55 protein-coding genes, 1 rRNA gene and 1 riboswitch are annotated in these 57488 nt (G+C 51.1%); of the genes, 12 read left to right on the top strand and 44 right to left on the bottom strand.

Annotated features, from left to right (window positions below):
* Both BLQ82_RS29915 and BLQ82_RS29910 read right to left on the bottom strand, forming a co-directional pair.
* A 16S ribosomal RNA gene (locus BLQ82_RS29915) occupies positions 1 to 498 on the bottom strand; the annotation flags it as partial.
* 496 nt (positions 499 to 994) lie between these two features.
* A complete protein-coding gene (locus BLQ82_RS29910; protein WP_062519020.1) occupies positions 995 to 1870 on the bottom strand; it encodes a nucleotidyltransferase-like protein in 876 nt (291 codons plus the stop codon).
* Positions 1871 to 1998: 128 nt separating this feature from the next.
* Here BLQ82_RS29910 and BLQ82_RS29905 point away from each other — a divergent pair, with 128 nt between their 5' ends.
* Positions 1999 to 2364 carry a DUF2614 family zinc ribbon-containing protein gene (locus tag BLQ82_RS29905; protein WP_062519018.1) on the top strand — a complete coding sequence of 122 codons (366 nt, stop codon included), beginning with the start codon at positions 1999 to 2001 and terminating at the stop codon, positions 2362 to 2364.
* Between the two features lie 167 nt (positions 2365 to 2531).
* Here BLQ82_RS29905 and BLQ82_RS29900 read toward each other — a convergent pair whose 3' ends face one another.
* The 18 genes from BLQ82_RS29900 to uptA all read right to left on the bottom strand — a co-directional run bounded on the left by BLQ82_RS29900 (position 2532) and on the right by uptA (position 17518).
* Positions 2532 to 4253: a glycosyl hydrolase family 18 protein gene (locus BLQ82_RS29900; protein WP_062519015.1), complete on the bottom strand. Its 1722-nt coding sequence runs from the start codon at positions 4251 to 4253 to the stop codon at positions 2532 to 2534.
* A gap of 207 nt (positions 4254 to 4460) precedes the next feature.
* Positions 4461 to 4892 carry a Fur family transcriptional regulator gene (locus BLQ82_RS29895; RefSeq protein WP_020426262.1) on the bottom strand — a complete coding sequence of 144 codons (432 nt, stop codon included), beginning with the start codon at positions 4890 to 4892 and terminating at the stop codon, positions 4461 to 4463.
* 125 nt (positions 4893 to 5017) lie between these two features.
* Complete coding sequence (locus BLQ82_RS32900) at positions 5018 to 6943, bottom strand: DUF4097 family beta strand repeat-containing protein (RefSeq protein ID WP_244281057.1); 1926 nt, start codon at positions 6941 to 6943, stop codon at positions 5018 to 5020.
* Between the two features lie 41 nt (positions 6944 to 6984).
* A complete protein-coding gene (locus BLQ82_RS29885) occupies positions 6985 to 7455 on the bottom strand; it encodes a GNAT family N-acetyltransferase (RefSeq protein ID WP_062519013.1) in 471 nt (156 codons plus the stop codon).
* A gap of 97 nt (positions 7456 to 7552) precedes the next feature.
* Positions 7553 to 8986: an Asp-tRNA(Asn)/Glu-tRNA(Gln) amidotransferase subunit GatB gene (gene gatB / locus BLQ82_RS29880; RefSeq protein ID WP_208810718.1), complete on the bottom strand. Its 1434-nt coding sequence runs from the start codon at positions 8984 to 8986 to the stop codon at positions 7553 to 7555.
* Positions 8987 to 9086: 100 nt separating this feature from the next.
* Positions 9087 to 10544, bottom strand: a complete 1458-nt coding sequence (gene gatA, locus BLQ82_RS29875) for an Asp-tRNA(Asn)/Glu-tRNA(Gln) amidotransferase subunit GatA (protein WP_062519010.1) — start codon at positions 10542 to 10544, stop codon at positions 9087 to 9089.
* 21 nt (positions 10545 to 10565) lie between these two features.
* Complete coding sequence (gene gatC, locus BLQ82_RS29870) at positions 10566 to 10853, bottom strand: Asp-tRNA(Asn)/Glu-tRNA(Gln) amidotransferase subunit GatC (protein WP_020426267.1); 288 nt, start codon at positions 10851 to 10853, stop codon at positions 10566 to 10568.
* 900 nt (positions 10854 to 11753) lie between these two features.
* Entirely contained in the window at positions 11754 to 12137 is a 384-nt protein-coding gene (locus BLQ82_RS29865) for a hypothetical protein (RefSeq protein ID WP_062519007.1), read from the bottom strand.
* A gap of 157 nt (positions 12138 to 12294) precedes the next feature.
* Complete coding sequence (locus BLQ82_RS29860; protein ID WP_062519006.1) at positions 12295 to 13065, bottom strand: ABC transporter permease subunit; 771 nt, start codon at positions 13063 to 13065, stop codon at positions 12295 to 12297.
* Positions 13062 to 13973, bottom strand: coding sequence for an ABC transporter ATP-binding protein (locus tag BLQ82_RS29855; protein WP_062519004.1), 912 nt, complete (start codon positions 13971 to 13973; stop codon positions 13062 to 13064). Before BLQ82_RS29855 ends, BLQ82_RS29860 begins: the two co-directional genes overlap by 4 nt.
* Entirely contained in the window at positions 13973 to 14164 is a 192-nt protein-coding gene (locus BLQ82_RS29850) for a PLD nuclease N-terminal domain-containing protein (RefSeq protein ID WP_062519002.1), read from the bottom strand. Before BLQ82_RS29850 ends, BLQ82_RS29855 begins: the two co-directional genes overlap by 1 nt.
* 49 nt (positions 14165 to 14213) lie before the next feature.
* Positions 14214 to 14435, bottom strand: coding sequence for a hypothetical protein (locus BLQ82_RS29845; protein WP_062519000.1), 222 nt, complete (start codon positions 14433 to 14435; stop codon positions 14214 to 14216).
* Positions 14432 to 14758: a YxlC family protein gene (locus BLQ82_RS29840; RefSeq protein ID WP_062518998.1), complete on the bottom strand. Its 327-nt coding sequence runs from the start codon at positions 14756 to 14758 to the stop codon at positions 14432 to 14434. Before BLQ82_RS29840 ends, BLQ82_RS29845 begins: the two co-directional genes overlap by 4 nt.
* The gene (sigY, locus tag BLQ82_RS29835) at positions 14739 to 15281 is read right to left on the bottom strand and encodes an RNA polymerase sigma factor SigY (protein ID WP_082722500.1); all 543 of its coding nucleotides are present in this window, start codon (positions 15279 to 15281) and stop codon (positions 14739 to 14741) included. The genes BLQ82_RS29840 and sigY overlap by 20 nt, the downstream gene beginning before the upstream one ends.
* A 58-nt stretch (positions 15282 to 15339) precedes the next feature.
* Positions 15340 to 15516 (bottom strand): hypothetical protein, encoded by a 177-nt coding sequence (locus BLQ82_RS32250; RefSeq protein WP_157243729.1) that lies wholly within the window; start codon positions 15514 to 15516, stop codon positions 15340 to 15342.
* 188 nt (positions 15517 to 15704) lie between these two features.
* On the bottom strand, positions 15705 to 16334 hold the full coding sequence (locus BLQ82_RS29830; RefSeq protein ID WP_062518995.1) for an MBL fold metallo-hydrolase: 630 nt from the start codon (positions 16332 to 16334) through the stop codon (positions 15705 to 15707).
* A 6-nt stretch (positions 16335 to 16340) separates the two neighbouring features.
* A complete protein-coding gene (locus BLQ82_RS29825) occupies positions 16341 to 16907 on the bottom strand; it encodes a thioredoxin family protein (protein ID WP_062518993.1) in 567 nt (188 codons plus the stop codon).
* On the bottom strand, positions 16904 to 17518 hold the full coding sequence (gene uptA / locus BLQ82_RS29820; RefSeq protein WP_062518991.1) for an undecaprenyl phosphate transporter UptA: 615 nt from the start codon (positions 17516 to 17518) through the stop codon (positions 16904 to 16906). The genes BLQ82_RS29825 and uptA overlap by 4 nt, the downstream gene beginning before the upstream one ends.
* 331 nt (positions 17519 to 17849) lie before the next feature.
* Here uptA and BLQ82_RS29815 point away from each other — a divergent pair, with 331 nt between their 5' ends.
* Positions 17850 to 18182 (top strand): autorepressor SdpR family transcription factor, encoded by a 333-nt coding sequence (locus BLQ82_RS29815; protein WP_062518988.1) that lies wholly within the window; start codon positions 17850 to 17852, stop codon positions 18180 to 18182.
* A 1-nt stretch (position 18183) separates the two neighbouring features.
* Positions 18184 to 18837, top strand: a complete 654-nt coding sequence (locus BLQ82_RS29810; protein ID WP_062518986.1) for an SdpI family protein — start codon at positions 18184 to 18186, stop codon at positions 18835 to 18837.
* Positions 18838 to 19145: 308 nt separating this feature from the next.
* Here BLQ82_RS29810 and BLQ82_RS29805 read toward each other — a convergent pair whose 3' ends face one another.
* From BLQ82_RS29805 to yyaC, 5 genes are all read right to left on the bottom strand, one after another.
* Entirely contained in the window at positions 19146 to 21818 is a 2673-nt protein-coding gene (locus BLQ82_RS29805) for an O-antigen ligase family protein (protein WP_074648819.1), read from the bottom strand.
* A 139-nt stretch (positions 21819 to 21957) separates the two neighbouring features.
* A complete protein-coding gene (locus tag BLQ82_RS29800) occupies positions 21958 to 23151 on the bottom strand; it encodes a class I SAM-dependent methyltransferase (protein WP_062519117.1) in 1194 nt (397 codons plus the stop codon).
* A gap of 112 nt (positions 23152 to 23263) precedes the next feature.
* Entirely contained in the window at positions 23264 to 23926 is a 663-nt protein-coding gene (locus BLQ82_RS29795; RefSeq protein ID WP_062519119.1) for a DUF6483 family protein, read from the bottom strand.
* A gap of 719 nt (positions 23927 to 24645) precedes the next feature.
* Positions 24646 to 25431: an alpha/beta fold hydrolase gene (locus tag BLQ82_RS29790; protein WP_062519122.1), complete on the bottom strand. Its 786-nt coding sequence runs from the start codon at positions 25429 to 25431 to the stop codon at positions 24646 to 24648.
* A gap of 84 nt (positions 25432 to 25515) precedes the next feature.
* Complete coding sequence (gene yyaC / locus BLQ82_RS29785; protein WP_082722507.1) at positions 25516 to 26043, bottom strand: spore protease YyaC; 528 nt, start codon at positions 26041 to 26043, stop codon at positions 25516 to 25518.
* A 183-nt stretch (positions 26044 to 26226) separates the two neighbouring features.
* On the opposite strand from yyaC, the gene BLQ82_RS29780 reads away from it, so the two are divergent.
* Positions 26227 to 26451 carry a DUF1128 family protein gene (locus BLQ82_RS29780; RefSeq protein WP_020426842.1) on the top strand — a complete coding sequence of 75 codons (225 nt, stop codon included), beginning with the start codon at positions 26227 to 26229 and terminating at the stop codon, positions 26449 to 26451.
* Between the two features lie 92 nt (positions 26452 to 26543).
* On the opposite strand, the gene BLQ82_RS29775 is transcribed toward BLQ82_RS29780, so the two are convergent.
* The 4 genes from BLQ82_RS29775 to BLQ82_RS29760 form a co-directional block, all read right to left on the bottom strand.
* Complete coding sequence (locus tag BLQ82_RS29775) at positions 26544 to 27269, bottom strand: pirin family protein (RefSeq protein ID WP_244281055.1); 726 nt, start codon at positions 27267 to 27269, stop codon at positions 26544 to 26546.
* A 238-nt stretch (positions 27270 to 27507) separates the two neighbouring features.
* The gene (locus tag BLQ82_RS29770; RefSeq protein WP_062519126.1) at positions 27508 to 28344 is read right to left on the bottom strand and encodes a sugar ABC transporter permease; all 837 of its coding nucleotides are present in this window, start codon (positions 28342 to 28344) and stop codon (positions 27508 to 27510) included.
* Positions 28341 to 29648, bottom strand: coding sequence for a sugar ABC transporter permease (locus BLQ82_RS29765; protein ID WP_062519127.1), 1308 nt, complete (start codon positions 29646 to 29648; stop codon positions 28341 to 28343). Before BLQ82_RS29765 ends, BLQ82_RS29770 begins: the two co-directional genes overlap by 4 nt.
* A 19-nt stretch (positions 29649 to 29667) precedes the next feature.
* A complete protein-coding gene (locus BLQ82_RS29760) occupies positions 29668 to 30990 on the bottom strand; it encodes a sugar ABC transporter substrate-binding protein (protein WP_082722506.1) in 1323 nt (440 codons plus the stop codon).
* 452 nt (positions 30991 to 31442) lie between these two features.
* Between BLQ82_RS29760 and BLQ82_RS29755 the strand changes: the two genes are divergently transcribed.
* The 3 genes from BLQ82_RS29755 to BLQ82_RS29745 all read left to right on the top strand — a co-directional run bounded on the left by BLQ82_RS29755 (position 31443) and on the right by BLQ82_RS29745 (position 34438).
* Positions 31443 to 33194, top strand: coding sequence for an alpha-glycosidase (locus tag BLQ82_RS29755; protein WP_062519183.1), 1752 nt, complete (start codon positions 31443 to 31445; stop codon positions 33192 to 33194).
* A 255-nt stretch (positions 33195 to 33449) separates the two neighbouring features.
* The gene (locus BLQ82_RS29750) at positions 33450 to 33953 is read left to right on the top strand and encodes a YtxH domain-containing protein (RefSeq protein WP_062519129.1); all 504 of its coding nucleotides are present in this window, start codon (positions 33450 to 33452) and stop codon (positions 33951 to 33953) included.
* A 152-nt stretch (positions 33954 to 34105) separates the two neighbouring features.
* Positions 34106 to 34438, top strand: a complete 333-nt coding sequence (locus BLQ82_RS29745) for a DUF5665 domain-containing protein (protein WP_060860467.1) — start codon at positions 34106 to 34108, stop codon at positions 34436 to 34438.
* A 131-nt stretch (positions 34439 to 34569) separates the two neighbouring features.
* Here the strand turns inward: BLQ82_RS29745 and BLQ82_RS29740 are convergent, their stop codons facing one another.
* The 10 genes from BLQ82_RS29740 to BLQ82_RS29695 form a co-directional block, all read right to left on the bottom strand.
* On the bottom strand, positions 34570 to 35340 hold the full coding sequence (locus BLQ82_RS29740) for a sigma-70 family RNA polymerase sigma factor (protein ID WP_062519132.1): 771 nt from the start codon (positions 35338 to 35340) through the stop codon (positions 34570 to 34572).
* Positions 35337 to 35789: an anti-sigma B factor RsbW gene (rsbW, locus tag BLQ82_RS29735; protein WP_062519134.1), complete on the bottom strand. Its 453-nt coding sequence runs from the start codon at positions 35787 to 35789 to the stop codon at positions 35337 to 35339. The genes BLQ82_RS29740 and rsbW overlap by 4 nt, the downstream gene beginning before the upstream one ends.
* Before the next feature lie 18 nt (positions 35790 to 35807).
* Complete coding sequence (locus BLQ82_RS29730; protein WP_062519136.1) at positions 35808 to 36146, bottom strand: STAS domain-containing protein; 339 nt, start codon at positions 36144 to 36146, stop codon at positions 35808 to 35810.
* A 97-nt stretch (positions 36147 to 36243) separates the two neighbouring features.
* The gene (locus BLQ82_RS29725) at positions 36244 to 37914 is read right to left on the bottom strand and encodes a response regulator (protein WP_062519138.1); all 1671 of its coding nucleotides are present in this window, start codon (positions 37912 to 37914) and stop codon (positions 36244 to 36246) included.
* Positions 37915 to 37931: 17 nt separating this feature from the next.
* Positions 37932 to 38801 carry a CheR family methyltransferase gene (locus BLQ82_RS29720; RefSeq protein WP_062519140.1) on the bottom strand — a complete coding sequence of 290 codons (870 nt, stop codon included), beginning with the start codon at positions 38799 to 38801 and terminating at the stop codon, positions 37932 to 37934.
* A gap of 82 nt (positions 38802 to 38883) precedes the next feature.
* Positions 38884 to 42552: a response regulator gene (locus tag BLQ82_RS29715; protein ID WP_062519142.1), complete on the bottom strand. Its 3669-nt coding sequence runs from the start codon at positions 42550 to 42552 to the stop codon at positions 38884 to 38886.
* A complete protein-coding gene (locus BLQ82_RS29710; protein WP_062519143.1) occupies positions 42549 to 43721 on the bottom strand; it encodes a SpoIIE family protein phosphatase in 1173 nt (390 codons plus the stop codon). The genes BLQ82_RS29715 and BLQ82_RS29710 overlap by 4 nt, the downstream gene beginning before the upstream one ends.
* 214 nt (positions 43722 to 43935) lie before the next feature.
* Positions 43936 to 44283, bottom strand: coding sequence for a YflT domain-containing protein (locus tag BLQ82_RS29705; protein WP_062519147.1), 348 nt, complete (start codon positions 44281 to 44283; stop codon positions 43936 to 43938).
* An 87-nt stretch (positions 44284 to 44370) separates the two neighbouring features.
* Positions 44371 to 44721 carry a hypothetical protein gene (locus tag BLQ82_RS29700; protein WP_143013592.1) on the bottom strand — a complete coding sequence of 117 codons (351 nt, stop codon included), beginning with the start codon at positions 44719 to 44721 and terminating at the stop codon, positions 44371 to 44373.
* A 252-nt stretch (positions 44722 to 44973) separates the two neighbouring features.
* The gene (locus BLQ82_RS29695) at positions 44974 to 45480 is read right to left on the bottom strand and encodes a DUF948 domain-containing protein (RefSeq protein ID WP_062519151.1); all 507 of its coding nucleotides are present in this window, start codon (positions 45478 to 45480) and stop codon (positions 44974 to 44976) included.
* Between the two features lie 182 nt (positions 45481 to 45662).
* On the opposite strand from BLQ82_RS29695, the gene BLQ82_RS29690 reads away from it, so the two are divergent.
* Together BLQ82_RS29690 and BLQ82_RS29685 are read left to right on the top strand one after the other, a co-directional pair.
* Complete coding sequence (locus tag BLQ82_RS29690) at positions 45663 to 45830, top strand: DUF1328 domain-containing protein (RefSeq protein ID WP_046505773.1); 168 nt, start codon at positions 45663 to 45665, stop codon at positions 45828 to 45830.
* Positions 45831 to 46128: 298 nt separating this feature from the next.
* Positions 46129 to 46512, top strand: coding sequence for a hypothetical protein (locus tag BLQ82_RS29685; RefSeq protein WP_062519153.1), 384 nt, complete (start codon positions 46129 to 46131; stop codon positions 46510 to 46512).
* A 304-nt stretch (positions 46513 to 46816) separates the two neighbouring features.
* On the opposite strand, the gene BLQ82_RS29680 is transcribed toward BLQ82_RS29685, so the two are convergent.
* Positions 46817 to 47887: a C40 family peptidase gene (locus BLQ82_RS29680; RefSeq protein WP_062519155.1), complete on the bottom strand. Its 1071-nt coding sequence runs from the start codon at positions 47885 to 47887 to the stop codon at positions 46817 to 46819.
* 210 nt (positions 47888 to 48097) lie between these two features.
* Positions 48098 to 48973 (bottom strand): cation diffusion facilitator family transporter, encoded by an 876-nt coding sequence (locus BLQ82_RS29675; protein WP_208810720.1) that lies wholly within the window; start codon positions 48971 to 48973, stop codon positions 48098 to 48100.
* A gap of 129 nt (positions 48974 to 49102) precedes the next feature.
* On the opposite strand from BLQ82_RS29675, the gene BLQ82_RS29670 reads away from it, so the two are divergent.
* A complete protein-coding gene (locus BLQ82_RS29670) occupies positions 49103 to 49288 on the top strand; it encodes a hypothetical protein (RefSeq protein WP_062519159.1) in 186 nt (61 codons plus the stop codon).
* Positions 49289 to 49389: 101 nt separating this feature from the next.
* Here BLQ82_RS29670 and BLQ82_RS29665 read toward each other — a convergent pair whose 3' ends face one another.
* Positions 49390 to 51015 (bottom strand): ABC-F family ATP-binding cassette domain-containing protein, encoded by a 1626-nt coding sequence (locus tag BLQ82_RS29665; protein WP_062519161.1) that lies wholly within the window; start codon positions 51013 to 51015, stop codon positions 49390 to 49392.
* A gap of 119 nt (positions 51016 to 51134) precedes the next feature.
* On the bottom strand, positions 51135 to 52124 hold the full coding sequence (locus BLQ82_RS29660) for an MBL fold metallo-hydrolase (RefSeq protein WP_062519163.1): 990 nt from the start codon (positions 52122 to 52124) through the stop codon (positions 51135 to 51137).
* Positions 52125 to 52367: 243 nt separating this feature from the next.
* Between BLQ82_RS29660 and BLQ82_RS29655 the strand changes: the two genes are divergently transcribed.
* Both BLQ82_RS29655 and BLQ82_RS29650 read left to right on the top strand, forming a co-directional pair.
* Positions 52368 to 53501: a virulence factor gene (locus tag BLQ82_RS29655; RefSeq protein WP_074648817.1), complete on the top strand. Its 1134-nt coding sequence runs from the start codon at positions 52368 to 52370 to the stop codon at positions 53499 to 53501.
* Positions 53502 to 53601: 100 nt separating this feature from the next.
* Positions 53602 to 53816: riboswitch (Lysine riboswitch) on the top strand.
* A 135-nt stretch (positions 53817 to 53951) separates the two neighbouring features.
* Complete coding sequence (locus BLQ82_RS29650) at positions 53952 to 55445, top strand: amino acid permease (protein ID WP_062519174.1); 1494 nt, start codon at positions 53952 to 53954, stop codon at positions 55443 to 55445.
* Between the two features lie 827 nt (positions 55446 to 56272).
* Here BLQ82_RS29650 and ltrA read toward each other — a convergent pair.
* Positions 56273 to 57488 (bottom strand): group II intron reverse transcriptase/maturase (ltrA, locus tag BLQ82_RS29645; RefSeq protein WP_074648192.1); only part of this gene is annotated, 1216 nt, incomplete at its 5' end.

The raw sequence follows: 57488 nt of genomic DNA, 5'->3' as shown, positions 1-57488 counted from the left end.
ACCGTCACTCCGGCAGCAGTTACTCTACCGGACGTTCTTCCCTGGCAACAGAGCTTTACGATCCGAAAACCTTCATCACTCACGCGGCGTTGCTCCGTCAGGCTTTCGCCCATTGCGGAAGATTCCCTACTGCTGCCTCCCGTAGGAGTCTGGGCCGTGTCTCAGTCCCAGTGTGGCCGTTCACCCTCTCAGGTCGGCTACGCATCGTCGCCTTGGTGGGCCGTTACCCCACCAACTAGCTAATGCGCCGCAGGCCCATCCTCTAGCAGCAGATTGCTCCGCCTTTCATCCCAAACCCATGAGGGTCAAGGAATTATCCGGTATTAGCTACCGTTTCCGGTAGTTATCCCAGTCTAGAGGGTAGGTTGCCTACGTGTTACTCACCCGTCCGCCGCTAAGCCAGGTTGGAAGCAAGCTTCCAACAAGACTCCGCTCGACTTGCATGTATTAGGCACGCCGCCAGCGTTCGTCCTGAGCCAGGATCAAACTCTCCAAATTGGTTTTTCCGGGTGGCTACTTCACCCGAATCACTCCGAGGAAATAACCATCCGAAAAAGATATTAGAAAGAGCGATTGCTCATTTTGAAACATCTGACGAGAATTTGCATTCTCTGATGAATTTTCAAAAGCGTGAAACACGCCGCGAAACTCATCTCTTTTGGACCTCACTTGCGTGAAATCCCACTCACTCGTTGTTCAGTTTTCAAAGATCAAGTTCTCATTTTCTTGCATCGTTGCTTGTCAGCAGCGACCTTTATAATATATCACAGCGCCCTCATTTTAGTCAACCTTTTTTTAATTTCTTTTTTCGGTTGTCTTCCGCGTGCTTTGCAGCAACTTAACCGCGTCAGAGGGACGAGTTATAATTTAACACAACATTAACACAAGAGTCAACTATAAATATTCCCTCAAATGACTTTCTCATGTGAAAAAAAAACAACAAAAAAAGAGAGCATATGCGCCTCTCCTTATCCATTCGTATTATTCTTTATATTCACAAGGTATAGCGTACAGCATGACCATCCCCGGCATCCTCTGCCCACGAAGCAATCTCCCTTATTTGTGAACGGGATACCAGCTTGCGCAGTACCAGCGGCAGTTCGGCGCCAAGCTGGCTAAGTCCGGAGTGCTGAAGCAGTTCTTTTATACTCCAGGGTTCCTTGCGGCTGCCCAGTATATTCAACAGTATGGTACAGCAATCTGACATCTTGGACATAATGGAAAACTCACAAGCCAGCAGAATAAGCTCCACTCTCTGGTCCAATGTCTCCGTACTGACGGTCAACTCCTCATACAGTTTATGAACGGATGAATTCAGGCCTTTGATTTGCTCCCACACCGCCGGATCAGGAAAACAGCCTGCCTCGCTTACTTCTATACGCGCCCAGTGATATAAAGCGATCAATACACAGTTGTAAGCATCCATAGTGCAGCCAGCTTCCATATACCGCTTAGATTTCACATACATATGCAGGAATCTGGAGAACTCCATAAACAGTATCCGTTCCTTAATCGGCCCCTGAAACTGGATGATCTCCCGGCGCATTTCACCCAGGATTCCCTGGGGGTCCCAAATGACTTCACCTGCAATCAGGCTGGTGAGGAGTTCATTGTTATCCCCTGCCATTACCGCTCTCTCCAGAGCGGAAAGACTTACATGGACGGACTGTGTGCGCCGTTCACCGGCCATGGTATGAGTAATAATGCGTTCCTTCTCCTGTTCCTCATGCAGCATCAGTACCACCATATCAAAATCATGGAGAAGCGCGCTCTGAAACGGAGTATTGCCGGTCTGATGCAGGGCTACAGCTCCAAGTACACTCTCGTCAAACGTCTCCCCACTAAAAAGGGTCAAATTGGACAGTTCCATACTTCCCTCCATCAAATTTGGCGATTTTGCGTCTGTCAGTTATAATTCACTTAAATATTAATATTCTACGTATTCATGGCAGTTCCTCCTGGACAACGGAACTATATTTCAGTTAGGAGCAAATACTCATGAAGTTTAAATCGGCTAAAATCAATGCTTTTCGCACTTGGGGCCTGCTGCTTACCATGCTGGGAATGGGCCTGATGATCTTGGGAACGGCGGGCATTGTATTCTGGGGTTCGGCCGGAAAGGTTGTTGCTGCAATCGGGCTTGTCATCGGCTTGGTGTCTATGATTGCCAGTCTGGCGATCTATTTTTGGGCAGGTATGCTCTCAACAAGCGCCGTGCAGGTAGAATGTCCGGAATGCCACAAGCTGACCAAAATGCTGGGAAAAACTGACCGATGCATGTTCTGCCATACCATTCTCACGATGGATCCCGCACAGGCAACGATCACTGCGGAGCAGCTTGAAGGACAGCAGCTCAAGCATTAGCTTATCGCATTTGTATGTTATACAAGTGGAAACGGCTCTGCCGTCCTTATACCGGACGGTAACGTTTCAGCGGGAAATATAAGGATAATTTATTGCGTGAATCATATAAATTCTAATATTTCAAAAAAACAGGGGTTCCCTTAAGGGAACCCCTGTGCTGTATCTGTCTATTCGCTTATCTGCTGCAAGGTCTCCCAAGCCTCTGGAACGGCAAAGCTGCGGTTCCAGGAGCCAATGCCTCCTAACCCGAAGGATTTGGCCAGCTCTACCCTGGCTTTTAACGAAACCTTATCTTCTATCCAGATCTTGCGAAGGACACCGTCCTCCGTATACTCTACGTAATTCTGACCTGAATCCTTATCCAGCACAGGCTTCAATTTCTTTTCAGCCAGTATTTCCTGAACGGCATTCATGCTGACGGCTTTGGAACTGACTTTGGTTTTTCCGTCTTTTATGGTTTCCGACCAAATGCGTGTATACAGCGGGATACCAAGTATCAGCTTTTCTGCAGGAACGTCATCCTCTTCGAGGATACGCCTTACGGACTTTTCCACCCATGGCAGCGAAGCCACAGAACCTGCGGTAGGGCTGGACGCCCAATGCTCATCGTAAGCCATAACAATTAGAAAATCAGTAACTGCGCCAAGTGCGCGGCGGTCCAGAAAGACCGACCACATCTCACTGTTCGATTTTGGAGTCACGTCCATTGAGACAATGAGGTTTTTGGCTTGGGCCATAGGCTTCAGCTCCCGCATGAACTGCGTAACGTTCTCTCCGTCCTTGGTGTAGACATTTTCAAAATCGATATTAATTCCATCGAGACCGTATAGATCAGCATATTCCAGCATCTGCACGATGGCATTCATCCGCTTCTCATAGCTTGACAACGCCTGGGTGGTAAGGTCGGCATTGAAGCTGTTGGTCAACAGCCCCCAAACCTCCATCCCTTGCTGATGGGCCCACTGTACGTAGGCACTGTCAGCCTTGCTGCGGACGTTTCCTTTTATATCGACGATCTCAAACCAGGTAGGACTGACCACGTTAACTCCTGGAAGAGCACCAAATTTAGCGGGGTTAGGCTTACGTTCATAGACCGCTTCCCAGTAAAGATTCACAGGCTTGCCTTTCCAGCTTCGCTCTGCGCGTGAGGGAGTGGCCGGTTTCACATCGACTGCCTTCTCTCCGCCTTTAATGATATCGTTTGCTTTGACATAGCCTGTAAAGCCGCTGTCCATCTGTACGTACAGCCAGTCCTCATTGTCCGCGTTCCAAATCCTCACCACCGTTCCGGGAGACATATCGGCCACTATAGGTGCATGGATGGTCGCTTCACTGCGCAGAGGTTGGGTTTTGCCGCCTTCTTCGCCCTTGACTTTGCCGAGCGGGACCTTTTCTCCAGCGGTCATCAGCAGAACAGCCCCGGTGTCCTTGTTCTCTTCTACCTCAAAGCCGTACAAATTTTCAAGCGTGTCCGCGGGCAGGTAGGTCATCCCGTTTTTTTCTTCTGGCGCCAGACGGAGCTGGAGCGGTTTATTATTCAGACTGGCGGTTTTAGTATCTTCTTGCATATATAAAAGCTCATTATTTGTCGATAAGATTACAGACTTGGTATCTTCTTCATAACGGATAGATGAGTCTACATATTTCTGGAGCAGCGGAAGCGGTAAAAGCAACGCGTCCCCGTTACCTGAAGCGGAATAGCCCGTCAGCTCTCCTTTGACAAAAACAGGCTGTTCTAACCCTTTCCAATCAGGATCGGTATGCAGACGGTTCGGCAATACATAAAAAACAACCCAGTAGGCTGCAGCAGCTATAATGACAAGTCCTAGTAAACGGCGAAAAAGACCTCCGCGTTTCTTGACGCGTCTCTGTCTCTGTCTTCTATTCAAATTGTACCTCCAGATCACTAATAGAATTATACTGCGGGAAAACCATTCTAACAGTATACGCTATCTCCAGCGCTCCGGTTGCGCAAATCTGCTGGAAGAGTTGGGCTTAATTGATAGGATGACATAAAAAATCATAAAAAATTCAAAAAACGTGAGGTCTCCGTTTCCGGATTCCGCACGTTTAAAATGACTCTCACTATTCAGAACTTACTGTGTCTTCTCTGTGCAGCATTTGCAGATTCCGTACAGCTCCATCCGCAAACCATGGATTTTGAACCCTGTCGCCTGCTCAGCGCGCTGTTCCACCTCATGGAGCGATGAATAGCTGAAATCCTCAATCCGGCCGCATTCCTGGCAGATAACATGATAATGATCAGATACATTGGCATCAAAACGGCTGGAATTGTCGCCGTAGGTCAGCTCGCGGACCATCCCCGCTTCCATGAACATCTTGAGGTTGTTGTATACTGTTGCCACACTCATGCTTGGAAACTGCGGCTCAAGCGCACGGTAAATATCATCTGCCGTAGGATGATTCATCGCTTCCATCAAATACGATAGAATCGCATGACGCTGGGGCGTAATACGGACACCGGTTGTCTTCAGTTGTTCCAATGCATGCTGTACGCCACTACCCATCAATGCCACCGCCTTTTAATAAAAAACATAATAATAACTATAATGTAATTGTAAGACCGGGCTTTCAATGTTGTCAACGAAGTCATTACATTATATTGATTATTATATAATAAAAATTACTTAATTCAATATTTCCTCACATTTAGGTTGCTGTTACCTTCCACATGCAGCTTAAATTCGCCTGTGCCTACTTCGCCGGAGATATTTTTTTTGTCGATGGTCAGCTCCGGAATATCAGAAACGATATCGCCATAACCGCTGGAGCCGTCCACGGTATAATTTCCCGATGCGGGCAGGTACAGGTCAATATCACCTACCGCGCTGTAGATATCCCAGTTGCCTCCGAAGTCGGCAGAGCGAATATGGATTTTGCCGTTGAGGGATTCGGCCTTTAGCTTCGATCTGGCCCCGTTAATCTCCAAGTTGCCGTTCTTGCTGGACAGCTCCATCTGATCTCCGCTCCCCGCAGCCGAAATATTGCCAACAGCGGTTGAAAGCTTAAGCGCCCCTGTTACATCCCAGGCCGCCATATCCCCGCCGCTTGTCGCCAGATCCACACTGCCCTGAACCGTTCTGGCACGTACGGCCCCGTTCAGTGTTTTCCCTTTGACGTTGCCGAAAATACGGTGGAGGATCAATTCCCCATTCCCGGTCTCCATATTGATATCCTCTATGGCCTCCACATTCTGCAAGGTAATGCCTCCGTTCATCGTCCGCACCTCCAGATTAAAACGGCGGTCTTCAGGCAATGAAATCTCAAGGTCCATCCGCGGCTGGCGTTTGCCGGAGTCTCCATAGGCCTTGCTTTTGGGGATGATTTTGATCGTATTCCCTTCAGTTACATCTACAAAGGACTGCTCCGAAATCGCCTCCGCAACAGCACCCTCCAACTGATCCACCCATACGGTTGTTGCGACTTCAATATCCTCGACAGGTGCGCGGTGAATCAGAATATCACCGTTGATGCCGTCTACAGTTATTTTGGAGGTCCCTAATTCAACCGGAATAACGATTGGAGCCTTCTGGAATTTACTTCCCTTGGCTTCGCCATAATCCACAGCCGCTGCGGTCAGATTAAGACTGACCCTATTCCATAGATGGAGATAATGTTCCTGTTCCGAAACAATAAACACACAGGCCGCGAGCACGACCGCAGACAGCAGACCCCGCAAATCCATACGTGAACGGGATCGGCCTCTACCCCGGTCCAGGCGCCGTGAAAATAAGTAAATGAACAGATACTCCAGCCCCCAGAGCACAGCTATAATCGGCCACCATTTCAATAAGATCAGCATATGATCGGTTCCGTTTCTCCAGTCCAGAAACAAGAGAACACCGACGGCTATGAGCAGCGCAGAAGCTGAGTATCTGCCAACCCGGCGGCTGCGCCGTTCATTGCCGTTCTGCCAGGAGAGCACTTTTACGATCTCGCGGACAGCAAGCCATACTCCGCAAGCTGCCAATACCGCCGCAACCGTCACACCGGCATAATGCCCGATGAAATATTGCAGCCAGACCGGCTTTTGCTGGAAAAGAAATAGCAGCGCACCACCGAGAAGCAGCAGAAGCCCAAATGAAATCCCCGGTTCACTGACCAGACGGCGCCGTTGTCCATGCGGTTTCGGAACTTGCGGGAACTCAGGGTCCTGCTCTCCAGGCAGACGCAGAAGCCGGTCGGCAGACTGCAGCACATCGAACACATTGTAGAAATATAGTACCGGAATCATCAGAGCCAGCAATATGAGCAGCGGCACATTAATCTGCATGCCAATCGACGAGAAGTAGAGCAGTGCAGCAATATCAAGCAGAATGATAAAAATAAAAGAGATTCCTTTGCGAAGCAGCCCGAAGTAGATATGCCCCGTGCCCGGAATGATCGCTGCCAACAATCCGGCAATGAATTTGCGTTTGCGGCGGGGACGCCGCTTCAGGCGCGGAGGAATTAAAGGCAGCTTTTGTTGCTGATCAGCTTCTCCTGCTTCTACAGCAGGGCCATACTCTCCTTCCTCCTGCACAGGAAGCATGGCAGAATCATTAGGCTCGGGACTCATTTCGTGACTCCTCCTGTCGTCATAACGTTCATTCTTGATATTCAAAGCCGGCCGCTCCGGTGAAATTCAATCAATTCGACACCGGGAGCAACTTCTTCAAGTCCGGCAGGCACAAATCCATGTTTGGTATACAGTGCAACAGCCGGCTCATTAAGCTTCCCTGTAGATACGATGAACTGGTCCATATCCGGGTATTGCCCGAAAATATATTCCAAAAGCCTCCCTGCCACTCCCTGGCGGAAAAAATCCGGATTAACCATCATTCGGGTCACAGTAAGCCTGCCGGATGATTCTTCCTGGACGGCAACAGCGCCCATTAACTCACCGCTGTCGTCGAAGCTGCCATAGAAACACTCTTTTGAGCGGCTCAGCATGTCTCTGGTCTCCAGCAGCGGCGGGATTTCATGGAAGCCTATCCTCTCAGCCTCCAGCCTGTACGCTTTATGCTGAAGGCTCCAGAGCTCGCTAAGGATATCCCCATTTTGCAAATCCAGCCTGATTATTATGCTCATCCGCACATTCCCCTTATATGCCGCGAAAGGCCTGCCGTTAACCGACAAGCCCTACCGCCTATGTTCTACTGTATATTAACCAAAAAGCGGGTAAAGCCTAGCTGTTCAGCACTTCTGCGAGCAGCGTATTGACCAGCCCCGGATTGGCTTTGCCTTTGCTCTCCTTCATAACCTGTCCCACGAGGAAGCCGATCGCCTTTTGCTTGCCTGCCTTATAATCCTCAACGGACTGTGGATTGGCAGCCACAACCGCTTCAACGATCTGCTTGATCGCCCCCTCATCGCTGATTTGCACGAGGCCTTTTTCCTCAACGATTGCCGCCGGAAGCTTGCCGCTCTCCAGCATCTCCTTGAAGACGGTTTTGGCAATTTTGCTGCTGATGGTTCCGCCTGCGATCAGACCAATCATTTCTCCCAATCCTTGCGGGGTGATCTTCACCTGGGATAGTTCCAGCCCCCCACTGTTCAGATACCCCAGCAGATCACCCATCATCCAGTTCGCAACGGCTTTGGCATCCTTCGTATAAGCCAGACTGCCCTCGAAGAAATCCGCGAGCGGCTTGGAGGAGGTCAGCACACCGGCATCGTAGGCGGTAAGTCCATATTCCGTGCTGTAACGGCTCTTCCGCGCATCCGGCAGCTCTGGAATGCTTGCCCGGATGGATTCCTTCCAGGCATCATCAATATGCAGCACAATCAGGTCAGGGTCCGGGAAGTAGCGGTAGTCATGCGCTTCTTCCTTGCCGCGCATGGACAGCGTTTTGCCCTGGGCTTCGTCCCAGCGGCGGGTCTCCTGAACGACAACACCGCCATCGTCCAGAATCTCACCTTGGCGGAACTGCTCGTATTCAAGTCCGCGCAGCACACCGCGGAAGGAGTTCATGTTCTTAAGCTCCGCGCGGATGCCGAATTCGGCCTGGCCTTCCGGCCGCAGGCTGATGTTGGCATCGCAGCGCATCGAGCCCTCTTCCATCTTCACATCGGATACGTCGCAATACTGCATAATGGCACGGATCTTCTCCAGATAGGCGCGTGCCTCCTCCGGAGAACGCAAATCAGGCTCAGAGACGATTTCAATCAGCGGTGTTCCCACACGGTTGAAGTCCACCAGTGAAGCAAAGCCGCCGTCCACATGGGTCAGTTTGCCGGCGTCTTCCTCCAGGTGCAGACGGGTGATGCCGATCCGTTTGGTTTCTCCGTCCACCTCAATATCAATCCAGCCGTTCAGACCGATAGGCTGGTCGTATTGGGAGATTTGGTAGGCCTTCGGCGAATCGGGATAAAAATAATTTTTGCGGTCAAATTTGCTGACGTCGCCGATCGTGCAGTTCAGTGCCATCGCTGCTTTCATGGCATATTCAACGGCCTGCCGGTTCAATACCGGCAAGACGCCTGGATGCCCCAGACAGACAGGACAGGTATGTGTATTGGGCGGAGCACCGAATTCCGTGGAGCAGCCGCAGAAGATTTTGGACTTGGTATGAAGCTCCACATGAACTTCCAGTCCGATGACCGTTTCGTATTTAGCCATATCTATTCTCATTCCCTTAAAAGTTTTGTGAGCCTATACTCCTGCTTGAGTATCATCGTAAAAACCCGCTCCGAAGCTCAGACATCCCGGACAGCTGCAATTACAGCTGCGGGAGCTGCTTGTGATGATCCGTATGCTGTTCAAAGGCATGCGCAACACGCAGAACGGTGCGCTCATCAAATTCTTTGCCGATAATTTGCAGACCTACAGGCAGCCCTTCGGCAAAGCCGCAGGGAATGCTGACCGCAGGAATGCCGGCGAGACTGACAGGAATCGTCAAAATATCATTCAAATACATGGTCAATGGATCTTCGATCTGTGATCCGAGCTTGAAGGCTGTAGTAGGCGCAGTAGGTCCGATAACCACATCATACTTCTGGAATACTTCGTCAAAGTCCTGCTTAATCAAAGTCCGCACCTTCTGCGCTTTCAAATAATAAGCGTCATAGTAGCCGGAGCTAAGTGCGTAAGTACCCAGCATAATCCGCCGCTTAACCTCGGCTCCAAAGCCCTGGCTGCGGGAATTATGATACAGCTCAAGCAAACCTCCACCATCATCGGCTCGTACCCCGTAGCGGACACCGTCAAAGCGGGCCAGGTTGGAGGAAGCCTCCGAAGATGAAAGCAAATAATAGGTTGCTACTGCATATTCGGTATGCGGCAAAGAAACTTCTTCCCAGACCGCACCAAGGCTTTCGAGCACTTTCAGTGCAGACAGCACGGTGTCGCGGACAGAAGCATCCACGCCTTCGCCGATGTATTCCTTGGGCACTGCAATCCGCAGGCCGGTGATATCACCTGTGAGGGCACTGAGATAATCTGGAATATCCACTTTTGCTGAAGTCGAATCCTGGGCATCGTAGCCTGCAATGGCCTGCAGCACATAGGCAGAATCCTCGACATTCCGTGTAATCGGGCCAATCTGATCCAGGGAGGAAGCAAACGCGACAAGTCCATAACGTGAAACCAGGCCATAAGTCGGCTTAAGTCCCACTACTCCGCAATAGGACGCGGGCTGGCGGATAGAGCCACCGGTGTCGGAGCCGAGAGCAAACAATACTTCTCCGGCAGCCACTGCTGCTGCAGATCCACCGCTGGACCCGCCGGGAACGCGTTCCAAATCCCACGGGTTGCGGACGGGACCAAACGAAGAATTCTCATTGGAGCCGCCCATGGCGAACTCGTCCATATTCAGCTTGCCGATTGTAACGGCATCCGCCTGCCGCAGCTTGGAGACGACAGTCGCATCATATATAGGCTGGAAATTGGAGAGGAATTGACTGGCGCATGTAGTGCGCAACCCTTTGGTGACAATATTGTCCTTAATTCCGGCCGGAAGGCCAAAAAGCAGTCCACGGGCTGCTCCGGAGGCCAGTTTATCGTCCAGCTCGCGTGCAGAAGCACGGGCCCCTTCCTCATTTAAAGTTAAAAATGCATGCACCTTACCGTCGCGCTCCGCAATGGCAGCCAGAGATTCCTCTGTCAGTTCGCCAACCGAAATCTCCTTGTTGTGCAGCATGTTATGTAATTCAGGCAATCGATATTGAAACAGGCTCAATATTCTTCCTCCTTCGTATAGTTATTCCAGAACTGCGGGAACCTTGAAGTGCCCGTCCTCATCTTCAGGTGCGTTAAGCAGAGCTTCTTCTTGTGACAAGCTCTCTTTGACCACATCATCGCGCATGACATTGCTGACCTGCAGCACATGGGTTGTCGGCTTGACGTTCTCGGTGTCGAGTTCATTCAGTTTCTCTGCATATTGTAAAATAGCATTCATTTGTTCAGTTAGTTTCGCCTCTTCTTCCGGACTTAAATGCAGGCGGGCCAGTTTGGCCACATGCTGCACATCATGGACTGTAATGCTCATTCGGAATATCCCTCCTGTTTAAAGGGCTAAAGCGCCCGGATAACGTGTTTAATTATATTGTAGAAGCCTCTACAATTCAATGTGCATGTGGTTTCAAAGCTATTCCTATCTAAAAAGCCCCACAAAAGTGGGGCCTAAAGCGTGGTACGGTATTCACGTCTTATTCGGGCAGAGGCGCAATAAAAAGGAAACTGCTGCAGCCACCTTGCAGAAGAAAAGCAGCCCTTACACAAAATTAAAAAGCACTTTATTGCTTGCAGTGTACAGCAGCTTAAGATTTGAATTGTAATGCAAAAAAACAGCCTTCGGTGTTCCAAACGGTATTTCTGCTGTTGTTTCGGTGCAAAATTCGTCCCGCAGACGATAAAAACCAACAGCTCCTAATCGCCAACTTTATCACTCTTCTCTGCAATAGAAGAAAATCATCATTTCCTACAACAACAAAAAAACGGCTACGCTGTCCTTGAATGGATAGATCTCAGTTTAGCATTCCCTGGAGAACCCTTTATGAATCCTTCGGCAATTCCAAGTGGAAAAAGGGTAACTAATTTGCCCGGGCACCCTGTTCTTCGCAGGTTAAGTGGAAAAAGGCTAACTAATTCAGCTCATTTCGCTCATGACGAAGGAATATGACCCAATTAGGTTTCCTTTTTCCACTTCAATCTTACAATTGTTGCTTTTGGGGAGAAATAAGTTCCCTTTTTCCAACTAGCACTGCTCACCTGCTTCTTCGTAAGCCTAGTTGGAAAAAGGCTATCGAATCCGGCTGATTTCAACCCTTTTGAGTGAATTCGCCGAATTCACGTCTACTTATCCCCAACTTTATACACTCATATCCGCAACCGAAGAAAAACACCACTTCCTACCACAACAAAAAAAGCCGGCTTGCGCCGGCTTTCCTTAAATCCAAGCGCGAAGATTCACCTGTTTGATGAAATCCGCCTGGGATTGGCTTTCCTTAGTGGTTGTCTCCGTCTCCACTGCTTCCACATCGTCGCCATTCATCAAGTGATGAAACAGCTTCTCATTGTGCGTGGACAAAGCATAATCAATCAACGCTTCGTGCGTGGCACTTTCAGCCTGAGCTGCCAGCAACTGCTCTTCCGTTTCGACATCCTCGGCTGTAACATAGAAATTTCTGTTCGCCTGCGGAACACGGATGACGTAATCAAACGCATTGTCAGGATTACGGTCATAAGCAATTAGGTAGCCATAGTCTCCAATAGGAAGACCCTGCTCAAATGCGTCCGCGACAATGACAATCTTCTCACCTAAACGCAGCATCGCCCTACCTCCTGACCTGGAATCTATCATAGTCTTGCTTGTTTCCACAGTCTACTAAAAAAAGATAGAGCTGTCCAGCACCAGCAGTTGGTTTACCTGACATTTAGCAGAAAATATTCTGAAAAACGATGAAAACCTTCAACATTCGCGTTTCTCATTATTCCGGTAATTGATTCCTGCGAATGAGGAGCGAGGCGGCTGCAACACATGCAACTATCAGTATGCCTGCAAAAAGGACAGGGCCCCAGGCGAAGCCGCCTCCTTCTGTCATCATCTCGGCAGACATAGCTGTAAGAGACGCCGGAGTCCAGCCCAGCTGCGAAGGCAAGAGACTATGGGCCAGCGACATTGCCGCTGCGGCCAGCAGCCCTAGAAAGGCTGCGGCCGGCCCGCGCAGCCATGCGCTGAACAGAAGCGTCAGCGAGACTGCGCACAGCAGCCACAGTCCGTACAGTCCGGCCGCAGCCGCCAGGTTGCTCCAGGAAAGCGGGCCCATGAGCTGCTCTGTATAGTAGGCCGCTCCTGCTGCGCCAAGTCCAAGAGCCATAACCAGAACGGTAAGCTGTGCAGCCCATTTGGCTGAAACTATAGCTGCCGGGGCCACCGGCTTAGCCATCAGCATCTCTACAGTTCCGCTGCTCCGTTCACCTGCCAGGCTGTTCATTACACCCAGCACAAGTATCAACATGCCGATGGTGCCGTATTGTCCAAGTGCCTGTGCCATTACCACAGCAGAACCAGGCATCTCATATCCCTCCAGCATGCCTGGTGGGACATTTCCCGAAGCTTTGAGGATTTCGGGCATGTAATAAGTCGTGAGCGGCTGCATAATACCGAGAATGATAAATACCACTGGCACCCAAATCAGCTTATAGCTGCGCAGCGATTCCAGCATTTCTTTATGATAAAGCGTCCACATATTCCTCATGCCCCCACCACCTTCATAAACAGGTCCTCCAAAGTGGAAGAGCCGGCTTCGAATTGCAGCAATGGAATATCAAGGCTTCCGGCTTCCTGGAGAATAATCTGCCGGGCAAGCTCCACATTCTTCACATTTAGGGTAGCGGAACCTGAAGAGACCTCCGACTGCTCAACAAATGATCTGTGTGCAAGATCCTCAAGCCACCTCTGTGCCTTCTCTTCTCTCTCTGTAGTTAACCGGATAACCGGAATACTATACTGTGAGCGGAGGCGGGACAACGCCCCATGCTCTGCTATTAAACCCTGATTCATCAGAATAATATCATCACATATTTCTTCGGCGTCATGCAGAACATGGGTAGAAAAAATAACGGTGGTCTCCTCCCGGATCCCCCGCAGCAGTTCCATAACTTCCCGGCGCCCGATGGGATCAAGGGCGGACACCGGCTCATCCAGGAGCAGCAGCCGGGGACGGTGAATCAGAGCCTGGGCCAGTCCAAGCCGCTGCTTCATCCCCCCGGAATATCCGGCGATCTTACGCCTTCCCGCATCCCTCAGGCCTACATGCTCCAGAACATCCGCTGCAAGTCCTGCTGCTTCCTTCGAAGATATACCACACAGCTTCGCGGCAAAAACAACGTATTCCTGTCCGCTCATCCAGTTATAAAATGCCGGAGATTGCGGCAAATAGCCGATCCGCTTGCGGTAATCCCCGCCGGGGCTTCCATCAAAGGATATCTGCCCCGAGGTAGGCTTAAGCAACCCCGCAAGCATGCGCAGGGTAGTCGTCTTTCCCGCACCATTGGGCCCCAGCAATGCCACACACTTCCCTGCTTCAATCTCAAAGGAAATCCCATCGACCGGTGTATGCCCGCCATAAACCTTGCGTAAGTTTGCAACTGTCAACAGCGGCATCAGTTATCTTTCCTTCCTACTGTAAAATAAGCTACACTGCCCAGAAGATTGCCAAAAATCAAGATAATGACCCATAGCCACTTGGGCCCCCGGGTCCGCTCAGCCTTGCCCAGGGAAATCAGGCCGATAACGGCCAGCAGTGCCTGTAATGCCAGCAGCGGCCCAATCAAACCCCATTTGATTTCATCCATGACTGCCACCCGCCTTTTAAATTCTTCACCGGAGTTATGCTCCGGTTGATCAAAGCTTCCTGTTCGCTCTCTTCCGGTCCGGAAGGACCACGAACAGCAGATAACAAATGAGGGGGGTAGGAATTCCGGTCAACCCCCATATCCCCCAGAACCAGGCCAGTTTGCCCCGGCCGCGCTTCTGCGCATTATGAAATATTAATGTTCCTTGCAGCAGCAGCGTTACAGCCAGACAACCCCACAACCAATAAGGCACATCCTGAAGCTCTTTCACTCTTCCGCATCCTCCCGCCGCAGCCTAAGCCGGACAACCGCCAAGCAACCGAGCGCAGCGATTGGAACAGCCGCCTGCAGTATCCAGTAGGTCACTGGCGCAAATCCCAAGCTGATCATGACAATACTCACCATGAATAGAGCGACAAGCAAAAACCTCTGAAGCTCTCTGCGGCTCTGTTGCTGCCTGCGGAGGGCTTCCTCGGCAATGAGCCGCTCAAGTCCGGGCAAAGCTGGCGGCGAAATGTCGTCATACTGCGCATCCAGACGTTCAAGATCCGCTGACAGCATCTGCAGTAATTCTTCATCCTTCTTTGTGTTCATCTTCACTCAGCTCCTTTCGCAGTTGATTCAGTCCTGCCGCCACCCGCGACTTGGCAGTCCCGGAAGGGATCTGCAGAATATCCGCAATCTCTTCATACCCGTAACCGTAGTAGTGCTTAAGCAGCACTGCCATTCGCTGGACAGAACTCAGCCGTGAGAGCGCATCAAGCACTTCGCTCCACTCCAGATTCCGGCTCTCGAAACGCCAGCGGATGGACCGTACACCCTCTTCCTGGCGTTTCCACTTCATTTCGAGCTTCCACCGGCGCTTCCTGTCAATATACAGCCGGGTAGCAATGGTAATCAGCCACGAGGAAAAAGACGAAGCCCCGTTATAGGTTCCGATCTTTTCCATGCACCTGACCATGGTATCCTGGGCAAGTTCCTCTGCGAGTAAAGGGTCCATGGTTGCCTTGACCAGATATTTGTAGAGAAAGACATAATGTTCCTGCAGCAGTACAGCCAGCGCGGAAGCATCGCCTTGCTGCGCTCTGATGATCCGTTCGTGCGTCCCGTCGCTCATCTGCTCCTCCATCTGTAGCTTTCATTCACTTGTAATACGGTTATGTATGGCGAATCGTTCATTCGCGGTCTGAATTATTTTGCAGCTCCCATAATCTGCGCCGCCAAGGCTGAATGGCCCCTTTGCCGTGCGGGAAGCTCCAGAAGAGACATTCCTTCTTATCCTGTTCATTCGTAATAGAAGCCGGCGCCTGATGCGCCTCTTCTTCATGCACTTCCTCTTCAGTATCTTTCATTCATTCTGCCCCCTAAACCCCTTATGCCGATAAATAGACAAAAAAAGAACGCAAACCGGGATTATTCCACAGTCTGCGTGCTTCGCGAGGTTAAATGTTACATTTAATTAACATTATTGTAGCAACTTTGTAGTCGCTTGTCCATAAATTTTTTGCCGTAAAATGTCGCTTCAGGAAGAAGCGGATCATTACATAGGAACGTAAGGATTACGCTGCCGCTCAAACCCGATGGTTGTCCGCGGCCCATGGCCGGGAAATACTCTGACTTCCTCATCCAGCCGGTACAATTTGTTCCGTATGGAATCAATAAGGTCCCGTTCCCGGCCTCCGGTCAAATCGGTACGTCCGACACCCAGTTTAAAGAGCACATCCCCGGAGAAGAGATCACTTCCGCAAAGGAAGCTGACGCTGCCGGGAGAATGCCCCGGCGTATGCATCACACGGAAGGTTAGCCCCAGCAGATTAAGCACTTGGCCATCTGCCAAATCATACTCGGCAGGTTCTGTGCTGATGGGTGGTGTAACATCGGGCCACATCAATGAGCCATTCAGCTTGGGATTCCCCAGCCATTCGCTCTCCAGAGTGTGTAAGTACACCGGACATTTCTTGGCCCGGCGGATCTCGTCAAGCCCGGCGATATGATCGAAGTGGGCATGGGTAAGCAAAACAGCTTCAATCTCCATCCCCTCCACAGCGCGCAGGAGAGCCGAAGGATTTGCACCGGGATCGATGATGACGCCGCGTCCGGGATCCGCTCCGGTAAGCAGATAGGCATTCGTCTGAAGGGGGCCCAGATTATAGGAACGAATATTAAGCATCGCTTTTTAGAATCCGGAGATCAGGCTGCGCAGCTCTTTGGCAATCACTGCGTGCGACTCCGTCCCTTCCCCGTAGGCTTGGCCCATCGCCTTGCGGACTTCGGCGATTTTACTCTCGTAGTCAGGTGCCTCTCGGTCCGGGTTCTCCCGCTTGAACTCCCTCATCAGCGATTGCACATGCTCCGGACGGGGACCCCAGTGGCCCAGTACATAACCGCCTGTATCGGCAAAAATAACAATGGGCACAGCTCTTCCGCCCATAGTCAGGAAATCATCCATTACCTCCTGATTTTCTTCCAAAATCAGCACCTCGGTTCGAATGCCTGCCGTTTCCAGAATGCGGAACACCACCGGCACATTGCGCACAACATCACCGCACCAATCGGCAGCCAGTATCAGCACGCGCAGATCGTCACGGTGGTTCAGGCTCTCAAAATACGCACGGTCATCCTGATCTTCCCAGGCGAATTTTTCATACCATGATTCAAAAGCCTGCTGGTTCTTCGTCATCCCTTCCACGAATTGGCGCGGAGTAAGGCCCTGGCCAAACTTATGAGCTACATTCTGCTTCATACTGCACTACCTTTCTTCTTGGATTTGTACCATTTGAACAGGAAGTATATAACAATAATAGCAATGGCCGCAAGAACCAGCTCATGGGTGTACTGTGCGGCTACTTCATCAATCGTTTCCCATTTGTCGCCAAGCGTATAGCCCAAATAGACAAACAGCGCACTCCACGGAATCACCGCAAGTGTAGTCAGCAAAGTGAACTTGCCCAGCGGCATGCGCGAGATTCCGGCAGGAACCGATATGGCATGACGCACAACCGGAATGAACCGGGCGGTGAATATGACACCCGTGCCATACTTATTGAACCATTCTTCGGAATGGTCAATATGCTTTTTCTTGATAAAAATGTACTTTCCGTATTTTTCCAGAACAGGTCTGCCGCCATAACGGCCAATCCAATATACAAATATCTGGGCGATAACTCCACCAGCCGTACCGAAAAGCACTGCACCAAAATAATTAATCTGCCCCTGCGAGACCAGATAGCCGCCAAAGGCCAATACAATTTCACTTGGGATAACTTCAATCATAAGCCCGATCATAATCCCGAAATACCCAAGACTCTGAATCCATTCAAACAAATGCGAGATCAGATCAGAAATAACGTGCAAATGCAGCTCCTCCTCCCGTTTTTTTGGCCGAATTCGCTTACGCCTAATAAGGCTCTTGGCGATTCCGCTCTATGTACCCAGCTTCTCCTAGCCTATTCTAGCATATGCGGGCTTACGACTTCTACTTAAGGGAAACTGAAAATCCCTTAGATAAGCAGAAAGGGTGGCGCAGCTCCTTAGATAAAAGCGGTGACGTTGCAGGGCATTTAAAGGGAATTTATGACAAGAAAATTATATTCTTATATTTTAAAAATAGACGATTGACATAACTGATCCGGAATACTTATTATATATTTAGATAATTATTTAAATATCGAAAGGCCGGATGAACATGAATGAATCCTTCAAGGCGCTGGCAGACCCGACCCGGAGGCAGATTTTGCGGCTGTTAAGGGAAAAGGATCGTACCGCCGGGGAGATCGCCGATTATTTTAATATGTCAAAACCCAGCATCTCGCATCATCTGAATGCTCTGAAGCATGCGGGACTGGTGCAGGACGAACGTCAGGGGCAATTCATTCTGTATTCGCTCGATACGACCGTGCTTGAAGAGGTGCTCGGCTGGTTCCTTGAGTTCACAGGTACGGGAAAAGAGAGTGAAATGCATAGCCGCACAGAGTCCAAACCCAAACAGAATAAGGATAAAAACAGGGAGGTTGATTGAAATGAAAGACTTCAAATGGAAATGGCAGGACACGTTGATTGTCATTCTGGGCGTTCTCTCGGTGGGTTATGCGCTGGTCAATTACGGCAAGCTGCCCGGCCAGCTTCCTGCCCATTTTAACATCAGGGGAGAGGTCGACCGTTATTGGAGCAAAGGATCGATTATCGCTTTGACAGGCTTTTTGGGCCTCATCTTCCCGCTGGCGATGCAGTTCATCAAAAGCGTTGATCCAAAGAAAGAGAACTACAGCAAATTTCAAAACGCCTACAAAATGATTCGTCTGGCAATCGCGGCTTTGTTCGATGCTATGCTCGTGCTGACCGTCTCTTACGGTCTGGATCAAAGCATTCCTGCCGGCAAAATAGCTATGGTCGCTATTGGCCTGCTGTTTATTGTGGTCGGCAACTTTATGCCGCAGATCAGAGACAACTATTTCACAGGGATCCGCACCGCATGGACACTCGCCAGCCCGGAGGTGTGGCGGAAGACGCACCGTTTCTCCGGCAGGATGTGGATGATCGGCGGTCTGCTGATCGCGCTGGGCGCATTTTTACCCAAAAGCCTGTCCATCAGTATGATTATTGCCGCGCTGGTGATTGCCATCATCCTGCCCTTTGCGTATTCGTGGCTGATCTCAACCCGCAGCAGGGCTTAAAGCAACATTATTTAGATTGCAATCTGAAAATGGCTCCATAAAGGCAGTCCTCCTTAGTGGAAAAAGGATCACTAATTGAACCGCTTAGCCCCATGAAGTACCTTATGTGGGAAAAAGTATCACTAATCCGGCTGAAATCGGCCTTATGGAGTAAAAACGCAGGAATTAGATGTCCAAAATCCCACCAAAGGTTGTTGCGGACAGGATTTCAGCGAATTAGTTTTACTTTTTCCACTTAGCTTACGTTCTCCAATACAACTTCGAGGTTTGGTTCTAATGATAGATATAGGCACGAAAATTTTATAACATCAAGGCTCAAGTTCCGGCTTGGCGCCCTCCCCGCTTACAGGGAGAATTGCCGCCTGAAAATAGCGTGCAGCCGCACGTGCTTCTCTCAGCCGAAGGTCTATGCCTTCTGCTTCTTTTTGGGCGCCAAACTGGCGGTCATTATGCTGCAGCCCCTTGCTGCCTTCTTGCTCAGCTAACAGACGGTACTCCCGCAGCAGCTCCAATCCGGCATCGGCGCTCTGGAGCGCCCCCTGCGCATCCCCGGCCTTCAGTCTCCGCAAACTCATATCCAGCATTCCTTCGGCTGCTTCTACCCGTTTGACTACATTATAAACATCCAGTACTTCCCCTTTTCGCACCCAGTACAGAGCCGTCCCCGGATGATTTCCGCCCATGGCCCGCTTAGCGAGTTCCCAGTTCAAAGCAGCATCTTCCGGAGTATAGCCCAGGGCCTTCCGGAGCAGGGCGCCTCCCTCCGGCTCCGGAAGCATACGGGATAAAGCCGCAGCGGCCTGCGGCTGACGGGGGTTCCACTGCAGGGATTGCCGCAGCAGGAATATCCTCTCTTCTCTGTGGGAAGTGCCAGCAGCCTGCTTATATAGCGACTCCCCCTTCATCATTTGAAAGGACAATACGGACAGCGCCAGAGCCACGCTGCAGAGCAGCGTAGCTGCCGAAACTCTCAGCAGAGGAACATGCTGCTCTGCAAAGGGTACCGACCGCCAGGGTCCGCCAGTGATGAGCGGCGACTTAGCAGATAGGGGGCGTACCGGTGAGTTGTCTGCGGCTCCTGCTGTTGCAGTGCACACCGGGAATGGAACCGCTGGCGCGAGGCCAGGCTCTGCGGCAAGAATTCCGGGTCCGCCAGTGTTGGGCGGCGGATTGGAAGTTGCGGGGAGCACAGGCGTGTCGTCTGCGGCAGCGTGGTGAAGCTTCTCGGCACGCGCAAGCGCCGGAAGCAGAAACAGCAGCAGCCAGACAAGGCTGTAGCTCCAGTCAAAATCGACGGCGCTATGGATGGCAAGCGCCAGCAGGGGCGGCAGCAGCCTCGGCGCCCCTGCCGCCACCAGCCATCCTGCGGCCAATAGGAGCAGCAGGATTACCGCAAGGCCAACGCCTCCCAGGTTCAGCAGGAGGTCCAGGTATCCGCTGTGCACCTGGCTGCCCACGTAGGGGCGGGACTGGGCGGCAAGATACGTGCTCCGCCAAGTCCCGCCCCCGCGCCCCAGCCAGGGCGCTTCTGCCGCGAGCTTCCAGGCATCGCGGTAGAACAGCCCGCGAGCGGCGACCGTCGATGACGGTCCGTGTATCCGCTCGCTCACCTGGAGGAGGACGGCGCTGCCCGCAGCCGTCCAGAGTGCCGCCGCCAGACCTGCCCTGGCGGCATGCCCCCCGCCTGCCGCGCCAGTCCGGCGGCGGCAGAGCCAGGCGCCGCCAAGCAGCGCGGCGCCCCACAGTCCGGCCAGCAGAAGCAGGCCGGACACGGGTTCTACCGCCAGCCCGGTCCGGGCCAGCTGGCGGTAAAGCAGTGCCGCGGCGGCCATAGGCGCGGCACCCGCAAGCAGAAGCGGCGCGCAAAGCTGCCGCTTCCAGAGCAGGGCCGCTGCGGAGGCCAAGGCCGCGGCCAGCCACGCGCCGCGCGACTCGCTGAGCAGCAGCGCGGCTGCGCAGGGGAAAAGCGGCAGCATGCGCAGCAGATGCCGCCCTCCTGCGCGGCTGCACCAGCCGCGCAACTCGCTATTCCCCTTCCTGCCACTCCACTCCCGCTCGATACCCCTTTGCGCAATTCCCCGCTCTCCCAGCATTTTTCTCCGCCCTCTATTCCCCTTCCTGCCGCTCCACTCCCACTCGATGATCCTTTGCGCAATTCCCCGCTCTCCCAGCATTTTTCTCCGCCTGCTAATCCCGTTCCTGCCGCTCCGCTCCCGCTCAATAATCCTGTGCGCATTGCCCCGCTCTCCCAGCATTTTTCTCCGCCCTCTATTCCCCTTCCCGCCGCTCCGCTCCTTAGTTCCAGCGCCCCATTCTGCCGCCTGGGACTGTGCCCGCTGCACATGGGCCGCAACGGCAAACAGCCGCTCCAGCAGGAACACAGCCATGACCGCCCCAAAGGTATTCGGATACTGCAGCAGGCCGGCCAGTCTGGCGCCTGTGGCGCTGACTTCAGGTGCTGCCGTGTATGCTATCGCATAGGGGAGCTTCAGCTCTGCGCATACTGCGAGCAAAGCGCTTAAGCTGATGGCCATTCCTGTCACATGCCAAATTGCCGCAAGAAACCGCGCGCCCTGCCGGTCAGCCGCACAGAAATAGGCCAGTATGGCGAAACTCGCATAGAATGCCCAGCGCAGCAGCTCATCTACGGTCTCTTGAGCAGACACAGGACCACACAGACCCGCCCATGCGTAAAGGACAAACACCGCCAGCGGGCAGCCCAGCAGGATCAGGGCCGCCTTATTCTCCACAGGGATTTTGAGGACATGATCCCTTCTTTCAGCATTGCGCAATGCAGATACTGCCTCGCCCCAAGCGCAAAGAAGCCCGCATAGTGCCAACCACACCGTGAGAAAGGGATAGATCTCGCCGGCAAAAAACATCCCCCGCAGCAGGGAAGCTGCCATGACCGCAGCGGATACAGCGCCTGTACAAGCGAAGACTAGCGCTTTTGTATGGCTGTCTTCATTATTCAATCTCATTCGAATTTCCCCTGTATGACTCAAGTTACCTTTAGTATTTCCAGAATATTCATAAAACAAAAGGCAGCACAAACAGGACAACCAGCTCCCTCGGGGAAGCAGTCATCCTGTAATGGCATTAAAGATTTAGCGTATGAAATTAGCCTTCCACGGTACTTTCACCCGGCAGCAGATCGGCACAGACGCGCTCCAGATATGGCTTTACACCGAGAAAATCACGGAACGCGGTGTATTCGCGCCATTTGGCGGTGTTGTCTCCGCTTGCTCCTCTGACGGCGCGGATCAAAATGTTCTTCGGGGTATGCTCCATGTCAATGAACTCCAGCAGCTGTGTGCGGTATCCCATGAGGTCCAGCAGCTTCGCCCGGATCGCATCGGTTGCAAGAGCTGAGAAGCGCTCCTTCAGGATGCCATGCGACAGCAGCGGATTCAGCACCCCGCTTTCGATCTGGGCAAACAGCTCATGCTGGCAGCAGGGAACAGACAGAATCGCCGAGGCACCCCAGCGGACCGCTTTTTCAAGTGCTGCATCGGTTGCAGTATCGCAGGCATGAAGCGTAACGACCATATCCACCTGATCCAGCTCGTTGTAATCCGCAATATCCCCAACCAGAAAACGGAGTTTGCCGTAGCCGAGCTTGGCCGCAAGCGCGCTGCAGTGCTCAATCACGTCGGCTTTGAGATCAAGTCCGACAATATTCAGCTCCCGCTGCTCGCGGATGGCCAGGTAGTGATACAGCGCAAAGGTCAAATAGGATTTGCCGCAGCCAAAATCCACAATGGTCAGTGGACGGCCTGTTGGCAGATCGGCCAGCACATCCTCCACCATCTCCAGAAAACGGTTGATTTGACGGAACTTATCGTACTTCTTGGCCAGCACTTTTCCCTCGCTGTTCATAATGCCCAGCTCTACCAGAAACGGCACTGGCTCGCCTTCATCCAGCACATACCGCTTGCGGCGGTTATGGGCCAGATTGGGCGCCTCCTGCTTGCTCGGTGATTTGGTCAGGATAGATACCTTATACTTTTTACTGATCAGCACTTGATAATCAGCCTCGATGGTACAGAGCAGCCCTTGACGAAACTTCTCTCTAAACAGCGACATTAATTCCTCCGCCGCGGCCTCCGCCGGAATATTGCGGTGCTCGACCTTGGGGCCGGTATAGTAGGCAAACTGATAATGCAGCTTGCCCTTTAATTCAACGGGCTTCACCTGCACCTTGGTGTAGGTGGTTTCACCTTTGCTTCGCAGCTGGCTAAGAGTCGCCGTAATCAGTGTACGGCCGCTCATGACTTGTTCAATCAAAGCATTTAAAGATTCCACAGGGTACATCTCACTTTCGCCAAATAGAAGATAATTTATAGTGTGATACTTAAGATCTGAACGCATTCTATATAGTATAACATTTTTTTAATTGGAAAATATCAGTCCGCGCAAGGCATCATTATTGTCTGACAGCAGCCGTACGTCTTTCCCATTCTTTCAGGCCTTCTCTGACCTCTTGCGCGGGGAGACCGCCAAGCTCCAGTTCTTCCGGACTTTTCAGCAGCAGCCGGCTGTACAGTTCTTTACCTTCCTGGACAACATCCTGTCCTTGCTCCCACAGCCTGTAGAGACTGTCTTCCGCCTTGGCGTAGCGCCCGAGCGATTCCATGTAGGACAGCAGCAGCCGCTCTGTTTTTGCCGGCAGACTGTATGCCTGGGTTTCTCGCAAAAGCTCGTCGATATCAGCGGGCATTTGCAGCAAAGCACGGTCAGCACCATGCAGATCAGCATACAAAAACAGATGCAGCGACCTCATAGCTCTGAACAGCCCCGCGTCCTTGTCCCCTGCCGCTGTATAGATGGCTCCTTCCTCCTTGAGCAGCCGGGCCACACCCTGAAGCTTATCGGATTCCACAACGCCCCCCAGCAGATACATATCAATAATATCCTCTACGGATAATGAATTCAGCAGCCGGGAATTCAGGCGGAAATGCCGGATCAGCAGCTCATCAACCTCCCATAGGGCTTCGGTTGTCTTTTTCTCCTGCTTAAGCGTCATTACCTTAGCGACCATTGCCGTCATGTCCTCAATCATCCGCACGATGTAATCTCTCCGGAACATATTGCACACTCCTTCATTAGCTGCAGCGCCTGGACTGCAAATCTTCCTTCAGCGGCCAGCTTCTTAAGACTGCCCTTGGGATTCATCTTAAACCATTACACCGCTTAGCGCTACTTGGCAAGCCCGAGGCATGTTCAGCTCTACGGCCTTGCCGGACTGATCCCCGGAACCCGGCAGAAATGGAGCTGCCGTGGCCTGATGGCTTATAGCGGAGCTTTAATCAGCGGGGTGCCCCTCCTTCTGCTTCCTATTTGTTCCCGGTGCAGCGGGTGCGTGATTCTTTTCTCAATGGAAGGCTTCAGGCCTGGAGAACCCTTTTATGAAACCTTCGCCAGTTCCAAGTGGAAAAAGGTTAACTAATTCAGCTCACTTCACTCCTGATGAGGTAATGTGGACCAATTAAGTTTCCTTTTTCCACTTAAACCTCACATTTGTTGATTTCAGGGAGAAATAAGTTTCCTTTTTCCAACTAGCACTGCTTATCTGCTTCTTTGCAAGCGCCAGTGGGAAAAAGGTTATCGAATCCGGCGGATTTCCACCCTTTTGAGTGAATTTGTTGATTTCACGTCTACTTATCCCCAAGTTTGTACACATCTTATCCACAAGAAAGGGAAATCCTAATTTTCAAAAATAATAAAAAGAAGCGGCCCCGTTCCGCCGGGTGCCGCCTCTGTACATGTGTCCTGTGCGCGGGATCTTGCCCCGCATAGGGTCTCTGGTTATTTGCGCACAGCCGCGTGCACATAGTCCTTGATGATTTCGGCCAACCGTTCAGGAGCTTCATACATGCTCATATGCCCTACCCCAGATATGGTTGCCTGGGTAACATTTGGCTTGTTCGAGGTAAATGTCTGCTCCGGTGACACCTTGCTGTCCTCTGAACCGGCTACGAGCAGCACCGGCAGTGCGGTGGCTGAGATGACGTCGCGGCGGTCAGGACGCTCACGCATCGCCATCGCGGCTCCTACTGCCCCTTGCGGAGGCGTTCTGTAACCAATTTCCTTCGTACGTTCGAGATGCTGCGGAGCAGCACCCGGCGCAAACAGCCCCGGCACCAGCCCATCCACAAAAGCGAAGATTCCTTCATTCTGAATCTTGCTGACACTTTTCAGACGGTTCTCCCTGGCTTCCCCGCTGTCCGGATAGCCGGTAGAGTGAATCAGTCCGAATCCTTTCAGACGGGAGGGGTGGCGCTGGGCAAAGGAAAGAGCAATATAGCCGCCAAGGGAATGCCCCAGCAGATAACACTCTGGAATCTCCAGCGCATTAAGCAGGGACAACACATCATCAGCCATCTGATCTATACTGTACGCCCCGAGCGGAGCATCCGAGACGCCATGCCCCCGCAAATCCGGAGCGATTACCCGGTAATTGCCGCTCAAGAGCGGAATCACCTGCTCCCAGTAGCTGGAGCTTCCACAGAAGCCGTGCAGCAGTACAATGACGTCACCTTTGCCTTGATCACTGTAACAAATATTGCTTCCCTCACAACGAACAATCTCCATGGCAGCTTCCCCTCTTTCTATGTAGTAGTCAAACACGGCTCGCGGACAACTGGACGATCCGTGATCTGAGATGGTTTGCTTGTCTTAATTATTTAAGCTATTTCTTCCATCTTGAAACGCTTTCCCGGTCTCCATTCCGAAACCGGCCGCAGCAGCCAGGGCAATTTGTTTAGCCATTACCATCACTCTGTACAGGGGAGTACTCTGCAGTGTCCGGTATGGCCGCGGCCCGTTGACATCTACAATAGCCGCCAAGCTGTAATGCCCCACTGCCGGAAGGTTCAGCCCTACCGATTGCGCCGGCCGCAGCGGCTCCGCAGCCGTCAGAAAATAGCCAAGGGAAGCCGGGGGACCGAGACAGGCGTCAACGGCAATAACAACCTGCCCGGCAGGAATCTCCGCTATCCGTGCCTCCAAATTATCTGCGTCGCAAGGAGATGGCATTGTCCCGCTCACATGCGGAAAGCCTTGCTCCAAGAGCTGGCTGCCGGTCAGTGGCCCAAGCGCATCACCTGTGGACCGGTCTGTGCCAATGCACAGAAACGTGATCTGCTCCAGCGGATGCTTGGGCGCGATCTCCCGGAAGAAGAATATCAGCCCGGAAGCATCCATTTTCTTGCGTTTTCTGCTTTCCTGCTCCCTGATTGCCAATGTCCTTGCCTCCTTCTGCTTTTTATGGCACGTATATTGCTTCTAATTTAACAGATATCCGCGAAATGGACAAAACAATGGTGTTTGCGCCCTCAAACATGTTAGAATGTTTGAATTAATATATAGAGAGGACTGTTAAACCCAATGGATTTATCGCAGCCTACCCAGGAAAATGTTGAATATATGATTGAGGGCATTAAGAGCAAGCTGAAGATGGCGAGTGCGGCAGCCATGCAGGCCTCTGCCTTTTCAGTGAAGAATTACGAGGATATTCTTGATATTTATGAAGTTGCGATGGGCAGTGACAGGCTGAGCATTTCACAAGTGGAAGCACTGGTCTCCGAGCTTGGACGCCTGCGGGACAAATAAAAAGGAATACACACGGACAGGAGCCCCATCCGACATCCATCTGCTAATGGATGTCAGGATGGGGCTCTATTTTGCCTCGCCCGCTCTGGAAGCTATGGAAGGTCAATCAGTACGAACTCCGCGTTGCTGTCACTGCCCGTTCCTTTAAGGCTCAGATCACAGCTCTTGCGGATACGGGCCGCATCACCCGGCTCTAGCTGGAATACTCCATCCGAGCAGGCAATCTCCAGATTGCCGGAGATGAGATAGATATGCGTCCGCCTGTCTTCACGCTGCTCGTATTTCAGTTCCCGGCTCCGCTCCAGAGAAGACAGGTAGATGGTCACATTCTCATTGATCTTTAGCGCACCCTCTTCCCCTTTTCCTGATGCTACAGGCAAAAGAGTATTGGTCTTATGCTCTTTTGGATAGAACTTTGCATCCCATTTGGGCTGACACCCCGGCTGATCCGGGAGCAGCCATATTTGCAGGAAACGGGCATGTTCGCTGTCTGACGGGTTCGTTTCCGAATGATTGATTCCCGTCCCCGCACTCATGACCTGGACACTCCCCCCTTGCAGTTCTGCATGATTGCCGAGATCATCCTGATGCTTCAGCACCCCGGATACTACATAAGTAATAATCTCCAGATCATGATGCGGATGCTCATGCATGCCTTGCCCGGGACTCAGCTCATTGTCGTTATGGGCCAGTAAGGCTCCAAAGTGCGCATTGTTCGGGTCATCATAATCGGCAAAAGAAAAGCTGAACTCACTGTGTATCCATTCTCTATTCGAAGTATGGCGCTCTGCTGATGTAATTACTTTGATCATAATCATATGCACCTCCAATGATGTAGGAACCTTATCCTTACCTCAGGGTATGGCTGCTTCTCAATTGATTGTTGTCATAGGCGCTGTAATTATGTATTTTTTACCCGTATCCCTTCCTGGTCAATCAGCCTGTTTACTATATTATTCCATGCAAAAAAACCACCTGCGGGAACTGTAGACGAAACTGCAGATTCCCGCAAGGTGGCCAATTATTGATTTATGCCGTTTATCCGCCTGGCCCCAGTCAGCCTTTCATCGCGCCTGCAGTCAGGCCTTCAATCAGGAACCGCTGCAGAAATATAAAGAGCAGTGTTACCGGGAGAGCAACCAGCACCGCGCCTGCTGCGAATAGGGTAAATTCGGTCGAATTGCTCTGATTCACCATGCGGAACAGGCCAACCGCAAGCGTCCTCTTCTCCTCTGTGCGCAGAATAAGATCAGCGAATATAAAGTCCACAAAGCAGCCGTTAAAGATCATCAGACTGGCATAGGTGAGCATTGGCTTCGACAGCGGCATCATAATGGAAAAGAACACTTTCATGTGGCTCGCCCCGTCGATCCGCGCGGCATCCTCCAGGCTCTTCGGAATGGTGTCAAAGAAACCTTTGGCTACAAAGACGTTCGTAATGATCGATCCGCTGCTATAAACAAGCACAAGGGCCCAGTGCGAATTCAGCAGCCCCAGTGTGTTCAGCAGCACGTAAATGGCAATCATCGCCATGAACCCCGGGAACATTTGCAGAACCAGAAACGCCGTCAGCATGCTTTTTCTGCCCGCAAAACGATACCGGGATATAGCATAAGAGGCCAGCAGCAAAAGAGAGGTGCCAATCAGTGTCGAGAGCGCTGCAACTTTGAGTGTGTTCAGGAACCACTTCAGATACTTGGTCTGCTCAAATAACTCCTGATAATGAACAAAGGTCATCTTGCGCGGAATCAAGGTGTCGCTGAACAGGCTGTTTCCCGTCTTGAACGAGGACATCACAATCCAAAAAGCGGGGAACAAGCTGATGCAGCTGAGCAGAATAAGCAAGGTATAGCTGCCAATCGTTTTTGCGGCTTCCTCCGGTTTCCGGTTCATGTGATCATGTCCTCCTCTTTATAGGATCGTGTCCGGCGGTAGCTCCAGATAGAAAATGTGGCGACCAGCAGGAAAATGATAATTCCGATGACGGAAGCGAAGCTGTATTGCGATTGGTTCAGCGCCAATTTATACAGCCAGGTCACGAGCAGATCGGTGTCGCCCGCATATTGATAATGAGGATTGACCGGCTCTCCGTTGGTCATAAGATAGATCACATTGAAGCTGTTGATATTGCCTGCGAATTGCATAATAAGAATGGGGGCGGTTGCAAAAAGCACCATGGGCAGCGTAATCATCCGGAACTTATGCGCTGATCCGGCACCGTCTACTTCGGCTGCCTCATACAAATCCCTCGGTATGGTCGTCAGCACACCGAAGGCAAGGATCATCGTAACCGGAATGCCGATCCACATGTTGGCCAGTATAACGGTGACTTTAGCCCAGAACGGGTCTGTCAGCCAAGGCAGGCCGTTAAGCCCAATCATTCCCAGATATTTATTGACCGGTCCGAACTGGTTGTTGAACATATTGCGCATCACGAGCAGCGAGATCATATTGGGAATGGCAAAAGGCACGATCAGCAGAGTCCGCCACAGCTTTTTGAAGCGGACGCGCGGCTGGTGAATGAGCACAGCGACAAGGACCCCTCCGATGTAAGTTGTTACCGTGGCAATAACCGCCCAGCACAAGGTCCATGTCAGAATACCGCCAAAAGTGGAGCTCCATACATCCAGACTCAGCATCTTCTTAAAGTTGCCGAAGCCGACCCAGTCCACCAGATTAGCCGGGGGCAGAATCGGGTCCGCATAGTTGGTAAACGCCAGGAGCACCGAGAACACCAGCGGCAGGATCGTCAGAAAAACTATAGCGGTTAAGGGAATTGCCAGCACCAGATAGGCAAAATGCCTGCGGCCCATATACCTAAGCGATTGACCGAAGGACCGGATCTTCTCCTGTCTCGCCCGCGCAGCTCCGACCATGAAGGCATCTCTGATATTCAGCAGATAAAATCCGCAGTACAAGAGCAGCGCAAGCAGGGCCATCAGACCGTCAATCATCATGAAAATGGAGTGGTCGCCCTCTACCATCCGGGTCATCTTACCTACCTTGACCATGTGGCTTGGCAGCTCGCCTAGTGTAATCAGACCGCGCAGATGCCCGGTCAAACCATGGATCATGAAATAGAACCAGGCCATACCTGTCAGCAGGAACGCCAGCCCTTTCAACCACTGCCGATTGTACATCTGGCCCAGGCCCGGGATTACAGCCGAAAGCACCGCTGCGCCTGTTTTTTTTGGCATAAGTCAAACCACCTGTCCTTTATTTCGACTCCAGATCGGAACGAATCGTCTTAACCGTCTGATCCATGGTCTGCTTGACATCAAGACCCGGATCATTCCACAAGGACACAAATGCGGCCTTCAAGGGTTCCCATACGGCGTTGACTTCCGATATCGCAGGCATTGGCACGGAGTGCTGGAACTGCTCAAAGAACCCGAGGGTAATGGGGTCATTTTTTATTTCTTGTGATTCTCCGGCTTCAATGCTTGCAGGAATCGCTCCGGTCATTTTATAATTTTTAAGCTGATTTTCCTTGCTGCTGGCAAAATGTGCGAATAACCGGGCGGCAACGGGATAAGCGGTATACGAGTTAACATAATAGGATTTGACGCCAGAGAAAGATATCATTTCCTCCCCGCCAGGCCCTTTTGGAAGCGGTACCACTCCAAAATTGACATGATCCTTGAACGACGCTGTAGACCACGGGCCGTCAATATTCATTGCGAGCTTTCCTTCCTGGAACAGCTGGGTTTTTACATCAAAGGTAATGTCTCCCGCATTGAGCGGCAGGATTTTTTTCAGGCTCTGGAGAAAAGTGAACCCTTTGATTGTACCTTCATTATTCAAGCCGATATCCTGCGGATTGCTATTGCCGTCGCCAAAAATATAGCCGCCAAAGCTGCCGATAAACGGATACGTATAATACCCGACAAATTCCCACATGACTGCAAATTTGTTTTCTTTCGGTTTATTGTACGTATTGGCAAAAGCTATAATATCATCCCAGGTCTTGGGGGCCTCAGGAATCAGATCCTTATTATAAAATAGCGCATAAGTCTCTACCGACTTGGGATAACCGTATAGAACCCCATCATAGGATGATGCCTGCACCGCTGTCTCCACCATGCTTGCTTTCGTTTCCTCCTCAAACACATCATTGGGCAACAGCAGACCGGCTTTGACGGCCTGGCTGATCTGGTCATGCGGAAGGGTCAGCACATCGGCCGCAAGCTTGGATGGACCATCCGTAGCCAGCCTTCCCCCCTGGTCACCACCTGCCAATTCTTCAACGGTGACGGGGACACCGTATTTTTTTTCAAAATCGGCGGCAACCTCCTTCATGTAGTCAAGCTGCTCCTTGGCTTCCCAAACCATCAGCTTTGCTCCCTGCTCCGGCTCCATTTCCGGATCGGCGGTATTCTCCGGAGCAGAAGTTTCGGCGGGCGGGTTGCTCCCGCTCTTCGGGCTGGAGGCGGTATCCGGGCTGCCTGAGCTGCAGGCTGTGGCCGTCATAACCAGAAGCATACATAGAACCACCATCAATGATACCGCATTCATTTTGGAACGCTTAAATCTCTTCATGTACTCATCTCCCCTGTAAATGCTCATTGAACAAACCTGTCTCTCACACCAATTCAGGCAAATAAAAAAAGGCACAACCCCTATTGCACAAAGTGCCGAGGTTGTACCTTTACAGGTAACATTGCCTTTAAAATTTAGTGTATTTACTGATGACTAAGTTTGTTTGCCCTCATTCTATAATAACCGGAAATTTCAATGCAAGCGCTTTATTTTAAATATCCCCCCGTTTTTTCAATCTTTCCACATTGTTTTCTTCTGTATTGAACCGTTATCTAAGTATCTCTCCATTTTTCTCCCCTCCTGGCTTAATAAAAATAAGCGCTTGCCATAAGCGGAAAACCTGTGTTATGATGCAGGAAAATTTAAAGGCAATGAAGCCGAAAGGGTTCAACCTCCACAATTGTGAGGTTGAACCTTTTTTGCGTTTGCTGCCGCGAAGGGATGAAATGGGTATGATTCACCTGGAAAGCGTTTATCACCGGATGGGCCAGAACTGGTCTTATGCCTACGACGAGACTGCAATTCATATTCGCCTCCGGACGAAACGGGACGATGTATCACAGGTAGATTTGATTTGCGGGGACAAATACGGCTGGGACAGGACCCATTCCGTTTATTCAATGGAACGTCTGTCCAGCGATAGTTTGTTCGATTACTGGCAGGCAGCCGTTCAGCCGCCCCACCGCCGGCTGGCTTATTATTTTGCGCTGCACCAAGACGGAAATACCATATATTATCTTGAAAAGGGGTTTCTTGAACAGCCCCCTGAAGTTATCTATGAGGGCTTGTTTGACTTTCCAATACTGAGCCCTGAAGATGTGCACCGGCCGCCTGCTTGGGTGAAGGATGCTATTTTTTATCAGATATTCCCGGAACGTTTTGCGAACGGGGACCCTTCCAATGATCCCGAAGGCGTACTGGAATGGGGAGGCACACCGAGCCCAACGAATTTTTTTGGCGGAGATCTGCAAGGCGTGCTGAAGCATTTGGATTACCTGTGCACACTTGGCATTAACGCCATTTATTTCAACCCTCTCTTTACAGCAACCACCAATCACAAATACGACACCGCAGATTATTTAAGAATAGACCCCCATTTCGGGACGAATGAACTGCTGAAGGAACTTGTGGATGCCTGCCATGCGAAGGGAATCCGTGTGGTGCTGGACGGCGTATTTAACCATTGCGGCCATACTTTTCCGCCATTTATGGATGTGCTGGAGAACGGGCGCGCTTCGCGTTATGCTGACTGGTTTCATGTCAAAGAGTGGCCCCCCGGAGTCAACGAGGGAATCCCCACCTATGATACCTTCGCCTTTGAGCCGATCATGCCTAAATTTAACACTGCGAATCCGGAAGTCAAGGAATATCTGCTGAAAGTCGGCCGCTATTGGATTGAGGAAATCGGTGTAGACGGATGGCGCCTGGATGTCGCCAATGAGGTTTCCCATCAATTCTGGCGCGATTTCCGCACTATGGTCAAACAGATCAATCCCGATGCTTACCTCGTTGGAGAAATCATGCATGATTCCTTGCCATGGCTGCTTGGAGATCAGTTCGACGCCGTAATGAATTATCAGCTGCTGAATATGATGCTGAACTTTTTTGCCCGTAAGCAGACCGATGCCGGGCAGTTCTCGCGGTCGGTCGGAGCTTTGCTGGCCAATTATCCGCAGCAGATTACGGAAGTTTCCTTTAATTTGCTGGACAGCCACGATACCGTACGTTTCCTGACCCTTTGCGGCGGGGATACCCGGCGGCTGAAATTGGCCTTTCTGTTCCTGATGACCTTTCAGGGCACGCCTTGTATTTATTACGGGGATGAAATCGGCATGGATGGGGAGTATGATCCACACAACCGGAAATGCATGGAATGGGACCCCTTGAAACAGAATCAGGATCTTCTGGAGTATTACCGCTGGGCCATCCGGCTGCGCAAATCAAACTCCGCATTCCGCAGCAGCGCGATTAAGTTTCTGGAGCACCCTGAGCACCCTGCGCTGCTTGTTTATGAACGGTGGGATGAGCACGACCGGTTCCTGGTAATCATGAACAACTCCGAATTTCCCATGGACGCTCAAGTTTCAGCGCTTAAATCAGAGAGCACCTGGATCAACCAGGAGCTCCAGCAGCCGGCAGACATCGGGGAACGGGGAGAGCTCCATATACCCGCCTACGGATATATGTTACTCCGCGAGGTATAATGATAGGCAAATCATTTCAAGTGGTTTGTAAAGTTTCAAATATCGTAATTTTCACGACATATAACCAATAAATTTCGCTCATGCTTCCATATGCTACGGCAATCTTTCCCATGCTTATTTGCTGTTTCAGCCCATTCACCCACGTTTATATACGAAGTAAGAACCTTCAGGCCACCCTGATATCCAGATGACGGCAGCTGGTCATTACCTGCAGCCGAGACTGGACTACAATAATTCAATGAGGAGTGATTGGTAATGAATAAAGCAGAAACGGAATATCCGGTAGAGAGTGGAAGCACATTTTTCAAAGGGATTTTTATCGGAGGTTTGATTGGTGCTGCTGCAGCATTGCTGTTCGCTCCCAAGCCGGGCCGTGAAATGCGCAGTGACTTGTCGGAAAAATTCTCGACCGCTACGGACAAAACCAAAGAGGTTGCTGGTGTCGTAACGGATAAAACAAAAACGATTGCTGCTACGGTTGGAGAAAAGGCTACGGACATTGCCAGCACGGTGTCAGCCAAAGCTTCGGATATCTTCACCACAGTCAATGACAGCAAACAGCAAATTGCCGCTACTTTGTCGGAGACAGGCAAGAAAATCGGTGATACGGTGGGCAGCGCATCGGCTGATGTTGCTTCTGACGTAAAAGACGCATCCAAAGATGTTGCCGAAGAAGCTTCCGCTTCTTCCAAGGATATAGCGGATACTGCAAATGATGCCAAAGAGGAAGTTAAAGCCTCTTATAAATCCTCTTACTAATCTGTGGTGACCCAGGCTTGATCTAAATGCAGGGAACAGCCAGCTCACTAGCAGCTGGCTGTTGTTATGTAAAAGACGGCTTCTTACTGACGAATGAGGCTTTATTTCCTTATTAAAGTCCGGTTACGGGCTATAGAAAGCAGGTACGCCTTATGGGAGATGCGGGCAGCAACACGAAAAGTTACGAGGTGGAGGAGCATCCCTTCGAGCTGAGGCATGAGGTCAAACGGCTTAATGCACGGCTTGATAAAATTGCGGATTCCCTGGAAAAATCAGAATTCAAGGATATCCTTGAAAACTACACCAACCCCAAAAAACGGATTATCACCAATCTGATGGCAGGCATATCCCGTGGCCTGGGACTCTCGCTTGGCACCTTTGTGATTCTCGGCTTACTGGGCTATATTCTCAGCCTGTTCCTGAATGTGCCGGTGATCGGAGAATATCTTGGAGAAATCAAAAAATATATTGATGCCAATAGCTGATCCCGCCCGGGATCAGCATCCGCTTATTTATTTGCTGCACCGAGACCAAAAGGACATGCCCTATTCCCGGCCGGGAAGGGCATGTCCTTTTGGTTACAAGACTTATACAGGCTTATATACGCTTATCTATATCAATAGGATGAATTCGCCATAATCTGTTTCAGCTTTTCTGTAGCCCGTTTTTGAATCCGCGATACGCTCATTTGCGACACTCCAAGTTTCTGGGCAATGGCACGCTGTGATTGGCCATCCTGGAAAGCCAGCAGCAGCACCTGCTGCTCCTGTTCTTTCAGTTGTCCCAGAGCTTGCTGCAGATCCATTCGCTTCTCCACGGTTTCATAATCATTAGCTTCAGAGCTGATGAGTTCCCCCAGGGTAGCACCTGTCTCCTCTTGTGAGAGCGGGGAATCCAGGGATACGTAATGGTAGCACTCTCTTCCGGCCAGGACTTCAACTGTCTCTTCTACGGTAAGATCAAGATAATGGGCAATTTCCTCAACTGCAGGAGAACGTTCCAATCTGATGGTTAGCTCATCAATGGCCTGCTGAACAAGGGCACCCTTCTCTTTGATCCTTCTAGGAACCTGTATGTACCAGGATTTGTCGCGCAGAAAATTTTTCATATGCCCGATCATGCTTTTCATGGCATAAGGCTCAAACGGAATTCCCAAGCTGATGTCATATTGCTGCAGCAGCCTAATCAGCGCCATTTGGCCTACCTGATACAGATCTTCGTACAGGTCAGGACGGTTGCGGGCAATCTTCCCGGCAGCCATCTTCACCATCGGTTCATATTTCCGGATCAAAACTGTTGCAATTTCATTATCTTTGGTCTGCTGGTATTCCCAGATCAGACTTACCGCATCGTTCATGGACTCAGGGGGAGTCACTTTTTCGTTCATACCTTCTCCTCGCTGAAATTAAGCCGTTTGGTCAGGGTTACGACTGTCCCTCTTCCTGCTTCGCTCACAACGCTAACGTCATCCATGAGCGCTTGCATTAGGTAAAATCCAAGCCCGCCTACCTGAACATCATTCAGCTCTTTGTCATGCAGCGTCATGCGTTCTTCGGACGTATCCATTCCGTCAAAGCTCTCCCCCTCATCTTTGACTGTAATGGACAAGGCACTTGATCCAACTTCAAAGATTACGTCAACCAAACCGTCTTCCTGACCGTAGGCATAGAGTACAGAATTGTTACAGGCTTCCGATACAGCTACTTTCATATCCTCAATGTCTTCATAAGTAAAACCCATCTTGGAGGCAATACCATATAAATTCAATCTGACGATATCGACATATTCTGCGCTGGCGGGTAACTGAAGAACTACTTTTTGCACGTCATCACTCATCCTTAGTTCGATCCTTTCCTAGTGGGAATTCTCTTGGGGGGCAAAAAACTTAGAGATACCTGTCATATCAAATAGCTTTTGAATTTGCGGCGGAACTTCTTCGACCGAAAATTTAACGTCCATTCCATGTCTTGCTTTTAGAATCGAAAGCAGAATACCAATGCCTGTACTGTCGATATATCTTAATTCCTTCAGATTAATTACAAGATCAAGCCCAGTGTCCCCTACGAGCGGTTCCATAACCAGACGAAAATCGGGAGCAACCGACAAATCGAGCTCTCCGATTAAATAAACCGTGCATACATTGCCTTCAGTTTCAGTTCTTGTGTGGAACTTTTCGCTTTTATTTGTATTCATAGACAATCTCTCCTGATAAATGTTTTCTTTACCAATAACCCTAAAGCTGTACCCTTGAAACAAAAAACGCGACAATGACACACTGGTACTTCCTGGATCATGCCTTAAAAAGAGTGGTATTCCGCTGTGCCGCCGGGTTATCTTTGTTAGTATAACGTGAAATAATCTGCTGTACACTGCTCATCTTCAGAGGCTTGCTGATATACCCGTCCATTCCCGCGGCTGAACAACGGTTCTGGACTCCCTCCATTACATTGGCTGTCATTGCAATAATGACGGCTTTGGTGGCGTTATGGCCCGAACCCTGCCGAATTTTGGAAGTAGCTGTTAAACCATCCATCACCGGCATCTGCAGGTCCATAAAAATAAAATCATAATCCTCATGGAGCGACCGCTCCACTGCCTGCTGCCCATCCTCTGCCACTGTGGATTCATACCCCAGCTTGTCCAGCATACTGACCATTAGACGCTGATTGATTGGATGATCATCCACTACAAGCACTTTTCTGCGCCATTGCTGACCCGTTACAGCGCCTGGATGTTCTTCCTCCTGAAAGCTTTTCCCAAGCTCGTCCTCAGGAATGGCAGTCTTAATCGTAAAAACAAAAGTTGCACCTTTTTCTTCCATGGACTCCACGCGGATTTCACCGCCCATCATCCCCACCAAAGATTTGCAAATGGCCAGTCCCAGACCAGTTCCGCCATATTTGCGGGTCATGGAGGAATCAAGCTGGGAGAAAGGCTGGAACAGCCGGTCGCATTTCTCCGGAGAGATTCCGATGCCGGTATCCTTGATCGTAAACTCGACCGTTAATTTATTATCTTCCGAAGGCACACTGGAAGCAACAAGGTAAACCCCGCCCTGATTGGTAAATTTAACCGCGTTAGCCACCAGATTGATTAATACCTGACGCAAACGGGCCATATCCCCGTAAATCAGCCTAGGCAGCTTTTGGTCAATAAAATAAGCCAGTTCGAGATTTTTTTTGCCGGCTTCAGCAGAAAATAAGCTAAATACCTCCTGAATAGTGGTCTGCAGCTCAAATAACTGCTCCTCCATTTCCATTTTACCTGATTCCATTTTGGTGAAATCAAGAATATCGTTAATGACGGTGATCAGGGTATCGGCACTTCTACGGATAATTTCCGTGTACTCTTTCTGCTCAGGGGCAAGATCTGTTTCCATAAGCAGATCAATCATGCCCACTACACCGTTCATAGGCGTCCGGATCTCATGGCTCATCATGGCAAGGAACTCCGTCTTGGCTTTGGCGGCAATTTCCGCCTCTTCCTTGGCTCTGGTCAGCTCTCCATTGATTCTCTCCAGCTCCTGCGTCTTTTGCTGCAGAAGCATAGTCTGCATCTGATGTTTCTTGGTCGTGAGGTACATATCAACGAAGCCTTCAATTTTGGATTTCAGAATCTGGGGAATAAAGGGCTTGACCATATAATCAATAGCGCCGGCAGAATATCCCGCGAACAAATGCTCCGCCTCTTTGCTGTTGGCTGAGATAAAGATAATCGGGATATCCTTCGTCTTCTCTCTGGCTTTGATCAATTTGGCGGTTTCAATTCCATCCATACCCGGCATCTGTACGTCCAGTACAATCACTGCAAATTCATGCCTTAATAAACACCGCAGTGCTTCTTCACCGGAATTGGCTTTGACAAGCGTATAATGCTGGCTTTCAAGCACTGCTTCCAGTGCCAGCAGATTCTCAGGACGGTCATCGACAAGCAGTATATGAATCGGTTCTTGAACCCCCATTGGCCCCTCCTCACCCGCTATTTATTCTTGCGGTATATTTTTTCTACTCTATCCAAGGGCTCGTAGCTGTTGCTGTACCTGGTAAAATGAATAGACTCCTTGGAACCGAGCACTAAGACTCCAAAACGGCTTAGGCTCTCATGGAACAACCCGTGAACATGATCTCTGAGCTCATCGTTGAAATAGATCATGACATTCCGGCAGAAGATAACATTGAATTCATTAAAAGAGGTATCTGTTGCCAAATTATGCTCTGCAAAAATAATATTCTTGCGCAAATAAGGCTGGAGAATCACTGAATTATATTTCGCTGTATAGTATTCAGAGAACGCGCGGGTACCGCCCGCTTCCATGTAGTTCTTGGTGTACTGCCTCATCTTGCTGATTTCGTATACGCCTTCCTTGGCCTGCTGCAGCGAGCGTGCGTTCATGTCTGTGGCATAGATGCGCGCCTTGTCATACAGCCCTTCCTCATGCAGCAGGATGGCCATGGAGTACACTTCTTCTCCGGTGGAGCAGCCGGCATGCCAGATCCGGATGTAAGGGTAAGTCCGAAGAAGCGGGATGACCTTCTTGCGGAAGGTCAGGAAAAGTCCGGGGTCCCGGAACATCTCCGTCACAGGTATGGACAGGCTGTATACAAACCGCTCAAAGCAGGCACGGTCATGCAGCACCTTCTCCTGCAGTGCGGATATTGTCGGCACATTCTCCGCAAGGACATGATGCCAGATGCGGCGTTTCAGGGAAGGCAGCGCATAGTTCCGGAAATCATATCCATAGAAGCGGTGTACACCGCTGAGAAGCAGTTCAATCTCAATCTGCTCCAGCTCCTGTCTGGCGGCGGTCTGGGCCATTTGTTCTTCGTACCCGCGTTCCATCGCTGTCATTGTTATCAAGACTCCCTTACTCCTGACTTATTTCCGGCCCGGTAGTATTTTATACTGTAATCCTATTACCCCAAAAGCAGGCTTACGAATACAACCACACACGCATTAGTGAAAGAAGCTGTTCCGTACTGATAGGTTTCTTCATATAATCGGAGGCACCGGCCTCAATACACTTGGCACGGTCCTCTTTCATTGCTTTGGCTGTAAGCGCAATAATCGGCAGCTTCGAGTATTGCGGCATCTGCCTGATCCGGCGCATCGCCTCGTATCCATCCATCTCCGGCATCATCATGTCCATCAGCACCAGATCGAAGTCCTCCTGCTCTACCAGCATGTCCAGCGCCTCACGGCCGTTCTCTGCAAATTTCACTTCCATATGGTAACCTTCCAGTACGCTGGACAGTGCAAATACGTTGCGGATATCGTCATCGACCAGCAATATCTTCTTGCCGTCGAAGAGCTCTTCTTTATTGTGCAGCTTTTGCAGGATTTTACGCTTGTCTTCAGGCAGATTGGCTTCCACACGGTGCAGGAACAATGTGGTTTCATCCAGCAGCCTTTCCGGTGAACGCACATCCTTAATAATAATGGATTCTGCATATTTACGAAGCCTTGTTTCTTCCTTGCTGTCCAGGTCCTTGCCGGTGTAGATAATAATCGGCAGATCATTCAATTCTTCATCATCACGAATTTGATCCAGCAGCTCGAAACCTGTCATATCGTCCAGCATCAGATCCAGAACCATACAGTCGTATCTTTGCTTGCGCAGCTCTTCCAGCGCTTCATGGCCGGTGGAGACTGCGGTGATGGCTACATCATCATGTCCGATAAGCTCCATAATGGAACGGCGCTGAATATCATCATCCTCTACAATCAGCAAATGCTTCAAGGTGCTGGCTGTATAGTTCTCAATCTGCGAGAACGCCCGCTCCAGCGCTTCTCTGGAGGAGGGCTTTCTTAAGTAAGCCATGGCCCCCATCATCAGCCCCTGCTTCACTTCATCATTCACGGAAATGACATGAACAGGAATATGCCGGGTCTGCGAGGAGCCCTTAAGCTCCCGGAGAATCGCCCAGCCATCCATAACCGGCAGCTGAATATCAAGGATAATGGCGTCCGGCAGATACGTTGTGGCCATATTCAGACCGATATCACCCTGAAGAGCCACCAGACCTTTGAACCCGCGGCTCCGGGCCATATCGAGCAGAATCTTAGCGAATTTCTCATCATCTTCAATAATCAAGAGAACCTTGTCCTTGGAAGACAAATCCTCCCGGTCATCCTCCACTACCACAGGTTCCAGCGGTGCAGACGAAGCTTCCGGGGTATAGTCCTCACTCCGTTCGCTATCATAATCAGTCACGGCATAAGCCTCTTGAGCGGCTGCAGCCTGGACCGCACCTGGAAGCAGGCTGTAATGGCCTTTAACCGGCAGGTACAAGGTAAAAATGCTGCCTTGTCCTTCGCGCGAATCCAGTCCAATGGCCCCCCCCATCAGCCGGGCGAGTTCACGGCTGATGGACAGGCCCAGTCCTGTACCGCCATATTTGCGGCTGGTTGTTCCATCCACCTGTTGGAAAGCTTCAAAGACAATGTCTGTCTTATCCGCAGGAATACCAATCCCGCTATCCTTCACGGAAAGCGCAATATAATCGAACTCATGCGGAAGGAAGGCAGGCAGCTGTTCCTTATCTGCGGCACTCACCGAAAATTCCACAAAGCCTTCACTTGTGAACTTAAAGGCATTGGACAGCAGATTCCGCAGAATTTGTTTCAGGCGGTGGCTGTCGGTAAAAATCGAATCCGGCAGCGGCTCGTCGAATAAAAGACGCAAAGACAACCCTTTCTTGGCAGCCTGCGGTGCAAAATTCTGCTTCACAAAGGTTTTCAGATCGGTCAGCGGTATTTCTTCGTAATTCAATTCCATTTTGCCGGCGTCCACCTTGGACAGATCGAGAATCTCATCGATCATTTTGAGCAGGTCGGCACCGGACATATAGATCGTATGCGCGAATTCTACCTGCTTCTCTGTCAGATTCCCGTCCTTGTTCTCTGTAAGCAGCTGGGATAGAATCAGCAGACTGTTCAATGGAGTGCGAAGCTCATGGGACATATTGGCCAGGAACTCGGATTTATATTTACTGGTTACTGCAAGCTGCATAGCCTGCTTCTCCAACTGGCGGCGGGCATGCTCGATTTCATCCTTCTTCTCCTCAACCTCTTGCACCTGATCCTCCAGGGCACGGGTTTTGGCGACCAGCTCGGTATTGTAGTGCTCCAGCTCCTCCTGCTGCCGCTGCAGCAAATCTTCGGAACGTCTGAGCGCATCCGTCTGCTCCTCCAGATTTTCGTTGGAGCGGCGGAGCTCTTCCTGTTGTGTCTGCAGTTCCTCCGACTGGCATTGCAGTTCTTCTGTAAGCGCCTGGGATTCCCGCAGCAGCTCTTCCACCACAAGCCGCCGGCTGATATTATTCAGAATCACACCCAGGTTGTTCGCAAGCTGATGCAGCAATTCATTCTGCAAGTTGCTGAGTGGTGTAAAGGAAGCGAATTCCACAACCCCCATCAACTCATCTTCGAAGAGCAGCGGGTAAATCAGAATATGATCCGGGTGCGAACCTCCAAATCCGGATGTAACCGAAACATAGTCCTCCGGAGCCTTGGCCAGCCTGATCGGCTTTTTGTCCAGCGCGCTTTGCCCCACAAGACCCTGGCCGATTTCAAAGCTGTCTTTAGGCTTCCCGCCCGCTTCTCCCGCATAATAGGCACTGCTGGAGAGCAGGTTCGGATTGTTCTGATCCTTCAGATAGATCGCCCCGTATTCGGCCCCGAGCACAGGAGTGAATTCACTGATAAAGGTCTGCGATACCTGCTCCAGCGAGCTGACTCCGCGCAGCAGTTCCGTCACACGGGCAATATTCGCATTCAGCCAGGCCTGGTCGCTTTGCGCCTGCGCATAAGCCTTCTCCATCTCCTGTTTCTGTTCGAGATCCCCCGCCATGTCCTGAAACACCCTGGCGACATCCCCGATCTCGTCCTTGGAGGTAACCTTGATCCGGCGGATGGCCCTCATTTTGCCATTGCCAAAGCTCCTAATCATCATGGAGACGACATTAAGACCGCGTGTAATGCTCGGAATCACCCACAACACGACTCCAAGCCCCAGCAGCAGCCCCACAATCATAATTAAGGTCACCATTTGAATAGATCGCTCATAAGCAGCCTGAGCTTTGTTGTTTTCCTCGGTCATTCTGAAGGCGTTGTAATCCGAGAGAGCATTCAGGCTGTCCAGCACCTCATTCTGAATCTTCTGCCCCTCCGAATTCCGGTAGGCATTCGCATTCTGAAAATAGCCGGCGGACAGCATATCAAGCGCTTTGTTCTGATAAGTCATATAAGCGGAATACGCCGCTTCAATCCGGGTCAGCAGCTGCATTTCTTCCGCTGTTTCCGTCGACTCCTCTATCGCCTTCAAGTATCCCTCGGCTTTTTTAACCTTTGTCCCAATCTCGCTTTTTTGGGAATCGACCGAGAGCCGGTCGGCATTCAGCATAGATGTCGTGAGAATACGCGCCATGTCGTTAACTTCCCCCCGGAGTCCGGAGGAGGAGCGGCCCTTGCTGTATCTGTCCTGAAAGCTGTCCAGCTGGCTGCTCATATAATTAAGCCGATCATATCCAATGAAAGTCAGCGCCAGCATAATGGCGAGTATTGCACTGAAGCCGATCAGCAGCTTAGCCTTTATTTTCATTCCGGATCTGTTCCTTTCTTCAGCGAAATCCATACTAGGCATTTGTCATCGTCCCGCTCCTCATTAGGAGCCTCGTTGAAGAAAGCAGCACGCATCGGCTCCTCCTGCCATTCATGTCCTCCATTCAAATGAGAGGTCATAAATTCCAGCTGTTCTTCCTGCCCGCCCTCGGCCATTTCCAGCAGCCCATCCGTATACAGCACCAAGTGGCCTTCATCCTCAAAGGTCAGGGTCTGCGGCTGGATCTCAATACTGTCGAATAAACCTACCGGATGGCAGTTGCTCTCCAGCAAAACCGGCGTGGCAGCTCCCCCTTCAAAGAAGAGCCCCGGCGGGTGTCCGGCATTCACGTAGTCAATGCGTTTCAGCCGGGTATCGATGACAAGATAGATCGCGGTAAAATAATACTGTACCAGCTGCTTCTCAATATACAGCTGGTTAAAACGCCGGTTAAGCTCCTGTATAACTTTTTCCGGCTGCACATATGTGGTTACAGTGTCCTTGAGAACGGAGGCCAAAAACATGCAGAACAGCGAAGAGGAAATCCCATGTCCCATCATATCCAGCAGAATAACGGCATACCGTCCTTCTCCCAGGGGATACCAGGCATACAAGTCCCCTGCGAGTTCAAATGAAGGCTGATAAATGGCATGGACTTCAAACGCCTCATCCTTCAGCGGCAGACTAAGAACCGCATTCTGAACCAGGGCGGCCAGCTTCAGCTCATCCTGTATCCGCTGATCCCGCTCCACATGCCAATCCTTCTCGCGCTTCAGGCGCAGCGCCAGCCGGATACGCGCCATCAGCTCCACCTTGTTAATCGGCTTGGTCACATAATCCACAGCACCGGCGTCCAGCGCCTCCGCTAATTTTTTGGAATCGCCAACAGCGGTAACCATAATAATCGGGATATCCCGCAGATGCTCATGCTGCTGGACAACCCGGCAGGCTTCAATCCCATCCATCTCCGGCATCATCATATCCAGCAGAATCAAATCTATATCAGACTGCCTGGAATGCTTCTCCTCATTTCCTGATCCGATGCCCAGCAGTTTGAGCATTTCTTTGGCAGAAGCTGCCGTTATAAAATTCCGGTAATTCTCTTTTTTTAGAATTTCGCGGATAATAATTACGTTGGTCGGATTATCGTCTACGATCAAAATTCTCAATCTTCTTCACCTCGCACGTATAGTGTGTCAACGTAAAATTCAGCAATAGTCCATTCTATCATACGATATTTAAACGGCTGGTTTCCATTAAACAATATATTGGAAGAAATGCATGTTGTCGTATTCAACAAAGTAACCTCCAGCACCACCACGTGTAGTGGGACTGGAGGTTACGCTATTGAACTATAGGACTCTTCATACGAAAACAATCAGATTAATGCAGATTTTTTTTGGCAATCACGAGAACCTTGCCCGAATCAAGCTCTTTCTCGTAATATGCCGCTTCTGCGGCACTGAATCCCAGTGAAGTAATCTTGTTACGGAGCGCGTCACCCCGCGAGCGGAACATGTTGGCAATTGCGCCAAACAGCCCTTCTTCATGCAATCCCACTTCATTCGTGTCCGCAGCATCCGCAATCCGGCCTTCGCGGTCCTCATTATGGCTGATCACATAGAGGTCATCCCTTGTGTAGCCGCTGCCCAGCAGGCGGTTCACTTCTTCTATCGCCTGAATACCATTCTCCAGCAGCTTGGCATAAGCCTGCGTACGGATTGTATCCATGAAATCACGCTCCTTGTATGATATGAGGGACAACGCTATTAAGATGGCTGAATTTCATTAACCATTTTATCGTCCTATTGAAACGCCTCAGGAAGAATTTCCGTCAAACAAATCGATACCGTCCCATTCACCACTCTGAGAATTCCGGTAAATCTTGAGTGCGGTACTTCCCCTCATATACACATCTCCGTCCTCGGCAACAAAATCAGGTGTGCCCAGAATCTGAGCGAGATTATTCTTATGCGGTTCAATCCGCTGATCATTCAGATACAGGCCGTATTGTCGTGCTTCAGCTGGAGTGACATGCACATATAGTACAGCCCCCTCACAGATTCCTGCAGACATATCGGCATAATGGTACTCCTGGCAGCCCTGCCAAGGATCTGGCGTAACCTCAAGCGGCGAGCCCTTAACCTGCAGCAGTTCTTCTAGCGGCATATAGAGCGACACCCCTGCTAAGGAGTTAAAGCTTCCTATATAGGGACTGACATTCACACTGTGCTCGAAGGACTGAACTACGGGCGGTTGCGGGTACAGCCAAGCGGCAACAGGCTCCTTTTGCGGAGATGCAGAAAAATAGGGAGAAAGGAAACTCAGCAAGAGAAGGATAACGTTCATAGAACCATCCCGCCTTTCATCAGGTTTCTGCTGCCTGGCATTGCCGCCAAGGGCGTCCCTCAGCTATGCCGGTTAATGACGGAATTTCTGCCAGATGGCAGCAGCCGTGTCTACGCCTTTTAGAGCCATTGCGATCTTTCCGGGAGCTTTCTTGGCATTTACAGTCTCATAGGATTTCACGGTCCGTTCTTCTGCAGGAGTAAGCGGAGTATTTTCTATAGATACAGCCTTAGCCTTCTCCTTCAGTTCACGCGATTTGCGGTATTTCTCAATTACAGTTACCGATACCTGCTTTACAGTCAGGGTTAGTTCGTTCATGACGTCGCCAAGGTTCTTCACGGAATCGACAATCGGATCAATCTTCTGAATTTTGGTTTGCACATCTGCGGTAATATCATTGGCGTGTCTGACCGTTGTTTTCACTTCATAAGTAAGCTCATCGATCGTTTTCTGAACTTCCTGCAGAGTCTGGCTGACCTTGTCGAGGGATTCCTTCGCTGATTTCAAGGTTTTAATTAAAAAGAAGACAAGTACGGCGAATGCAATCGCAACCAGTGCGACGCTAAGATCAATGATCATTTCCAAAACCCCTTCCAATCTTGAATGTCGGCTTGCTCTGCCTTGTACTGCATAGTTACCCTTACCGGAATGGGCCGAAACAAAATGTCAAGGGCCCCTGCTCCTTGTTTCAAAACAAAAGTACCCGTTTAAACAATGACTACATTCGACTATATTCTTCATCACCGAAAGGATGACACATCATGCTAAAATGGTCGGTAATTCTGCTCGTCATAGCTTTAATCGCCGGTATTTTCGGATTCTTCAATGTTGTTGCAGCCGCTGTAGGCATTGCAAAGGTACTGTTCTACATCTTCCTGATTCTGTTCATCGTTTCACTCTTTATGGGACGCAGGGGAAGATCGTTGTAACCCCGGCCTGCTGTCTTCAACATAATCTGCATAGGCAGACCTCTGAGCCTGAACTCCTTGTGGAGTTTCGGGCTTTTTGTGCGTTAAGCTTTCTGCTCCGCACCCCCCGCTTCTAAATTCCCTATATCTTATTCACATTACAGAAATTGTAGGCCTCGCATCCTCAACAGTGCTGCGTAAAATAAAAAAAATAATCCGATTGGTTCATAGGGTCCTTTTTCTGTTTACATCATATTAGCACAGATAAACATGGGAAATCCCACTACAACAACCAAACTTATCCTAGGAGGAATCACTGATGAAAAAATTCGCCAGCATCGCAGTAGCAATGGGACTTGTAGCTTCTTTTGCAGCAACGGCTTCAGCCGCTGAAGTATCCGGTACCGCCACAAGTGCCACAACCGTAACAGGCAGCACTTATGGTGACAAATTCGAAACAGTAATCACGCAGGCAGATCTCAAACCGGCAACACCTATGATTATCCTGACAAAAGCCACTCCTTTCCACCTTTCCGTGGGCAGCATGACTCCAGCCGGCTTGCTGAGCGCCCAGACCATAGATACTACAGGTGCTGTGACGACAGACAGCGCGGGCAATGAATGGAGAGAAATTTACACATGGCTGGGCAAAGCATGGATCAAGGTGCCTGTATCCGCCTATGTAATCACTCCGGCCCTGTAATCACTTTTTCCATTTTAGCCTGGATCTCAAAAACATGCTGTGAAGCTTATCTACAGCTTTGATGGGGCCCGTAATCCGCGTCCTTTAATTACTCTGCGGGCGTACATAGAAGCAGCCGGGCAGGATCTGTACAGATCCTGCCCGGCTTTTTGCCGTTGCTGGTTAAAATCCGGCCGCGGCATAGAAATAGAGGCTATCCCTCCAGTAGAATAATTCCACTGAAGGGATAGCCCCGCCAAACACCCGCACTAGTTCACCCGTCACAAACTGTACTGCTCTCGCTTCATGACCTACAATCTATATTTTAGCGGATGACCGAACCTCCGTAAAGGAAACGTTTCATCCAAGAAGCGCTTAATTTATCAACCCGTACGCCGCCGGAGGCCACGGAATACGTCTGTAGCAGCTGGCCGTCACCTAAATACATAGCCACATGCGTAATTCTTGCCGCCGACTTGTCAATTCCGGCATAGGCTGAATCCGAGCTGCCTTTATAATCCATAAAAAACATCAGATCCCCGCGCTTGAGTCCGGAGATATCCGTCACTACCGTACTGTTCTGCTTGATCCAATCTCCTTGCTGCCGCGAATCGGCGGGAAGCTTCAGATTGGCTGCGTCCATGAAGATCTGCCGGATGAAATCGGAGCAATCGAAGGTGCTGGTATCGCTGCGGCTGGAGCCGAACTCATACGGAGTTCCAAGATAACCCATACCTGCGGCGATCACACTCTCAATTACATTCGCCTGCGGAGGAGCCGGAGGCACCGGGGCTGGCACCGGTACAGGCGTCGGAGTTGGTACGGGCGCCGGGACTGGAGTCGGTGCCGCTGTTCCCCCATCTGCTGCAATGTATTGATCCGACGAGCTGGTATAACCAACATTACCATTTGCCGTTCTCACCTTGTACCAGTAACTATTCGTTTCTTCCACAATAGTTACCCGGTCACCTGAGTATAAATATCCTATAACCTGTCCGCTGGTTGAAGGGGCCTCCCGCAGACGGACAGTAGACTGAATCACTCCCGTTTGAGCTGCCGGGGTTACAGCCACACTGATATACTGCTCTCCCCTGCTGGTATACCCAACGTCGCCGTCTGCTGTTCTGACTTTATACCAATAGCTGTTCGTTTCTTCAAGAATGACCACCTGGTCGCCTTTATTCAAATATTTCAGCACTTTCCCGCTTGTCGATGGCGCTGTGCGCAGACGGACAGAAGAGATAATCACACCTGTTTGCGCTGCAGATGCTGTAATAGATGAATTAGCAGTGACAGAAGCGGCCTGCACCTGCTGAGGATTGAATACTCCGAATGACAGTGCAAGTGATGCCGAGACGAGCAGCGATGCTGCTATCCTTTTATGTGGTACGATCATAGAGTTCCCCCGGTTAGCGTAATGAGAAATTCAACAACGTCGCGCGCTTCGTTAGTTGCTTTCTGCACTCATTATAGGCTTGGCCGGGAATTGGAACATGCTCCAAATTTCACAAAAAAGCTTGCCAACTTATGGTAACCCCCGGGTCTATAGTCTTGATTTCTCCTTGAAATTGGTGGAAATTACAGCTAACTAGGAGAAATTAAGGAACTATCGCTTGGGTTCCACATGTACCTGCACATTCATAATGTTATGCAGCGTGCTCATCCGCTCCTCAATGGAGTCGCTAATCTCATGACCCTGCATTACTGTGATCTCGGCATCGACTTCTATAACCACATCCACCAGGACATGATTGCCGTGAACGCGGGCTTTTAAATCCCTGATGCCTTCAACTCCGGGTGTCCGGGCAATGGTGCTGCGCAGATCCAGCAATCTATCCTGATCGAACCCGTCCGTCAGGCGGTACGTGGAATCGCGGAAAATATCCCATGCCGTCTTCAGAATCAGCAAGCCGACGGCCACGGCTGCGGCCGAATCAATCCAGGGTAAGCCGAACTGCGCGCCGGCGATCCCCACTGCAGCCCCTATGCTGACCATGGCATCGGAGAAATTATCCTTGGCGGCTGCCAGCAGCGCACCGTTATTAATCTGTCTGGCGAGCCGCTTGTTATATATATATACCCCCATCATAGCTGCGGCACACACCACCGCCACCCCGGCTGACCATAGCTGCGGGATTTCTTTGGCCCCTTCAAACAAGGAGCGTACCGCTTCCACAATAACCTGAATGCCGACCATGGCCATGATGAAGGAAGCCAGCAGCGCCGCCACCGTCTCCGCGCGGAAATGTCCGTAGGTATGGTCGGAATCAGGCGGCTTCCGCGAAATGCGCAGGCCGATCAATACCGCCAGCGAAGCCACAATGTCGGTGAGGTTGTTGAAGCCGTCCGCAAGCAGCGCGCTTGAGCCAAATACATAGCCGCTGATCAGCTTGAAGGCCGAAAGAATGAGATAGGCGATAATGCTGATCAGAGCGCCGCGTTCACCTTTACGAATATCATCATAGATATCAGCCACTGCCATCCCCCCTATTGATCTCTATACGGTTCCCGAGCACCGGCAGATCATTCTTTGAATTATTCTTGCCCTTGTGGCAGCATTTAAAAACAATTAGAATGAAGGAAAGAACTTGCTACCTAAGGGGGTTACATAATGAGCGAGAGCAACGACAAACCAAAAATCAATCTGGCGGATGCCATCCGCCAAAAGCTGGAACAGAAGAAGCAGCAATCTTCCGCCAGACCCGGCTCCACGTTTCAGGCCGGTTCCGCCAAACCGCTGAAAAGCCAGAACAACAAGAAGCCCAACAACCAGCGCCGCCGTACCGGAGGCTCATAGATTTGTAAGATTTGAACATAAACGGCTGCGTTATCCCTTTGGGGACGACGCAGCCGTTTTTCATATGAACGGGTTAGTGTTCAAAGCTTCATATATAGTTCTTATACCTCTACAGGATACATCCGGGCACGCATTTCCTTGATTTCCGGGTTCTCCAGATACTCATCATAGGTCATGGTGCGGTCGATAACCCCTGCCGGTGTAATTTCAATGATGCGGTTGGCAATCGTCTGGATGAACTGATGGTCATGGGAAGTGAACAGGATCGTACCGTCAAAATCAATCAGCCCGTTGTTCAGCGCAGTGATCGACTCCAGATCCAAGTGGTTGGTAGGCTCATCAAATACGAGCACATTCGCCCCGTTCAGCATCATCTTGGCCAGCATACAGCGGACCTTCTCGCCCCCGGACAGCACACTGGCCTTCTTCAGCGCTTCTTCACCGGCAAAGAGCATCCGGCCCAGGAATCCGCGCAGGAAGGTTTCGTCCTGATCCTTGGAATATTGGCGCAGCCATTCCACCAGGTTCATATCCACCCCGTCGAAGTATCGGGAGTTGTCTTTGGGGAAATAAGCCTGGGTTGTTGTAACCCCCCAGGTATACTCTCCGGCGTCAGCTTCCTTCTCACCCATAATGATATCGAACAGCAGCGATTTCGGCTGGGAATTCGGACCGACAAAAGCGATTTTGTCGCCTTTATTGACCACAATACTGAATTCATCCAGCATTTTTTCGCCTTCAACCGTTTTGGTCAGGCCGCTGATCGTAAGCAGCTGCTTGCCGGCCTCACGCTCAGGCTTGAAGTTGAGGAACGGATATTTCCGGTTCGATGGACGGATATCGTCCAGCGTAATCTTCTCCAGCTGCTTCTTGCGGGAGGTTGCCTGCTTGGACTTGGAAGCATTGGCCGAGAAGCGCTGGATAAACGCCTGCAGCTCCTTGATCTTGTCTTCCTTCTTCTTATTCGCGTCACGCTGCAGCGTCTGTGCGAGCTGGCTGGACTCGTACCAGAAGTCATAGTTGCCGACATACATCTGGATTTTGCCGAAATCAATATCCGCAATATGGGTACATACCTTGTTCAGGAAGTGGCGGTCATGGGATACAACAATAACCGTACCCTCATAATCCATGAGGAAGTTCTCCAGCCAGCCGATGGATTCCAGATCCAAATGGTTGGTAGGCTCATCGAGCAGCAGGTTGTTCGGGCGCCCGAACAGAGCCTGGGCCAGCAGCACGCGGACCTTCTCATTGCCGCTGAGTTCGGCCATCTTCTTGTCATGCATCTCACGCATGATTCCGAGGCCGATCAGCATCGCCGCTGCATCCGGCTCGGCATCCCAGCCGTTCAGTTCGGCGAATTCCCCTTCTAGCTCACCGGCGCGCAGGCCGTCGGCTTCGGAGAAATCGCTTTTGGCATACAGCGCATCCTTCTCCTTCATGATGTCATACAGGCGGGTATGCCCCATGATTACCGTTTCCAGCACCGGGTATTCATCATACTCGAAATGGTTCTGCTTCAGAACTGCCAGCCGTTCACCAGGAGTCATATGCACTTCACCGGTATTGGCTTCAATCTCTCCGGACAGAATCTTCAGAAACGTGGATTTGCCGGCACCGTTGGCCCCGATCAGGCCGTAGCAGTTGCCGGGTGTGAATTTTATGTTTACATCCTCAAATAGTGCGCGTTTTCCGTAGCGGAGTGTTACGCCGCTTGTACTGATCATTAAGCATTACCATCCTTTTCACTTAGGGTTCCGGCTCATTATAGCATAAATCCAAGGGAAAAGGCCCGCAGATCACCCTATAAAGTGTAGTTTTGCCCTAAAAGTGGATGCAGGTGATCCTATGGGCCGGGTATGCGCTCCTCGGGATGTACAATCAGTGTTTCCCCGTAGGCCAGGGTGCGTATCCGCTCCCCAGCAATCCCTTGTGCCAGCCGCGCCTGTTCCATCCGGTCCAGCGCCTCACGTGCGGTATCATCGGCCAGCCGGAAGGTTCCGAAATGCATCGGAATCATCAGCTCCGCACCCACATCCAAAAAGGCCTGAATGGCCTCCTCAGGGGTCACATGCTGCGAGCTCATGAACCATTCCGGCTCATAGGCCCCGATCGGCATCAGCGCCACATGCAGCTTGAAGCGCCTGCCAATCTCCTTGAACCCCGGGAAGAAGCCGCTGTCCCCGGCAAAATACAGATTGGGCGGCAGCCTGCGCGCCTCCCCGTCCCCCTGGGGATGCTTGCCGGGCTCAGCAGGCTCCAGCACAAAGCCGCCCCAGTGGGAGGTATTGGTATCGAACGGCGTCCGCCGCGTCCAGTGCTGCGTCGGGACAAAGGTCAGCTTCACCGCGCCTACCTTTATTTCCTCCCACCACTGCATTTCCAGGCAGTTCACAAAGCCTTTGCGCACCATCTTGCGCTTCAGGCCCACCGGCACCACAAGCGTTGTTCCCGCCTTGTACAGCTTACGGATAGAAGCAAGATGCAGATGATCGTAATGGGAATGGGAGATCAGGATCAGATCCACGGGCGGAATCCCGCTGAGCGGAATGCCGGGCGGGGTAATGCGTTTCTCAAACCCGAGCCGCCGGGCCCATACAGGATCGGTAATAATATTTACCCCTTCATATTGAAGCAAAAAAGTAGAATGTCCGATCCAGGTAATGGTCGTATCCAGACGGTTCCCCGCCAGGTATTCCAGCTTCGGAGGATGATTAGGTACTTTATAGGAGTAATCTTTCTTCTTCATCCGCCGTTCCTCCCGCCATTGGCGGAGCTGCTTGAGCGTTTTATCTGTACTGACATTGTCGATGTTATTGTAGCGTACTCTGGCCATTCAGCATCTCTCCTTAACAAGCTGCCGGAAAATATCTCTTCTTTTACACTATAGGATTCCACGGACCGTTTTGCAAAAAGCCGCGCTGAGCGCATACCCTTATGTAATTAAAAGTTTAACCATTTCGTACCAGGCTTAAGCGGACTGATGCAGCCTGCCTTTTGTGTTAGGTGACCGAAATGAGGTAAAATGCGGGTACAGCACTTACAGTCAATTATGCCGATCAAAGGGGGAGCCTAACGTATGAAGATCACATTTATAGAACCGACTCCAAGTCCCAATACGATGAAGCTTCATCTGGATGAGACTCTGGAGCCCGGAGTCCGCCGTACCTATACACCGGAAAGCCAGCGTTCCGCCCCTTCCTGGGCGCGGGAGATGCTCACCATTCCGGGCGTCACCAGCATTTATCACGCTGCCGACTTCGCTGCGCTGGAGCGCAAAGGCAGCGCTGACTGGGCTGCGATTCTCCGCGAGGTCCAGACCCGGTTCGGTGCGGAGGGTCTAAGTGCAGACTTCAACCTGGAGGATGAGAATGCCGGTGCACACTTCGGGGAATCACAGGTATTCGTACAGATGTTCCGCGGCATCCCGATCCAGATCCGCGTCAAAACCGGCGCGGGTGAGGAGCGCATCGCCCTCTCCGCCCGGTTCACGAAGGCGGTAACGGATGTCGCCAGCGCCGTACTGATCAAAGAGCGCAAGCTCACCGATTACGGCGTGCGGTACGGCGAGCCCGAAGCCATCGCGCGCGAGGTCGAGCAGGAGCTGGAAGCGGCGTATCCGCAGGAACGCCTCGACTCCCTCGTGCAGCAGGCCATCGCGCACGGGGCTGGCGGCGAGTTCGTCGAGCAGCGGCAGAAGAAGGATCAGGCCGAGCTGCTGCGAGACCTGAAGGACGAGGACTGGCGCGTGCGCTACGCCGCGCTGGAGGACCTGGCGCCTACTGCAGAGCTCCTGCCGGAGCTGCGCGCAGCGCTGCACGACCCCAAGCTGCATATCCGCAGGCTGGCGGTCGTGTACCTGGGCGACATCCGCACGCCCGAGGCGATGGAGCTGCTCTATGAGGCGATGGCAGACAGCGCCCCGGCCGTGCGGCGCACGGCCGGAGACACGCTGTCCGACATCGGCGATTCCGCGGCGACGCCGGTGATGACGGCGTCGCTCACGGACAAGAGCAAGCTGGTCCGCTGGCGGGCGGCGCGCTTCCTCTATGAGGTCGGTACGGCCGAGGCTCAGGAGGCACTAAGCCTGGCTGTGGACGACCCGGAATTCGAGGTGGGCCTGCAGGCCAGAATGGCGCTTGAGCGCATCGCCTCCGGCGAAGAGGCTGCCGGTACCGTCTGGCAGCAGATGTCAGAGCGCCGGAGAACCTAACGCTTACCTGCCGTAATTTGTCATTGCTTGCCCAGGCAAGTTGCATTATACTAAACCCTGTTGTGTTCATATCATTATAAAGATAGCCTCATCATACCTAAGATGAGGTAGAGGTCGCGGATATAAAGAGTACGCGCGTGGAGACGCTATAAGAGCCGTCTGTGAAACGCCGCCGAAAGGAATATCCGCCGAAGTCTGCGCCGCTGCTCTTATGATGCTGCGCGGGCTGGGGCCGTTGCCGAAAGGCACGGAACTGTCACAGGGCATGGCCCGTCAGGAAACTGCGGGCAGGCACTGTGTTGCGCTATCTGAACAGGGAGTATGGTGCGGAGCTGTAAATACAGGAAACCGCAGAATCTGTCTGCGGTTTTTTTGCGCTTGCAGAATGGATATGCTTCTTGGTTAGAGCCCTTGAACAGAAACATTATAATTAGAGGGAGTGTCCTACTTATGCAAGTCAGGAACAATAATCAGCCGCACAAACTGGAGCAGAGCAGCAAAGCTCCCGCTCCGGGGCTGCGCAAAACCTTCAAGGCCAGACATTTAACCATGATCGCGCTCGGCGGCTCCATCGGAACCGGCCTGTTCCTCGCGAGCGGCGGCGCTATCGCCTCTTCGGGTCCGGGAGGCGCACTGCTGGCCTACACTGCTGTCGGCATTATGGTGTATTTTCTAATGACCAGCCTGGGTGAGCTGGCAACTTACTTGCCGGACTCCGGCTCTTTCAGCACCTACGGCACCCGGTTTGTCAGCCCCGCCTTCGGTTTCGCCATCGGCTGGAACTTCTGGTACAACTGGGCGGTCACTATCGCTGCGGAGCTATCCGCTGCCACTGTAATTATTAAGTACTGGTTCCCGGACAGCCCTTCCATCCTCTGGAGCCTTCTGTTCCTGCTGCTGATGTTCGGACTCAACTTTTTGTCTGCACGCGGCTATGGGGAATCGGAATACTGGTTTGCCATTATCAAAATCATTACCGTTATCGTCTTTCTGACGGTCGGGGTGTTGATGATCTTCGGTATTTTGGGCGGCAAGGCGGTCGGTTTCAGCAACTTCCAGCTTGGCGGCAGCTCTTTCCACGGCGGATTTTTTGCCTTCGTCGGCGTCTTCATGGCTGCAGGGTTCTCGTTCCAGGGGACTGAGCTTGTCGGGGTAGCCGCAGGTGAGAGTGAAAATCCGCGCCGGAATGTACCGCTGGCCATCCGCCGGGTGTTCTGGCGAATTCTAATCTTCTATATCTTCGCCATACTTGTCATCGGCCTGCTGATCCCTTACACCAATCCCGATCTGCTCCGCAGCGGAATTGACGATATCGGCGTCAGCCCGTTCACGATTGTGTTCAATAAAGCAGGGCTTGCGATTGCTGCATCTGTCATGAACGCAGTCATCCTGAGTTCAGTGCTGTCAGCCGGGAACTCGGGCATGTACGCTTCCACCCGCGTCCTGTATGCGATGGCCAAGGATGGCATGGCACCGCGTGCCCTCGGCAGGCTCAACCGCCGCGGGGTGCCTGTAGGCGCGCTGCTGGTTACCACAGCAGTCGGCATGCTGGCTTTTCTGGCCTCATTCTTTGGCGACGGTGCGGTCTATAATTGGCTGCTTAATGCATCCGGAATGTGCGGCTTCATTAACTGGCTGGGCATCGCCGTATGCCATTACCGTTTCCGCCGCGCTTTTGTGAAGCAGGGACATTCGCTTGCGGAATTGCCATACCGGGCCAGATGGTTCCCTTTCGGACCGCTCTTCGCACTGGTCTTATGCCTTATCGCTGTTTTTGGCCAGAACCTCGGCGCTTTCACAGGCGAAAGCATCGACTGGTACGGTATCCTTGTCTCCTATATCAGTCTGCCGCTGTTCCTGCTGATCTGGTTCGGCTACCGCTGGTTCCGCAAGAGCCGCATTGTCCCGCTGGATCAATGCGATCTAAGCACGCATCCGGAGTAAGCCCCTTCTCAGACCAGAGGCCAGGGGCAGAAGCTCCCTCCGTCCGCATGAGTAGTGGTTGAAGCAGAACATGCGGGAGATCGTGCAATATTTTCTTAATTCAGTAACAAAATCACCCTCGCGAGTGAATAAGGGTCTTGGAGGTTACGAAGCTCCGCATTTGTTGTATAACATGCAGGATTTTCGTCCATATGGTGAAGCCGCGCCCACATTGTTGTACAATTCACAAGATTTTTGTCCGTTTAGCGTACTTAGGACACAGATTGTTCTATAACGTACAAGATGTTCGCCCATTCGGCCTGCTTAAATCACACTTTGTTGTATTCCGTGCAAGGTTTTCGGGGGTTAACACCTTAGGGGAACCCTTTATGGTCCTTCAGCAATTCCAAGTGGAAAAAGGATAACTAATTTGCCCGAATCTCCTGTTCTCCGCAGGTTAAGTGGAAAAAGGGTAACTAGTTCAGCACATATCGCCCCTAACTAAGTAATATCGCCCAATTAAGTTCCCTTTTTCCACTTAAATTTCACAGTTGTTGATTTCTGAGAGAAATAAGTTTCTTTTTTCCAACTATCACTGTTCACCTACTTCTTGGCCAGTGTTAGTTGGAAAAAGGCGATCGAATCCGGCTGATTTCCACCCATTTATGGGTGAGTTTCCTGCCCTTCTACTTATCACCAGTTTTATACACACCTTATCCATAACTTAAAAAAACCATAATTTCCTCTAGAGTAAAGGGCTGGATTTAAACCAGCCCCTCCTCATCAAACCGTACGTGAGGTTTTCCCTCATACGGCTTTCCGATGTTTGTCATTCATGGGCATGCAGATCACAATAGCGTTTTTAGTCCATGCATGTTGGCCATATGCTTAACCTCAGATAATGAACTCATCCATCTCCTACGTTGTCTCTTCTTCGCATACCACCGGGTTAATCTCTGCAAAATATACCAATCCAGCTTAGCTAACCTCTTTTGGCTATAGTTCGTGTAGTAGTAATTTCTCCATCCTTGAATTTTTGGATTGAGCCATTCCACCTGTTCCGCGAACGATCTTGAGCGCATGCTCGGCGGTGCTAATCTGTTTTTGACCACGCCTCGGATCCGTTCCTCTGCCTTCTTCGTTAGCCACTGTTGCGTGGTATAATATACCTTCCCTTGAGAAGTTTCTGCTTTCGTTTTTCGGTGGTGCATTCCTAAAAAGTCGAACCCTTCGTCTCCTGTCCACAAGCCTACAATTCGGGTTTTCGTCGGGTGTAGGGTGAGTTCCAGACGTTCCATGATTCTGCGTATGAGTTCATACGCATGTTCGGCGTCCTTTTTGGTTTTGCAGACCACTACAAAGTCGTCTGCATACCTTGTCAGTTCTCCCATTCCACTTCCGTGTTTCTCCCACAATCGGTCAAAGTAGTTCAGGTAGATATTCGCCAGCAGCGGTGAAATGACGCCACCTTGCGGAGTGCCTAAATCAGATCGCTTTACGTTTCCTTCTTCCATGACTCCCGCCTGTAGCCACTTCCGTATACATTTCAGGATCCGCCTGTCATTGATACGCATCTGTATCAATTTCATGAGCTTCTCTTGATTAATATTGTCGAAGTAACCTTGGATATCGACGTCGACTACCCAATTCCCTTTGCGGTTGCAGGCTTTCCGGATTCGATCCAGCGCTCCTTTCGCACTTCGTTTCGGACGAAATCCGTAAGAGACTTCTTCAAAGTCTGCTTCAAAGATGGGTTCAATTACCAGCTCAGTTGCCATCTGTATGACGCGGTCGCGCACAGTGGGTATGCCTAGCGGCCTTGGTTTCCCATCTTTCTTTGGGATATAGTGCCGCCGTACAGGTTGCGGTTGGTAGCTGCCTTCTTTCAATTCTCGCTCACAGTACTTGAGGAATGCTGTTTCTCCTTGTTCCCCAATATCTGCGAGTGTCACGGCATCTACTCCTGCCGCTCCCTTGTTCGCTTTCACGCGTTTCCAGGCTTCACACAGCACATCCCACCGATAGACTTTGTCGTACAAGGCATGGAATTTACGCTTCTTGTTC

This window comes from Paenibacillus jilunlii, assembly GCF_900102965.1.
Lineage (GTDB): Bacteria > Bacillota > Bacilli > Paenibacillales > Paenibacillaceae > Paenibacillus_AQ > Paenibacillus_AQ jilunlii.
Note: the sequence above shows the minus strand (reverse complement) of the source record. Positions and strands in the feature narration are given on the sequence as shown.

Bases quoted from the DNA above. Each gene is read 5' to 3' on its own strand.
- BLQ82_RS29775 (WP_244281055.1), bottom strand. From the start codon at position 27,269: ATGATTATGATCAAAGTAATTACATCAGCAGAGCGCCATACTTCGAAT.
- BLQ82_RS29695 (WP_062519151.1), bottom strand. From the start codon at position 45,480: ATGATCATTGATCTTAGCGTCGCACTGGTTGCGATTGCATTCGCCGTA.
- BLQ82_RS29780 (WP_020426842.1), top strand. From the start codon at position 26,227: ATGGATTTATCGCAGCCTACCCAGGAAAATGTTGAATATATGATTGAG.
- BLQ82_RS29655 (WP_074648817.1), top strand. From the start codon at position 52,368: ATGAAGATCACATTTATAGAACCGACTCCAAGTCCCAATACGATGAAG.
- BLQ82_RS32250 (WP_157243729.1), bottom strand. From the start codon at position 15,516: ATGAAAGATACTGAAGAGGAAGTGCATGAAGAAGAGGCGCATCAGGCG.
- gatB (WP_208810718.1), bottom strand. From the start codon at position 8,986: ATGGCTAAATACGAAACGGTCATCGGACTGGAAGTTCATGTGGAGCTT.
- BLQ82_RS29770 (WP_062519126.1), bottom strand. From the start codon at position 28,344: ATGAACCGGAAACCGGAGGAAGCCGCAAAAACGATTGGCAGCTATACC.
- rsbW (WP_062519134.1), bottom strand. From the start codon at position 35,789: ATGAGTGATGACGTGCAAAAAGTAGTTCTTCAGTTACCCGCCAGCGCA.
- sigY (WP_082722500.1), bottom strand. From the start codon at position 15,281: ATGAGCGACGGGACGCACGAACGGATCATCAGAGCGCAGCAAGGCGAT.
- BLQ82_RS29840 (WP_062518998.1), bottom strand. From the start codon at position 14,758: ATGAACACAAAGAAGGATGAAGAATTACTGCAGATGCTGTCAGCGGAT.
- BLQ82_RS29755 (WP_062519183.1), top strand. From the start codon at position 31,443: ATGATTCACCTGGAAAGCGTTTATCACCGGATGGGCCAGAACTGGTCT.
- BLQ82_RS29895 (WP_020426262.1), bottom strand. From the start codon at position 4,892: ATGGGTAGTGGCGTACAGCATGCATTGGAACAACTGAAGACAACCGGT.
- BLQ82_RS29860 (WP_062519006.1), bottom strand. From the start codon at position 13,065: ATGAGGAATATGTGGACGCTTTATCATAAAGAAATGCTGGAATCGCTG.
- BLQ82_RS29850 (WP_062519002.1), bottom strand. From the start codon at position 14,164: ATGGATGAAATCAAATGGGGTTTGATTGGGCCGCTGCTGGCATTACAG.
- BLQ82_RS29855 (WP_062519004.1), bottom strand. From the start codon at position 13,973: ATGCCGCTGTTGACAGTTGCAAACTTACGCAAGGTTTATGGCGGGCAT.
- BLQ82_RS29650 (WP_062519174.1), top strand. From the start codon at position 53,952: ATGCAAGTCAGGAACAATAATCAGCCGCACAAACTGGAGCAGAGCAGC.
- BLQ82_RS29805 (WP_074648819.1), bottom strand. From the start codon at position 21,818: ATGAGATTGAATAATGAAGACAGCCATACAAAAGCGCTAGTCTTCGCT.
- BLQ82_RS29795 (WP_062519119.1), bottom strand. From the start codon at position 23,926: ATGTTCCGGAGAGATTACATCGTGCGGATGATTGAGGACATGACGGCA.
- BLQ82_RS29865 (WP_062519007.1), bottom strand. From the start codon at position 12,137: ATGCTGCGTTTAGGTGAGAAGATTGTCATTGTCGCGGACGCATTTGAG.
- BLQ82_RS29720 (WP_062519140.1), bottom strand. From the start codon at position 38,801: ATGACAGCGATGGAACGCGGGTACGAAGAACAAATGGCCCAGACCGCC.
- BLQ82_RS29700 (WP_143013592.1), bottom strand. From the start codon at position 44,721: ATGCCGCTAGAAGAACTGCTGCAGGTTAAGGGCTCGCCGCTTGAGGTT.
- BLQ82_RS29760 (WP_082722506.1), bottom strand. From the start codon at position 30,990: ATGAAGAGATTTAAGCGTTCCAAAATGAATGCGGTATCATTGATGGTG.
- BLQ82_RS29730 (WP_062519136.1), bottom strand. From the start codon at position 36,146: ATGAATACAAATAAAAGCGAAAAGTTCCACACAAGAACTGAAACTGAA.
- gatC (WP_020426267.1), bottom strand. From the start codon at position 10,853: ATGAGCATTACAGTCCATGATGTGCAGCATGTGGCCAAACTGGCCCGC.
- BLQ82_RS29810 (WP_062518986.1), top strand. From the start codon at position 18,184: ATGAAAGACTTCAAATGGAAATGGCAGGACACGTTGATTGTCATTCTG.
- BLQ82_RS29790 (WP_062519122.1), bottom strand. From the start codon at position 25,431: ATGGAGATTGTTCGTTGTGAGGGAAGCAATATTTGTTACAGTGATCAA.
- BLQ82_RS29740 (WP_062519132.1), bottom strand. From the start codon at position 35,340: ATGAACGAAAAAGTGACTCCCCCTGAGTCCATGAACGATGCGGTAAGT.
- BLQ82_RS29800 (WP_062519117.1), bottom strand. From the start codon at position 23,151: ATGTACCCTGTGGAATCTTTAAATGCTTTGATTGAACAAGTCATGAGC.
- BLQ82_RS29680 (WP_062519155.1), bottom strand. From the start codon at position 47,887: ATGATCGTACCACATAAAAGGATAGCAGCATCGCTGCTCGTCTCGGCA.
- BLQ82_RS29885 (WP_062519013.1), bottom strand. From the start codon at position 7,455: ATGAGCATAATAATCAGGCTGGATTTGCAAAATGGGGATATCCTTAGC.
- BLQ82_RS29690 (WP_046505773.1), top strand. From the start codon at position 45,663: ATGCTAAAATGGTCGGTAATTCTGCTCGTCATAGCTTTAATCGCCGGT.
- BLQ82_RS29745 (WP_060860467.1), top strand. From the start codon at position 34,106: ATGGGAGATGCGGGCAGCAACACGAAAAGTTACGAGGTGGAGGAGCAT.
- BLQ82_RS29715 (WP_062519142.1), bottom strand. From the start codon at position 42,552: ATGAAAATAAAGGCTAAGCTGCTGATCGGCTTCAGTGCAATACTCGCC.
- yyaC (WP_082722507.1), bottom strand. From the start codon at position 26,043: ATGGATGCTTCCGGGCTGATATTCTTCTTCCGGGAGATCGCGCCCAAG.
- BLQ82_RS29670 (WP_062519159.1), top strand. From the start codon at position 49,103: ATGAGCGAGAGCAACGACAAACCAAAAATCAATCTGGCGGATGCCATC.
- BLQ82_RS29660 (WP_062519163.1), bottom strand. From the start codon at position 52,124: ATGGCCAGAGTACGCTACAATAACATCGACAATGTCAGTACAGATAAA.
- BLQ82_RS29830 (WP_062518995.1), bottom strand. From the start codon at position 16,334: ATGCTTAATATTCGTTCCTATAATCTGGGCCCCCTTCAGACGAATGCC.
- BLQ82_RS32900 (WP_244281057.1), bottom strand. From the start codon at position 6,943: ATGAGTCCCGAGCCTAATGATTCTGCCATGCTTCCTGTGCAGGAGGAA.
- BLQ82_RS29765 (WP_062519127.1), bottom strand. From the start codon at position 29,648: ATGCCAAAAAAAACAGGCGCAGCGGTGCTTTCGGCTGTAATCCCGGGC.
- BLQ82_RS29675 (WP_208810720.1), bottom strand. From the start codon at position 48,973: ATGGCAGTGGCTGATATCTATGATGATATTCGTAAAGGTGAACGCGGC.
- BLQ82_RS29665 (WP_062519161.1), bottom strand. From the start codon at position 51,015: ATGATCAGTACAAGCGGCGTAACACTCCGCTACGGAAAACGCGCACTA.
- BLQ82_RS29905 (WP_062519018.1), top strand. From the start codon at position 1,999: ATGAAGTTTAAATCGGCTAAAATCAATGCTTTTCGCACTTGGGGCCTG.
- BLQ82_RS29825 (WP_062518993.1), bottom strand. From the start codon at position 16,907: ATGAAGCAGAATGTAGCTCATAAGTTTGGCCAGGGCCTTACTCCGCGC.
- BLQ82_RS29815 (WP_062518988.1), top strand. From the start codon at position 17,850: ATGAATGAATCCTTCAAGGCGCTGGCAGACCCGACCCGGAGGCAGATT.
- BLQ82_RS29750 (WP_062519129.1), top strand. From the start codon at position 33,450: ATGAATAAAGCAGAAACGGAATATCCGGTAGAGAGTGGAAGCACATTT.
- BLQ82_RS29685 (WP_062519153.1), top strand. From the start codon at position 46,129: ATGAAAAAATTCGCCAGCATCGCAGTAGCAATGGGACTTGTAGCTTCT.
- BLQ82_RS29725 (WP_062519138.1), bottom strand. From the start codon at position 37,914: ATGGGGGTTCAAGAACCGATTCATATACTGCTTGTCGATGACCGTCCT.
- BLQ82_RS29910 (WP_062519020.1), bottom strand. From the start codon at position 1,870: ATGGAACTGTCCAATTTGACCCTTTTTAGTGGGGAGACGTTTGACGAG.
- BLQ82_RS29705 (WP_062519147.1), bottom strand. From the start codon at position 44,283: ATGGATACAATCCGTACGCAGGCTTATGCCAAGCTGCTGGAGAATGGT.